This is a genomic window from Candidatus Regiella insecticola LSR1 (assembly GCF_000143625.1).
GTDB lineage: Bacteria > Pseudomonadota > Gammaproteobacteria > Enterobacterales > Enterobacteriaceae > Regiella > Regiella insecticola.
Genome location: NZ_GL379591.1, coordinates 103,702 through 161,372 on the forward strand (window position 1 = coordinate 103,702; position 57,671 = coordinate 161,372).

At 44.0% G+C, this 57,671-nt stretch carries 59 protein-coding genes, 1 tRNA gene and 3 pseudogenes (1 of these 63 running past the window's edge); 41 read left to right on the forward strand and 22 right to left on the reverse strand.

All coding sequences use genetic code 11. The features are described 5' to 3' along the window. Positions 1-118: 118 nt before the first annotated feature. From tolA to ybgF, 4 genes and pseudogenes are all read left to right on the forward strand, one after another. Positions 119-1,068, forward strand: a pseudogene (gene tolA / locus REG_RS05120) (cell envelope integrity protein TolA). 122 nt (positions 1,069-1,190) lie between these two features. Next, entirely contained in the window at positions 1,191-2,492 is a 1,302-nt protein-coding gene (tolB, locus tag REG_RS05125) for a Tol-Pal system beta propeller repeat protein TolB (protein ID WP_006704734.1), read from the forward strand. Positions 2,493-2,662: 170 nt separating this feature from the next. Further along, positions 2,663-3,175, forward strand: a complete 513-nt coding sequence (gene pal / locus REG_RS05130) for a peptidoglycan-associated lipoprotein Pal (protein ID WP_006704735.1) — start codon at positions 2,663-2,665, stop codon at positions 3,173-3,175. A gap of 9 nt (positions 3,176-3,184) precedes the next feature. Then, a pseudogene (gene ybgF, locus REG_RS05135) lies at positions 3,185-3,971 on the forward strand (tol-pal system protein YbgF). A gap of 153 nt (positions 3,972-4,124) precedes the next feature. Here ybgF and REG_RS05140 read toward each other — a convergent pair. Next, a complete protein-coding gene (locus REG_RS05140) occupies positions 4,125-5,447 on the reverse strand; it encodes a hypothetical protein (protein ID WP_006704737.1) in 1,323 nt (440 codons plus the stop codon). 514 nt (positions 5,448-5,961) lie between these two features. Here REG_RS05140 and REG_RS05145 point away from each other — a divergent pair. After that, complete coding sequence (locus tag REG_RS05145; protein WP_006704738.1) at positions 5,962-6,507, forward strand: metal-dependent hydrolase; 546 nt, start codon at positions 5,962-5,964, stop codon at positions 6,505-6,507. Positions 6,508-6,710: 203 nt separating this feature from the next. Here the strand turns inward: REG_RS05145 and REG_RS10725 are convergent, their stop codons facing one another. From REG_RS10725 to REG_RS05160, 3 genes are read right to left on the reverse strand one after another with little or no spacing between them, the layout of a single operon-like run. Beyond that, a complete protein-coding gene (locus REG_RS10725; protein ID WP_141553619.1) occupies positions 6,711-7,355 on the reverse strand; it encodes an IS630 family transposase in 645 nt (214 codons plus the stop codon). Between the two features lie 13 nt (positions 7,356-7,368). After that, the gene (locus REG_RS05155) at positions 7,369-7,800 is read right to left on the reverse strand and encodes a transposase (protein WP_006704354.1); all 432 of its coding nucleotides are present in this window, start codon (positions 7,798-7,800) and stop codon (positions 7,369-7,371) included. Positions 7,801-7,814: 14 nt separating this feature from the next. Next, positions 7,815-8,168 (reverse strand): IS630 transposase-related protein, encoded by a 354-nt coding sequence (locus REG_RS05160; RefSeq protein WP_006704355.1) that lies wholly within the window; start codon positions 8,166-8,168, stop codon positions 7,815-7,817. A 66-nt stretch (positions 8,169-8,234) separates the two neighbouring features. On the opposite strand from REG_RS05160, the gene REG_RS05165 reads away from it, so the two are divergent. After that, a complete protein-coding gene (locus REG_RS05165; protein ID WP_006704739.1) occupies positions 8,235-8,678 on the forward strand; it encodes an oxygen-regulated invasion protein in 444 nt (147 codons plus the stop codon). 37 nt (positions 8,679-8,715) lie between these two features. Here REG_RS05165 and REG_RS05170 read toward each other — a convergent pair whose 3' ends face one another. Continuing rightward, on the reverse strand, positions 8,716-9,459 hold the full coding sequence (locus REG_RS05170) for a type 2 GTP cyclohydrolase I (protein ID WP_039907431.1): 744 nt from the start codon (positions 9,457-9,459) through the stop codon (positions 8,716-8,718). 249 nt (positions 9,460-9,708) lie between these two features. Between REG_RS05170 and REG_RS05175 the strand changes: the two genes are divergently transcribed. From REG_RS05175 to fur, 3 genes are all read left to right on the forward strand, one after another. Next, positions 9,709-10,467, forward strand: a complete 759-nt coding sequence (locus tag REG_RS05175) for an alpha/beta fold hydrolase (protein WP_039907433.1) — start codon at positions 9,709-9,711, stop codon at positions 10,465-10,467. Positions 10,468-10,510: 43 nt separating this feature from the next. Next, positions 10,511-11,026 (forward strand): flavodoxin FldA, encoded by a 516-nt coding sequence (gene fldA, locus REG_RS05180; RefSeq protein WP_006704742.1) that lies wholly within the window; start codon positions 10,511-10,513, stop codon positions 11,024-11,026. Positions 11,027-11,127: 101 nt separating this feature from the next. After that, the gene (gene fur, locus REG_RS05185; RefSeq protein WP_006704743.1) at positions 11,128-11,571 is read left to right on the forward strand and encodes a ferric iron uptake transcriptional regulator; all 444 of its coding nucleotides are present in this window, start codon (positions 11,128-11,130) and stop codon (positions 11,569-11,571) included. 257 nt (positions 11,572-11,828) lie between these two features. Here the strand turns inward: fur and glnS are convergent, their stop codons facing one another. Together glnS and nagE are read right to left on the reverse strand one after the other, a co-directional pair. Beyond that, positions 11,829-13,499: a glutamine--tRNA ligase gene (gene glnS, locus REG_RS05190; RefSeq protein WP_039907435.1), complete on the reverse strand. Its 1,671-nt coding sequence runs from the start codon at positions 13,497-13,499 to the stop codon at positions 11,829-11,831. Between the two features lie 176 nt (positions 13,500-13,675). Continuing rightward, positions 13,676-15,766 (reverse strand): N-acetylglucosamine-specific PTS transporter subunit IIBC, encoded by a 2,091-nt coding sequence (nagE, locus tag REG_RS05195; RefSeq protein WP_050749330.1) that lies wholly within the window; start codon positions 15,764-15,766, stop codon positions 13,676-13,678. Positions 15,767-16,067: 301 nt separating this feature from the next. On the opposite strand from nagE, the gene REG_RS11185 reads away from it, so the two are divergent. Next, positions 16,068-16,334, forward strand: a complete 267-nt coding sequence (locus tag REG_RS11185; protein ID WP_071985175.1) for a hypothetical protein — start codon at positions 16,068-16,070, stop codon at positions 16,332-16,334. On the opposite strand, the gene REG_RS05200 is transcribed toward REG_RS11185, so the two are convergent. Together REG_RS05200 and REG_RS12680 are read right to left on the reverse strand one after the other, a co-directional pair. Continuing rightward, a complete protein-coding gene (locus tag REG_RS05200; protein ID WP_311317249.1) occupies positions 16,250-16,693 on the reverse strand; it encodes a methyltransferase domain-containing protein in 444 nt (147 codons plus the stop codon). The genes REG_RS11185 and REG_RS05200 overlap by 85 nt on opposite strands. Continuing rightward, on the reverse strand, positions 16,681-17,076 hold the full coding sequence (locus REG_RS12680) for a hypothetical protein (protein WP_141553620.1): 396 nt from the start codon (positions 17,074-17,076) through the stop codon (positions 16,681-16,683). Before REG_RS12680 ends, REG_RS05200 begins: the two co-directional genes overlap by 13 nt. Before the next feature lie 503 nt (positions 17,077-17,579). Between REG_RS12680 and REG_RS12040 the strand changes: the two genes are divergently transcribed. Beyond that, positions 17,580-18,403 (forward strand): IS5-like element ISRein1 family transposase gene (locus REG_RS12040; protein WP_260200023.1). Its coding sequence is split into 2 segments (ribosomal slippage): positions 17,580-17,967 and positions 17,967-18,403, totalling 825 coding nucleotides; the frame shifts between segments, so codons are not numbered across the junction. On the opposite strand, the gene REG_RS05215 is transcribed toward REG_RS12040, so the two are convergent. The 5 genes and pseudogenes from REG_RS05215 to REG_RS05240 form a co-directional block, all read right to left on the reverse strand. Next, positions 18,396-22,652 (reverse strand): FG-GAP-like repeat-containing protein, encoded by a 4,257-nt coding sequence (locus REG_RS05215; protein WP_006704747.1) that lies wholly within the window; start codon positions 22,650-22,652, stop codon positions 18,396-18,398. The genes REG_RS12040 and REG_RS05215 overlap by 8 nt on opposite strands. Further along, the gene (locus REG_RS05220) at positions 22,649-22,921 is read right to left on the reverse strand and encodes a hypothetical protein (RefSeq protein WP_006704748.1); all 273 of its coding nucleotides are present in this window, start codon (positions 22,919-22,921) and stop codon (positions 22,649-22,651) included. Before REG_RS05220 ends, REG_RS05215 begins: the two co-directional genes overlap by 4 nt. Positions 22,922-23,016: 95 nt before the next feature. Continuing rightward, a pseudogene (istA, locus tag REG_RS14165) lies at positions 23,017-24,787 on the reverse strand (IS21 family transposase). A gap of 172 nt (positions 24,788-24,959) precedes the next feature. Continuing rightward, complete coding sequence (locus REG_RS05235; RefSeq protein WP_141553621.1) at positions 24,960-25,253, reverse strand: transposase; 294 nt, start codon at positions 25,251-25,253, stop codon at positions 24,960-24,962. A 14-nt stretch (positions 25,254-25,267) separates the two neighbouring features. Next, positions 25,268-25,621, reverse strand: a complete 354-nt coding sequence (locus REG_RS05240) for an IS630 transposase-related protein (RefSeq protein ID WP_006704355.1) — start codon at positions 25,619-25,621, stop codon at positions 25,268-25,270. Positions 25,622-25,780: 159 nt separating this feature from the next. Between REG_RS05240 and REG_RS05245 the strand changes: the two genes are divergently transcribed. From REG_RS05245 to REG_RS05255, 3 genes are all read left to right on the forward strand, one after another. After that, a complete protein-coding gene (locus REG_RS05245; RefSeq protein ID WP_006704749.1) occupies positions 25,781-26,500 on the forward strand; it encodes a hypothetical protein in 720 nt (239 codons plus the stop codon). A gap of 141 nt (positions 26,501-26,641) precedes the next feature. After that, positions 26,642-26,860, forward strand: coding sequence for a hypothetical protein (locus REG_RS05250; RefSeq protein ID WP_039907437.1), 219 nt, complete (start codon positions 26,642-26,644; stop codon positions 26,858-26,860). 124 nt (positions 26,861-26,984) lie between these two features. Then, a complete protein-coding gene (locus tag REG_RS05255; protein ID WP_006704750.1) occupies positions 26,985-27,182 on the forward strand; it encodes a helix-turn-helix transcriptional regulator in 198 nt (65 codons plus the stop codon). Between the two features lie 259 nt (positions 27,183-27,441). Here the strand turns inward: REG_RS05255 and REG_RS13240 are convergent, their stop codons facing one another. After that, a complete protein-coding gene (locus tag REG_RS13240; RefSeq protein ID WP_176603445.1) occupies positions 27,442-27,615 on the reverse strand; it encodes a hypothetical protein in 174 nt (57 codons plus the stop codon). Between the two features lie 132 nt (positions 27,616-27,747). Here REG_RS13240 and REG_RS11195 point away from each other — a divergent pair, with 132 nt between their 5' ends. The 9 genes from REG_RS11195 to REG_RS12055 all read left to right on the forward strand — a co-directional run bounded on the left by REG_RS11195 (position 27,748) and on the right by REG_RS12055 (position 31,141). Continuing rightward, a complete protein-coding gene (locus REG_RS11195) occupies positions 27,748-27,936 on the forward strand; it encodes a host cell division inhibitor Icd-like protein (protein WP_071985172.1) in 189 nt (62 codons plus the stop codon). After that, positions 27,920-28,096 carry a hypothetical protein gene (locus REG_RS13245; protein WP_176603446.1) on the forward strand — a complete coding sequence of 59 codons (177 nt, stop codon included), beginning with the start codon at positions 27,920-27,922 and terminating at the stop codon, positions 28,094-28,096. The genes REG_RS11195 and REG_RS13245 overlap by 17 nt, the downstream gene beginning before the upstream one ends. Then, positions 28,093-28,821: a primase-helicase zinc-binding domain-containing protein gene (locus REG_RS12050; RefSeq protein ID WP_050749331.1), complete on the forward strand. Its 729-nt coding sequence runs from the start codon at positions 28,093-28,095 to the stop codon at positions 28,819-28,821. The genes REG_RS13245 and REG_RS12050 overlap by 4 nt, the downstream gene beginning before the upstream one ends. Beyond that, positions 28,778-28,981, forward strand: coding sequence for a hypothetical protein (locus tag REG_RS14170; RefSeq protein WP_050749332.1), 204 nt, complete (start codon positions 28,778-28,780; stop codon positions 28,979-28,981). The genes REG_RS12050 and REG_RS14170 overlap by 44 nt, the downstream gene beginning before the upstream one ends. A gap of 132 nt (positions 28,982-29,113) precedes the next feature. Then, positions 29,114-29,479, forward strand: a complete 366-nt coding sequence (locus REG_RS13250; protein ID WP_050749333.1) for a hypothetical protein — start codon at positions 29,114-29,116, stop codon at positions 29,477-29,479. After that, positions 29,419-29,739, forward strand: a complete 321-nt coding sequence (locus REG_RS05270; RefSeq protein WP_039907441.1) for an IS630 transposase-related protein — start codon at positions 29,419-29,421, stop codon at positions 29,737-29,739. The genes REG_RS13250 and REG_RS05270 overlap by 61 nt, the downstream gene beginning before the upstream one ends. Positions 29,740-29,753: 14 nt before the next feature. Beyond that, positions 29,754-30,002 (forward strand): transposase, encoded by a 249-nt coding sequence (locus REG_RS14175; RefSeq protein ID WP_260200036.1) that lies wholly within the window; start codon positions 29,754-29,756, stop codon positions 30,000-30,002. Beyond that, complete coding sequence (locus tag REG_RS14180; RefSeq protein ID WP_260200071.1) at positions 29,995-30,186, forward strand: transposase; 192 nt, start codon at positions 29,995-29,997, stop codon at positions 30,184-30,186. Before REG_RS14175 ends, REG_RS14180 begins: the two co-directional genes overlap by 8 nt. Positions 30,187-30,317: 131 nt before the next feature. Next, positions 30,318-31,141, forward strand: a protein-coding gene (locus REG_RS12055; protein WP_260200023.1) for an IS5-like element ISRein1 family transposase whose coding sequence is annotated in 2 segments (ribosomal slippage) — positions 30,318-30,705 and positions 30,705-31,141 — 825 coding nt in all. Because the reading frame shifts where the segments join, the coding sequence is not laid out codon by codon here. 34 nt (positions 31,142-31,175) lie between these two features. Here the strand turns inward: REG_RS12055 and REG_RS05290 are convergent. The 4 genes from REG_RS05290 to REG_RS12065 form a co-directional block, all read right to left on the reverse strand. After that, positions 31,176-31,382 carry a type II toxin-antitoxin system HicA family toxin gene (locus REG_RS05290; protein WP_006704753.1) on the reverse strand — a complete coding sequence of 69 codons (207 nt, stop codon included), beginning with the start codon at positions 31,380-31,382 and terminating at the stop codon, positions 31,176-31,178. 168 nt (positions 31,383-31,550) lie between these two features. Then, on the reverse strand, positions 31,551-31,811 hold the full coding sequence (locus REG_RS05295; RefSeq protein WP_039907442.1) for a hypothetical protein: 261 nt from the start codon (positions 31,809-31,811) through the stop codon (positions 31,551-31,553). Positions 31,812-31,935: 124 nt separating this feature from the next. Next, a complete protein-coding gene (locus REG_RS13255; protein ID WP_176603447.1) occupies positions 31,936-32,094 on the reverse strand; it encodes a hypothetical protein in 159 nt (52 codons plus the stop codon). Between the two features lie 240 nt (positions 32,095-32,334). Next, a protein-coding gene (locus REG_RS12065) for an IS5-like element ISRein1 family transposase (RefSeq protein WP_260200023.1) occupies positions 32,335-33,158 on the reverse strand; the annotation gives its coding sequence in 2 pieces (ribosomal slippage) (positions 32,335-32,771 and positions 32,771-33,158; 825 coding nt in all). A 104-nt stretch (positions 33,159-33,262) separates the two neighbouring features. Between REG_RS12065 and REG_RS05310 the strand changes: the two genes are divergently transcribed. After that, on the forward strand, positions 33,263-34,648 hold the full coding sequence (locus tag REG_RS05310) for a calcium-binding protein (protein WP_006704754.1): 1,386 nt from the start codon (positions 33,263-33,265) through the stop codon (positions 34,646-34,648). Positions 34,649-34,670: 22 nt separating this feature from the next. Here REG_RS05310 and REG_RS05315 read toward each other — a convergent pair. Further along, positions 34,671-34,734, reverse strand: a tRNA-Arg gene (locus REG_RS05315). Positions 34,735-35,069: 335 nt separating this feature from the next. Between REG_RS05315 and REG_RS05320 the strand changes: the two genes are divergently transcribed. The 5 genes from REG_RS05320 to REG_RS14795 all read left to right on the forward strand — a co-directional run bounded on the left by REG_RS05320 (position 35,070) and on the right by REG_RS14795 (position 41,229). Beyond that, a complete protein-coding gene (locus REG_RS05320; RefSeq protein WP_006704755.1) occupies positions 35,070-35,480 on the forward strand; it encodes a hypothetical protein in 411 nt (136 codons plus the stop codon). Between the two features lie 154 nt (positions 35,481-35,634). Further along, positions 35,635-36,036, forward strand: coding sequence for a hypothetical protein (locus REG_RS05325; RefSeq protein WP_006704756.1), 402 nt, complete (start codon positions 35,635-35,637; stop codon positions 36,034-36,036). Positions 36,037-36,613: 577 nt separating this feature from the next. Next, positions 36,614-36,895, forward strand: a complete 282-nt coding sequence (locus REG_RS13720; protein WP_039907444.1) for a hypothetical protein — start codon at positions 36,614-36,616, stop codon at positions 36,893-36,895. 550 nt (positions 36,896-37,445) lie between these two features. Beyond that, positions 37,446-40,688: a phage tail-collar fiber domain-containing protein gene (locus REG_RS05335; protein ID WP_006704757.1), complete on the forward strand. Its 3,243-nt coding sequence runs from the start codon at positions 37,446-37,448 to the stop codon at positions 40,686-40,688. A 175-nt stretch (positions 40,689-40,863) separates the two neighbouring features. Beyond that, complete coding sequence (locus tag REG_RS14795; RefSeq protein WP_422614312.1) at positions 40,864-41,229, forward strand: gp53-like domain-containing protein; 366 nt, start codon at positions 40,864-40,866, stop codon at positions 41,227-41,229. Here REG_RS14795 and REG_RS05340 read toward each other — a convergent pair. Both REG_RS05340 and REG_RS12070 read right to left on the reverse strand, forming a co-directional pair. Beyond that, the gene (locus REG_RS05340; protein WP_039906984.1) at positions 41,170-42,234 is read right to left on the reverse strand and encodes an IS3 family transposase; all 1,065 of its coding nucleotides are present in this window, start codon (positions 42,232-42,234) and stop codon (positions 41,170-41,172) included. The genes REG_RS14795 and REG_RS05340 overlap by 60 nt on opposite strands. After that, on the reverse strand, positions 42,188-42,481 hold the full coding sequence (locus tag REG_RS12070) for a hypothetical protein (RefSeq protein ID WP_006704759.1): 294 nt from the start codon (positions 42,479-42,481) through the stop codon (positions 42,188-42,190). The genes REG_RS05340 and REG_RS12070 overlap by 47 nt, the downstream gene beginning before the upstream one ends. A 484-nt stretch (positions 42,482-42,965) precedes the next feature. On the opposite strand from REG_RS12070, the gene REG_RS05345 reads away from it, so the two are divergent. From REG_RS05345 to REG_RS05400, 12 genes are all read left to right on the forward strand, one after another. After that, on the forward strand, positions 42,966-44,630 hold the full coding sequence (locus tag REG_RS05345) for a phage tail sheath family protein (protein ID WP_039907448.1): 1,665 nt from the start codon (positions 42,966-42,968) through the stop codon (positions 44,628-44,630). Positions 44,631-44,709: 79 nt separating this feature from the next. Continuing rightward, a complete protein-coding gene (locus REG_RS05350; protein WP_006704761.1) occupies positions 44,710-45,168 on the forward strand; it encodes a phage tail protein in 459 nt (152 codons plus the stop codon). 22 nt (positions 45,169-45,190) lie between these two features. Continuing rightward, positions 45,191-45,667, forward strand: coding sequence for a phage tail protein (locus REG_RS05355; protein ID WP_006704762.1), 477 nt, complete (start codon positions 45,191-45,193; stop codon positions 45,665-45,667). Between the two features lie 26 nt (positions 45,668-45,693). Further along, positions 45,694-45,948: a hypothetical protein gene (locus REG_RS05360; RefSeq protein ID WP_260200209.1), complete on the forward strand. Its 255-nt coding sequence runs from the start codon at positions 45,694-45,696 to the stop codon at positions 45,946-45,948. Positions 45,949-45,951: 3 nt separating this feature from the next. Beyond that, positions 45,952-46,647, forward strand: coding sequence for a CIS tube protein (locus REG_RS05365; RefSeq protein WP_006704764.1), 696 nt, complete (start codon positions 45,952-45,954; stop codon positions 46,645-46,647). Then, positions 46,648-48,318 carry a type VI secretion system tip protein VgrG gene (vgrG, locus tag REG_RS05370; protein ID WP_006704765.1) on the forward strand — a complete coding sequence of 557 codons (1,671 nt, stop codon included), beginning with the start codon at positions 46,648-46,650 and terminating at the stop codon, positions 48,316-48,318. It abuts the gene before it with no gap. Positions 48,319-48,330: 12 nt separating this feature from the next. After that, positions 48,331-48,741: a GPW/gp25 family protein gene (locus REG_RS05375; protein WP_006704766.1), complete on the forward strand. Its 411-nt coding sequence runs from the start codon at positions 48,331-48,333 to the stop codon at positions 48,739-48,741. A 250-nt stretch (positions 48,742-48,991) separates the two neighbouring features. Continuing rightward, positions 48,992-49,426, forward strand: coding sequence for a hypothetical protein (locus REG_RS05380; protein WP_006704767.1), 435 nt, complete (start codon positions 48,992-48,994; stop codon positions 49,424-49,426). 126 nt (positions 49,427-49,552) lie between these two features. Next, positions 49,553-54,013: a baseplate J/gp47 family protein gene (locus tag REG_RS05385; RefSeq protein WP_006704768.1), complete on the forward strand. Its 4,461-nt coding sequence runs from the start codon at positions 49,553-49,555 to the stop codon at positions 54,011-54,013. A 33-nt stretch (positions 54,014-54,046) separates the two neighbouring features. Next, positions 54,047-55,291, forward strand: a complete 1,245-nt coding sequence (locus REG_RS05390) for a tail fiber domain-containing protein (protein WP_006704769.1) — start codon at positions 54,047-54,049, stop codon at positions 55,289-55,291. A 58-nt stretch (positions 55,292-55,349) separates the two neighbouring features. Further along, positions 55,350-55,574: a hypothetical protein gene (locus REG_RS05395; RefSeq protein ID WP_006707178.1), complete on the forward strand. Its 225-nt coding sequence runs from the start codon at positions 55,350-55,352 to the stop codon at positions 55,572-55,574. 50 nt (positions 55,575-55,624) lie between these two features. Further along, positions 55,625-57,671, forward strand: the 5' portion of a protein-coding gene (locus REG_RS05400) for a hypothetical protein (RefSeq protein WP_006704771.1). The gene runs 374 nt beyond the window's last position; the window shows 2,047 of its 2,421 coding nt (coding positions 1-2,047); its start codon is at positions 55,625-55,627; the stop codon falls past the right edge of the window.

Consider the following 57,671-nt stretch of genomic DNA (forward strand, 5'->3'; position numbering starts at 1 on the left):
TCTGTCATGTACCACACTCCTGGGATTCGATTGATTGCCGTCTTGCCGTAACTCGAAATTCATTGGGTATAGACAGCAGATATTTTTTATTGGACTTCTTGCTTTTTGGAAATAAAACATGGCGAAGACAACCCAACAAAGTGATAAGTTGAATTTGGCGGTTATTATTTCGGTTATTCTACATATCATTTTAATCGCTTGCTTTATTTGGGGCTATCGTCTGCAACATGCTGATATGGCAGGAACCAATGCAAGTGCTGGGGTTATGGACGCGGTGATGGTTGATACTAGCGCGACAGCACCGCCTGATCGTCGTCAAAATACGCCATCCACTGATGCCAAGAATAAGAAAAAAACTGAATTACAGGCAGAAGAACTTCAGCAAAAAAAAATTGCGGAGCGTCAACGCCAGCAAGATTTGGAAGACGAGCGCCGACGGACACAGCAAAATGCTGCCAAAATGGCAGAGGAACAAAAAAAAGCTGAAGCCACAGCGGCTCAGGCAAAAGCCGAAGCTGACAAAATGCTAAAGGCGGCGGCCGCTGCGAGAGAAAAGGCCGCTGAGGCAAAGAAAGAAGCTGATAGCGCCGCGAAAAAGCAGGCTGCTGCTAAAAAAATGGAAAATGACACTAAACAAAAAGCGGTCGCTGAGGTGGCTAAAAGAAAATTGGAGACTGATAGCACTAAGGCAGCAGAAGTGGATAACCTGTTGGACGATTTGGCATCGAGCAAAAATACGCCCAATCAAGGGGAAAAAGTGGCAACAAATGAAAGTGGAGTGAAAAAAGTGGCGCTTCTGGGGCTGATATTAACGGCTATTTAGGACAGATCACTGCCGCTATTCAAAGCCGATTTTATGATGCCGATCTTTATAAAGGGCGCACCTGTGATCTGCGCATCAAACTGGCTCCTGAAGGAGGATTAATCAGTGTTGTGGCAGAAGGAGGCGATTCTGCATTGTGTCAAGCGGCGATAGCCGCTGCAAAACAAGCTAAAATACCTAAACCACCCAGTGATGATGTTTATCAAGTATTTAAAAATGCGTCGTTAGTCTTTAAGCCACAGTAAATAATTGAAGTCTTTTTATCTTTTAAAACCTGTTTGAAAACGTAGTTTTGACGAAAGATAAATGAACACAAGAGATTTGGGGCAGATTCTAATAAGTTTGTCGAATATTCAAGGAAACTAATATGAAGTTGGCAAGTCGAGTGATGCTAGGATTTTTAATGTTATGGGCTAATGCATTGTATGCAGGGGTTCGTATTGAAATCACGCAAGGGGTTGACTCGGCTCGCCCTATCGCAGTGGTGCCATTTACATGGCAAGGATCAGGTGTTGCGTCTGAAGATAAAGATATTGCTGCCATAGTGGCAGCGGATTTACGCAACAGCGGAAAATTTAATCCGATTGATAAGACACGTATGCCTGAGCGCCCTTCGAGCGCGGAAGAAATTACCCCTAGCGCCTGGAGTGCATTGGGGATTAATGCAGTGGTGATAGGGCAGATCCAACCGAGTGTCGAGGGTCATTATCTCATCTCTTATCAGCTAGTGGATACCTCTGGTACGGTGAAAACCGTACTAGCACAAAACCAGTATAAAATTAAACAACAATGGTTACGTCACGCGTCTCACACCGCCAGTGATGAAATATTCGAAAAATTGACAGGGATCAAAGGTGCTTTTCGTACCCGTATTGCCTATATTGTACAAATCCACGATAAACAACGTCCCTATGAACTACGTGTAGCCGATTATGATGGCCACAATCAATTTGTTGTTCATCGTTCTGCTGAACCACTGATGTCCCCGGCCTGGTCTCCAGATGGTAGTAAAATCGCTTATGTTACCTTTGAAAGTGGGCAATCTGCCCTAGTGGTACAAACATTAGCGAACAGCGGAATTAGAGAAATCGCTTCATTTCCACGTCACAATGGCGCGCCGGCATTTTCTCCTGATGGTTCTAAATTGGCTTTTGCTTTATCTAAAAGTGGCAGCTTAAATATCTATCTGATGGATCTGGCTTCTGGTCATATCACGCAGATAACCGATAGTCGGAGTAATAATACTGAACCTAGTTGGTTCCCTGATAGTCAGAATTTGGCCTACACTTCAGATCAAGGTGGGCGCCCCCAAGTGTATAAAATTAACATTAACCAGCGCGCGCCAGAACGTATTACCTGGCAAGGCGCTCAAAATCAGGATGTAGAGGTAAGCCATGATGGTAAATTTATGGCGCTAGTGGCGAGTAATAGTGGAAATCAGCATATTGTTAAACAAGATCTCTCAACCGGCGCTGTGCAAGTACTTACCGATAGTTTTCTTGATGAAACACCCAGTATTTCTCCTAATGGCCTCATGATAATTTATAGTTCGACTAAAAGAGGAGTAGGCTCGGTATTACAACTTGTTTCGACGGACGGACGTTTTAAAGCGCATCTTCCGGCAAACGATGGGAAATTTTCATTTCCAGCGTGGTCACCGTATCTATGAGGTATACACCCTTCGCCTTTGAAGCCACCTGTTGGCTGCGGGTGTTTGACTGAATTACGTAGTCGTCTACGCTCATTGGTCTCACGCCCTTGCCGTTTGGTGGCAACTTGAAAGGCTGTGGGTGTAAGACAAGTAATTATCTAAAAATTAATAATCTAAGGGTGAAAGAGATGCAACTGAATAAAGCACTAAAAGGGTTAATGTTAGTTTTACCTATTCTTGTTGTAACCGCTTGTAGTTCTAATAAACGCGGTACCACCGACCAATCAGCTATTGATCCCAATGCCGCCACACTGGGTATGGATCGTGAAAATCTCAGCGGCGGCTCCTCCAGAGAAGATCAAATGCAAAGGTTACAACGACAAAATATAATCTATTTTGGTTATGATAAATACGATATTAGCGCTGAATCTACGTCAATATTGAATGAACATGCAGCGTTTTTGCGTGCGGATCCCGCTATCAAAATTGTGATTGAAGGCTATGCTGATGAGCGTGGAACGCCAGAATATAACATCGCTTTAGGTGAGCGTCGTGCCAATGCCGTTAGCATGTATTTGCGGGGACAAGGGGTTTCAAACCAGCAAATTTCTATCGTTTCCTACGGAAAGCTAAAACCGGTGGATCTGGGTCATGATGAAAATGCTTATGCAAAAAATCGCCGTGCGGTTTTGGTTTATTAAGAGTGTGGTATGAATCTTGACTTCAAATGTTATTTGCTAAGTTTGTTGTTGTGTACTGTAGCGGCTACTTGGGTCGCTAGGGCTCAAGCGCCAATCAACAATGCTAGTACTGTAGAAGAGCGACTCGCTCAATTGGAGCGTATTTCTGATGTCCACAGTCAATTATTAACCCAACTCCAACAACAGTTATCTGAATCGTTGCTTGATATTGATAATTTACGTGGGCAAATACAAAAAAACCAGTATCAACTTAACCAACTCAATGGGTCGCCAAAACAGCCTGATCAGTCTCATCAACAACACGAACCGGCAAGACTCAGCGTTGAGGCAGCGCCTGCCACACAAAATACGGAAATCATTAACACCCCAGATGCTAGTGTTATTGAACCCATGGCAAATACCGCCGACGATACTATTGGTAACAACAGTGAAAAAGGTGACTATGATGCGGCTTTCGCTTTAGTGCTAAAAAAGCAAGATGATCAAGCGATTATTGCTTTTAACACGTTTTTAACCGCCTATCCAAAATCACGTTATCAAGCCAATGCTAATTATTGGTTAGGACAGCTTTATTACAATAAAGGCCAAAAAGATGAGGCGATGCATCATTATGCGCGGGTCGTTAAAGTGATGCAAAATCTGAAAAAGCCCTAAGGCACTATTTAACGTTGGAAAAATTCTGGAAGAAAAAAAGGATAATGATAAAGCAAAGGGGGTTTATAAAAAAATCATAGCAGAATATGCCAATAGTACTGCTGCAGAGCAGGCAGGTGAACGGCTTCGTGTTTTAAAATAAAATTGAAAATAAAGAAAAATGGGGTAGTTAACACTAGCCCCATATTAGCTTGCAAAAATCGGTATCAAATGTGCCACCCCTCTGCTGCAAAGTCTCATGTCTCTTTGGGCTAAGTGTTTTATCCCGCGGGGGAAGACACACCAGGAAGCTAGCCTAAATTTCATCCCTTAGCTGCTTTGTCTGTATCGGTATCGTGCTTTCAAATAGCCGCTCGATAGGCATTTTTTCAATCATAGCCTTGACTATTGCTCGCTTGTTTGGATCTTGATTCTGCCCATAACCCATCAAATAACACTCAAAAGCGGTACGGCCAACGCGTGGGATGGTACCATCATCAAAATCGTCACAAATAGCAAGGTGCTCCGGATTCATATTTTCTATCAGGGGCAAAATTGATTGGTCAAGATGATGTTTGATAGCAAAATGAAGCGCTGTACCTCCCTCGTGCTTTGCAAAAAATTGTTTCTTATCTGCTTGGCTAATCAAAAAATCAATGACGGGTTGTAATGTACGGCCTCTTTTTTTATACCATTCTGGCACAGATGCTTCAGAATTCAGAGCGCTAAGAAGGGGAGTGATATACTGGTTATCAGGGCCTAGTATTGACGACTTAGCTAATTCGGCGGGAGTAAAATTTTTGAACAGTGAGATATGAGACTCTGAATCGAGCTTTACGCCTGGGATAGGGTAAAGCCACTCGCTCAGGCATTTTGTGGCAACTGTCGTCGTTTCCCCAATTTTTCCTGTCCCTATCCATGGCAGTAATGTGTCTGTCAGAAAGGCTTTGTATTCTGGAGGGAGCATACTCGGTGGTGCCATCAACGGCAACTTATTCCCCAATACTACTTTTGTTCTGTTTTCAAGCTTATCGGGTATAACCTGTGGCAAATTCAAGGATGGATTTTGAAGCCAGAGCATCATACTCCCCGATGCCATATCAATCAAATAGTCAGATTCAATATTATTCAGTTCAGTTAAAACATCGCGTATGTCAGCATCGCTCATAAATTCGGGACTGTTATCCCCATCATTGCTGGATGAAAACTTGAAGCCTAATGCCACCAATTTGGTTATTAAGCGATAACCTTCATCATCCTTTTGACCACTTTTCGCATATTCCTTTCCTTGTACTAATATATCTTTGCATAGTTGCTGTAATCTATGCGAAACAGCCGCTTTCCTTTTACCTTTTAATTCTTTCTGTTCTGATTCTGACATTTCGTCAGAAATTGCATACAATTTATCTTCATCCTCCTGTGGTTCTAGTTTGAAAAGATGAGATGTAGGCATCCTTCGGTTAGATACAATAAATTTTTCTTCAAAAGCAGATTCCTCTTCAGGTGAAAAACAACCTTTGGTAGATAATAGAACTGCTACTAATTTCACCTGCAGGCGAGCAAATTCTGTTCCTTGAGGAGATAACTTATTGTCATCAATTAGTTTTTTTTCACTTTGATTTAAACTCTTTGACGACATGCAGACTGAGTCAGCTGTACTAGTACTAGATGTAGGAGCACTGCTGCAATAATTATCACTAGGATGAATATCAAAAATAAAACCCCTGAAGATCTAATAAAAAATTAAATTATAACACAATTATTTATATTAAAGCAAAATAAAAATTAGGCGCTATGTACTTTGCTTTCATCGAAAGATCCTCAGAAGCCGTCTTAAAATAATTTCATCGTGTTTGGTAAGCGTAAACGTGCTGTTTTATAGCCGAATCAGTTTAATTTGATTCAAGGCGGAGGAGTGCAGACAGTACAAGCAGACAGTACAAATAGTACGGCAAGCGACGACGACACAGAATCAAATTAAACTGGTTTGGCTATACAATAAACGCTACGAAAGCGGGTGTTGCCAGCCAATCACCAGCAAGGTACTTTGAAAATTCCTTAGCGCCCATTGTCTTTCTATCAACGGCTATTATCGCAATCAAAAATTTCATATACTGTTAGTCTTAACCGCTATTAACTAAGGAAATTTCTGTATGACCGGGGAAGGGCATCTCACTTTTTCTGTTGCCTGTGTTATTTTTGCTCAAAAAGCTGGTTTGACACCTGAGCTTGCACAGGGCGATTGGTGGCATATGATCCCGGCTGCGTTGCTAGCGTCTTTATTGCCTGATATTGACCACCCGAAATCAATTCTTGGGCGGCGATTGAAATGGATCTCGTTACCCATGGCGAAAACGTTTGGCCATCGAGGATTTACTCATAGTTTGCTGGCTGTTATTGGCGGCGTATTTTTGTTTAACTCGACGCTCTTTTCGCATTGTTTTTTCCCTCCAGACGTCTTACATGCCTTGCTGATTGGTTATTCCAGCCACCTATTGGCAGATATGTTAACCCCTGCCGGTATCCCTTTATTGTGGCCCTGTCGTTGGCGATTTAAGCTACCATTTCTTAACACTAAAAAAAATAATCAATCTGAACGGGTTTTTTGTATGCTATTTTTCGGTTGTGCGCTTTGTTGGCAATCCGATTTCTCTATTTCATTACTGGTTTACTTCGAGCAACTTACGAATTTCAAGTGAAGGTATTTTATTTATTATAAAAATCAACTGATTAAAAAAAAAGTCACAATCGATCAAAATTAGGTCAAAATCCAAAATCCCGAGAGGGTTGTTTCATTTATTAACGGCTTAATCGATAGCTCAAAAGATTATAACTTGTATCAGATTTCGTCCCACTCACTCCCTCTGCTATTGCATATACTCATTCAACTTGAAGGTCTGGATTAGATGGTTTGGAAATTATCGTTAATTCTGCCCCTGAGAAAGGGAGCAATTTTTGCCAATGTACTATCAAAAAATTCGGCTATAGCCCCACGAAACTCTTTGGCTGAAGAGAAAAATCGGTTGTTTCTGACACGCTCGTTCATGACCTTCCATAATCGCTCGATGGGATTAAGATTAGGGCTATAAGGGGGTAAATAATGGAGTACGATAGCCTTCTCTAATGCGGCGTCTTTGACTCGCTGACTGCAATGATAGCCAGAATTATCTAAAATAATGTGTATCTTTTGTGCATCAGGATAAGCAGTTTTGAGCTGCTCAAAAAAAGCGACGGGGGTTTCTGAATTCACCTGCTCAGGACGGGCACTGACCACCTTCATGGTGCTCAATTCAATGGCACCCATGACATTAACCCGTGTTTTTGCCCCTGTTTTGACCAGCGGCTTATCTTTGCCTTTCCTTATCCAACCGCAGACCACTTTGGTGGCCATCGTTGGATGGGCTGAATCCATAAAAACAATCGGTTCATTCTTAAGAGCACTTTCTAGCAAAGTGAAATAAGACGCGATAAACGCTTCTTGCTGAGCAACATCCACTTTAACCGGCGTCGCTTTGGGCTGCTTATGGCTTATGCGGTATAAATTGATTTAAAATAAAGGGTCAGAAAAAAGGGTCAGAAAACAAGGTATCGATATCACATAGTCGCTTTCTGCGAAGGGCTTTAGCTTGAGCCCATTTGTGCTCAATGGGATTCATGTCAGGAGAATACGTGGGGAGATATTCGAGAATAAAGCCAGCTTTCTGTATAGCAGTCTGGATGTCTTGGCGTTTATGGAAGCGCACATTATCCATCACAAGGACTGCCCCTGGAGGGGATTTTGGCAGTAAATCTTGGGTGACCCAGGCATAAAAAATATCGCTGTTGATATGGCAGTCGAAGGTACAAACCGTAGTTAATTTTCCGTTAAGCTGTGCACCAATGACATTAGTACGTGCTTTGGCATGGCAATCGTGTTGGCCGTAACAGCGCTTCCCTTTCACTGAATAACCATAAAGACGCGGCATATCATGAGCAAAACCGCTTTCATCCACGTTAGCCCTGGAGCTTAGTCTGAAAATCTTTTCGAGCTTGGACGTCGGCTTTGGGGGGATAAAATGTTTTTTTTATAGCTAAAACCCGCCCGCTTTAAGGCATCACAGATACCCCTGGCACTCACACCCATCCGTGGCGCCCGCTCGTGCTGAGACGCGTCAGGGTAGGTTTCCACATCCAGAATCAACGCCGCTCTGTTTATTTTGGTAGCGGGTTTATTACGCGTCAAACAAGGCTCCAGGCGTTTCGCCCATCGCATCAAACTGGCACTTCCTACACCAAAACGGTCGGCGGTTTCAGCATAAGTGAGGGCTTCTTTCTTTTTGAAAGCCAATACATGTTGACGAAATTTTAAGGGATAAGTCATTTTGGTATTTATAGGTCAATAAATCATTTCGATATTGTACGTCAATTTATAACACCTAAGCCATAGTTGCCGCAAATCAGTTTTCTTATTGCTTGTCAGCGGCATCGCGCTATTTTATCCCGTCAAGGGGTATTGCAACGTTTTCCGGCGTGGATACAACAATTTGCCAAACTTAATCTGGTGGCTGCGTTACCTTGTCAGATCAATCAGCACGTTAATTTTATCCAACTGCTGGCAGATGGAGCCCGCGAAATGGGGCTTTGGCATGATCAGCTCCCACGATCACTAAGGCAACGCATTCCGTTGTTATTTCCACCTGACATCGACAGCATGGTGCAGAAGGGTAAAAGCATTGACTCAAATGCGCTGCTGATTACTTTAGCGATGCAGCATGTTAAAAAATATCCTTATCCCCTTCGCCTTTCAAGTGACGGCGGCATTGGCAGCGATCACTCATCCTCTGTCATGTACCACACTCCTGGGATTCGATTGATTGCCGCCTTGCCGTAACTCGAAATTCATTGGGGATATGCGCTTGAAGATCCTTTTATGCCGGATTAGGCAGGTCAATAAAAGTAACATCACATTGATGATGCTCGGCAAGCCATTCTCCTAATGCTTTAATACCATAACGTTCGGTTGCATGGTGCCCTGCTGCATAGAAATTCAGCCCCATTTCCCTGGCAATATGGGTGGTCTGTTCAGAAATTTCGCCGCTAATAAAAGCATCGACGCCAAATTCAGCGGCCTGTTGAATATAGCCTTGTCCTCCGCCGGTGCACCAAGCGAGTTTTTTTATCTTAACAACGCTAGGATCACCACAATGTATCACCTCTCGCCCGAGCAATTTTTCTAGACGTTTGCGAAAAACAACCGTATCAACTGATTTTTCAAATTCGCCATAGGGTAATAACGGTTCAATGTTTCCCAATACATTAATCCCAAGCAACCCCGCCAATTGTGCGTTATTGCCGAGGGTGGGATGAGCATCAAGCGGTAAATGGTAAGCATAAAGATTCATATTGTGCGTTAGTAATGTGTTTAAGCGTTTACGCTTCATACCCCGTATCACTACTGGCTCATTTTTCCAAAAATAACCATGATGAACTAAGATGGTATCAGCCCCCTTTGCTATGGCCTGATCAAGTAATGCTTGACTTGCAGTAACACCAGTAACAATACGTTCAACTTTTGACTGGCCTTCCACTTGTAAACCATTAGGAGCATAATCTTGAAAATTTTGAATATTGAGCAGATTATTAATAATTTTTTCCAGTTCAGTGTTCTTCATCGAGATAACCCTTTTTGACAAAAGACTTCAATAGACCTCTTTCCAAACCGTAGTTCGTTATGCGAAGTCAAGGCGCCCGGCGCACAGCAACCTTCGTTGCTATAAATACATGAGGATTGCAAGCACTGGGCAACGCTGGATTCGCGTCACGTAGTAGGTTTGGAAAGAGGTCTAATAAGCTGCTGACAGCACAATTTGCTTACTCATGATATCCTATTATCCTACTCTTGGTTATTAATGAACTTTGCAATGAAATTAAATTTTCGTTTAAATAACAGCCTGACGACTGAAGCTAAAACCCCAATTGTGTTAATACACGGTCTGTTTGGTAATCTCGATAATCTTGGGATGTTAGCGCGGGATCTACAAAAAAATCACAGCGTGATACTACTGGATTTACGCAATCATGGACTTTCACCCCGTTCACAACAAATGAATTATTCAGTGATGGCGCAAGATGTATTAGCGCTACTCGCCAGATTACAAATAGAAAAAGCGATCATTATTGGTCATTCTATGGGGGGAAAAGTCGCGATGGCGATGACGGCTCTGGCTCCACAACAGATTGAAAAAGTGATTGTGATTGATATTGCGCCAGTGGCCTACGAAATCCACCGTCATGACGCGATATTTGCCGCTTTGAAGGCGGTCACTCAGCAGGGTATTGTGCATCGCCCTGCCGCAGCGGGGTTGATGCGTCAATTTATATCAGAAGAAGCAATCATCTATTTTTTACTGAAATCATTTAAAGAGGGGAAATGGTGTTTTGATGTCGATATTCTCTGTGATCAATACGAGAATATCGCAGGCTGGCAAGCTATCCCTTTGTGGCCAGATCCTGTTTTGTTTATTCGCGGTGAACTGTCGTGCTATATTCAGGATAGCCATCGCGCCAGTATAACCGCACAGTTTCCACAAGCGTATATCGAGACTATTTCGCAGGCCGGTCATGCGGTTCATGCAGAAAAAACGGCGATGGTGTTAGCCGCTATTCGGCGATTTATCTGAAATCAAAATAAATGGTAAAAATTAATAGGGTATACAAACAGTTATGGCAATCGTGGGTATCTTTTTTGGCAGTGACACTGGCAATACAGAAAATATTGCTAAGATGATTCAAACTCAATTAGGAAAAGACTGTGCTGAGGTGTATGACATTGCCAAAAGTAGCAGAGAAGATTTAGAAAAATTTGATATTCTGTTGCTTGGCATCCCCACCTGGTATTACGGCGAAGCCCAGTGTGATTGGGATGATTTTTTTCCAGCATTAGCAGAAATCGATTTTGCAGGAAAATTAGTGGCACTGTTCGGCTGTGGTGATCAAGAAGATTACGCCGAATATTTTTGTGATGCCATGGGTACAATACGTGATATCGTCGAAGCTCGTGGCGCCACTATTATTGGGCACTGGCCAACAGAGGGCTATCATTTTGAAGCGTCTAAAGCGTTGACAGATGACAAGCACTGTTTTGTTGGTCTGGCTATTGATGAAGATCGCCAACCAGAGCTCACTGAAATACGTGTAAATAACTGGGTAAAACAAATTAGTGAAGAACTCTCTTTATAAAAAACTTTCCCTTTAGCGCCTTAGGATGTATACCCAATGAATTTCGAATTACGGCAAGGCGGCAACTTCAAAGGCGAAGGGTATAACAGGATTAAATCTGCATGATCGACAATAATACCGCACTAAAAAAGATGGGTCTCAAGGTGACGCATCCAAGGTTGAAGATCTTAGAAGTTTTACAGGATCCCACTTGCCATCACATTAGCGCAGAAGACATTTATAAAAAACTGATCGATATGAATCAAGAAATCGGTTTAGCTACCGTCTACCGTGTTCTCAATCAATTTGAAGATGTTAGAATTGTTATTCGCCACAATTTTGAAGGCAATAAATCGGTTTTTGAACTGACAAAGCCCGATCATCACGATCATTTAATCTGTTTAAACTGTGGCAAAGTAATCGAATTTCAAGACAAATTTATTGAAAAACGGCAACAGGATATTGCCGATCAGCATGGTATACAATTGACTAATCGCAGTCTGCATCTATATGGAAATTGCACCACAAAAAACTGCCCAAAAAGTAAATCTGTGCAGGATACGTAATTCATTAGACTGCTTGCAAAACCGTCGCTCGTTATGTGAAGTCATAGGCGCACAGTGCGTATGAGGGTAACACCGAATTCACACTACGCAGTAGGTTATGCAAGAAGTATAAAGTTATAGCCGAATCAGTTTAATTTGATTCAAGGCGGAGGAGCACAGACAGTACAAATAGTACGGCAAGCGACGACAACACTTAAATCAAATTAAACTGGTTTGGCTATATCAGCGAGTACAAGAGATTTCTAGGCGTTAAGAAGCTATTGCTTCCCAGCCTTATCCTGCCAAGTATCACGCAGCCCAACCGTTCGATTAAACACCGGTTGTCCCGCCTGAAAATGTTGGTTATCGATGCAAAAATAGCCCTCGCGTTCAAATTGATAACATTGCTCAGGCTGTGCGGTAGCTAAACTGGGCTCAACAAAACCCTGACGGATGATCAGTGATTGTGGATTTACTGTGGCGATAAAATCATCCACTGCGCTAGGGTTAGGCACGTTAAAAAGACGATCATATAAACGGATCTGTGCCGGCACCGCATAGGCGGCGGCAACCCAGTGGATCACGCCTTTCACTTTACGCCCATCGGCTGGATCTTTATTCAGCGTCTTTGAGTCATAACTACAATAAACAGCGATAATATTGCCTTTCAGATCTTTTTCAACACGTTCTGCTTTAATGATATAGGCATGACGCAAGCGTACTTCTTTACCGAGAACCAACCGTTTGTATTGTCTATTGGCTTCTTCACGAAAATCAGCTCGATCGATATAAATCACACTATCAAAAGGAACCTGACGACTGCCCATCTGTGGGTTATTCGGATGATTAGGTAGCGTAAGCTGTTCTAAGCGGGCTTCTCTATTTTCAATAATCAGCTTGAGCGGATCCAATACCGCCATTGCTCTTGGCGCATTTTCATTCAGTTCGTCACGGATACAAGATTCTAATGACATCATTTCAACCTGGTTGTCTTGCTTGGTGACACCGATACGACGACAGAATTCACGAATGGAAGCCGCAGTATAGCCGCGACGACGCAAACCTGAAATCGTTGGCATGCGTGGATCGTCCCAACCTTCTACGATGTTCTCCGTCACTAACAAACTCAGTTTGCGTTTTGACATAATGGCAAATTCAAGATTTAAGCGAGAAAATTCGTACTGACGTGGATGGCAATTAATATCAATATGTTCTAATACCCAATCGTACAAACGCCGATTATCTTGAAATTCAAGGGTACAAAGCGAATGGGTAATGCCTTCTAGCGCATCAGAAATACAATGCGTAAAATCATACATAGGATAAATACACCATTGGTTACCCGTTTGATGGTGTTCAGCAAATTTGACGCGATACAGAACAGGATCACGCATTACCATAAAAGGAGAAGCCATGTTGATTTTTGCCCGCAGACAGGCACTGCCTTCGCTAAATCCCCCCTCCCGCATTTTTGCAAACAACACCAAGTTTTCTTCGATACTACGCTCACGAAATGGACTATTTTTACCTGCTGTGGTCAAGGTTCCACGATATTCACGTATTTCTTCAGCGTTAAGCTCGTCGACGTACGCCACATTATTTTTTATCAACTCAACCGCATAACGGTACAATTGATCAAAATAATCAGATGAATAACGTACTTCTCCACTCCATGAAAAACCGAGCCACTGTAAATCACGTTTGATGGATTCTATATATTCAAGCTCTTCTTTTTCCGGATTGGTATCATCAAAGCGGAGATTACATTTTCCTTGATAATCTTGCGCGATACCAAAATTTAAGCAAATAGATTTGGCATGACCGATATGTAAATAGCCATTTGGCTCGGGAGGGAAACGGGTATGTATTTCACTATGCTTACCACTGGCTAAATCTTCATCAATAATTTGACGAATAAAATTATTCGGGCGAGCTTCAGCCTCATTCATTGTATGTTTCCTCACTTTTTGTCCAATAGGATCTTATAAGCAGGCTTTGGAGGCAACTGTTTATACCCTTCGCCTTTCAAGTTACGGCGGCGTTGGCTGCTCACTCTCATCCCAGTCATGTACTAACTGTACACTCTTGGGATTCGACTGATTGCCGCCTTGCCGTAACTCGAAATTCATTGGGTATAGTCTATACCCGCCGCCAACAACGCGGCTGTATAGTTAGCTGAAACCGTGCCCGCGGGGCTAATAGCAAATAAATCGGTTTGCCCCGCCACCACCTCACCATTTGCTAGCACAGAGAGCTCGCCAAAGTGGGAGAGGTTTTGTACCAACACGGGGCTGAGCAAAGAAACACCATTGGCATTAAGATATTCAAGATCTAACAGTAGAATAGGCTGACCAGCGATCACAATACTGTCTTCTTCAACCAAACGTTTAAAGCCATGACTATATTGTTTATCAAGCTGGATACCGATATGGATCAAAATTTCAACACCTGTGCTGCTGGTCAGATAAAAAGCGTGGCTAGTATGAACAATCCGTGTAATTTTGCCATCAATCGGTGCCACTATGGTTTTAGCAGTCGGATAAATGGCGACACCCTCCCCGAGAATTTTACTGGCATAGGCTTCGTCGGCAATAGTTTCTAATGGATGGACGGTGCCAGTAATAGGTGAAAGTAATATCAGTGGTGTTGCCTGTATTTTTTTAATATCGGCTTGAATTCGATGAGGTGGCGGCAAAGCTGTCATCACCGCTGAAGGAACTCGGCTATCGGCAAACACTCTTTGCATCGCCTGTGCGATGAATTCTGCTCGAGCCCCAACAATAACCTGCACACTGTATTTATTGAGACAAATAATAGCGGATGCGCCTAAATTTTTTGCTAATGCCTCGTTTACCCGTGCGGCATCTTTGACATTCAGGCGCAAACGAGTAATGCAAGCATCGATAGCTATCAAATTATTAGAGCCCGCCATCGCACTAATATAACGACGAGCAAGCAGTTTGATAGCAGTATCATTATTGATATTTCTTATATTATTTTTATTAATATTATAATCATCTTCCTCATCACCAAAAATATCCTCTTCCCGACCGGGTGTTAACAATTTAAATTTATTGATAAAAAAACGAAACATCAAATAATAAACCGCAAAAAAAAGCACACCTTGTGGGAACAACATATACCAATCTGTCGCTAATGGGTTACGTGAAGAAAGTATCATATCTATCAGACCGGCACTAAAACCAAAGCCGGCTATCCAATGCATCTGTGCGGCGATAAATACCGAAATACCAGTCAAGACGGCATGAATAAAATAAAGAGGGGGAGCAACGAACATAAAAGAAAATTCTAAGGGTTCACTAATTCCGGTTAAAAAAGAAGCAAATGCACCTGCTAGCATAATACCGTAGATTTTATTTTTCTTTTCAGGACGAGCGCAGTGATACATCGCTAAGGCGGCGCCTGGTAAGCCAAACATCATAATAGGGAAAAATCCGGCTTGATAACGGCCGGTAACACCGACTTCCGCTGTCCCTGAGTCGATAGATTGTTGTCCTGCTAAAAAATTAGGAATGTCGTTGATACCTGCGACATCAAACCAAAATACTGAGTTTAAAGCGTGGTGCAAACCAATGGGAACCAATAGCCGATTGAAAAAAGCATAGATCCCTGCCCCCAGGGAGCCCATATCTTGAATATTTTCACCGAAATTAACCAAAGCATCGTAAATGACTGGCCAAACAAACATGAGGGCACAAGCGACGAAAATCATCACAAAAGACGTTAAAATGGGAACTAGGAGGCGGCCATTAAAAAAGGATAATGCGTTCGGTAGCTCAATATGACTAAAGCGATTATATAACTCAGCGGAGATAATACCGACCAAAATACCAATAAATTGATTGTTAATGTTATCAAAAGCAGCAGGAACCTGATCGATAGGAAGCTGCTCAATGATGGAGACTCCCTTAGGGGAACACAATGCGGTCAATACTAAATAGCCAACAAAACCGGCTAACGCTGCAGCACCATCTTTATCTTTTGACATACCATAAGCTATCCCGATGGCAAATAATGTCGACATATTGTTGATAATGGCAGAGCCAGATGTAATTAATAATGCTGCTAATGAATTACTCCCACCCCAGTCGCTAGGATCAATCCAATAGCCTAACCCCATCAGTATCGCGGCAGCCGGCAGGGCAGCAACCGGAACCATTAATGCCCGCCCCACTTTTTGCAAATAACTTAACATATTCGCTTGTCTCCTTCTTTTGATCTTAATGCGGCATTGCAATCGGGTTAAAGCTGATCTTTTACGAAATTTTCTTTAGTACCGACTGATTTTCGATAAAGTATGAGTGAGAATAAGAGATTTCGAAAAGGCGCTTAGCACCTGTTCCAAATCTTCTTTGGCTGCGCTTAATTGATGAAAAATAGACAAAAAAGCACCGTTGCCTTTTGTTACAAAAACAAAAAGGTAAATGAGCATATTGATCCCATTTTTGACGAAGTATCAGCGAGCACAAGAGATTTCGAATAGGCTCTTATACCCAATGAATTTCGAGTTACGGCAAGGCGGCAAGGGCAACCGACCGATGAGCGTAGATAGACTACGTGATTCGGCGAGCACCCGCAGACAACAAAGCCGTAACTTGAAAGGCGAAGGGTATACTGCCTTGGCGGAAAGAAAGTATATAAGAGGCTCTCTAACATTCAGCTATAAAAAATGGATTTTTTATCGTTTAACGGCTCGCGTAGCCAAGAAAGTTGGCATGAATTTGTCCACCACAAAGCGAGGATTAGGTTGCTTATCTTCATAAAATCCGTCGATGCTGAATCCTGCCTTAATTTGCCCCCCGATCAAATCCGTCAACGTATGTCCAAATACCACCGCCTCGCCACGCTCCCGTTTTGCTTTGAGCTCGTCTTTAGTATGGGCTTTAAGATCTGAATAAGGGAGTTTGTATTGCGGTACTATGATCCCTTGATCAAAATAAGCGGGGTCGCGATCACCTATAAACACCACCGGATTATAGAAACTGGCCAGTAAAGCCCCACCTATCTTCAAAACACGGTAGCATTCACGCCACACTGAGTTAACATCTGAAATATAGAGATTGGAAATGGGGTGAAGGATAAGATCAAATTTCGGTTTAGGAAAGCAGCTCAGATTACACATGCTACCTTGTTGCGTTTCCAGTTCGAGACCATCACTCTCTGCCACCAGGCGATCTTGCTGAAGTTGCCATCAATGTGAAAATTTTCGTTGTTTAATTTATTTTTTATTTTAGTATCAATGAGTTCACTGCGGATCATAATGTTAAATGGGCATTCAGTTGTGTGAAAAAAATGTATCCCCTTTTGTAAAACGGCCTCTATGTCTATATGACAATTTTTTTTGTTTAAGATCAAAAAATTAAGGCCACTTGATTCGACGCCAGTAAAGTAGGCACAAACGTCATCAGTAACGTAATAATACCGTTGACTAATGGCGGTGAAAAAATAGTTTTCTATTTGGTAATAAGAAGAAAATAGTGATGGCGTATGATTTTTATCATTCATGGTTTTATAAAATCCCCTGTTTTTTGATGTTTCTTTAAATATAGTCCTCGTTCGAATGACCAGTGCTCCAGGGGGTATTTACTCAAAGGAACTAAAGCCTTAACAAAGAAAGAAAACGAGAGACTGCATCCTATGGAGTAATACGAATTTAATTGATGAATCAGGTAATTAAATACCAAACCGTCAAAAAAATCGCCACCGCAGTAAACAAAATGGCAGCCTTGGGCAGGTTCAGTTAGTGGCTATCCTTGCATAGAGGATGGGTGTTTGATTCCACTTGGTTGAACAAATATTGACAACGTTGATGGATTGGCTACATTAGATACGAAAATTTAATTATTGAGGAATAAGCCATGAAACTATTACCTTTGGTTTTTGTTGCAGGTCTAGCGCTAACTTCATTCAACCTCAGTGCTAAGATCATGGCAAACGATAATAGACCTCTTCGGAAACTAGCATTCATATAAGAATTTTGGTAAAACACTCCTGAACAAGGAGCCGCCATGAAATATGAAGTAATAAAAGTACTGGAAGAGGAAAAATTTCGTCGCTTAACGGGTGTTAAACGCAGTACATTTGAAAAGATGATAAAGATATTGAATGAAGCAGATAAGAGTAAGCAAGGGAAAGGAGGTCGGAAACCCAAGCGGGGTTTAGAAGAGCGCTTATTAATGGCACTGGAGTATATACGAGAATATCGCACTTATTTTCATGTCAGCCAAAGCTATGGCGTGAGTGAGAGCACATGCTATGAAACGATTAAATGGATAGAGAATACGCTAATAAAGCATCCTGATTTTGCCCTACCTGGACGCAAAGCTGTATTAAAAAGGGATAGGGAGTATGAGCTGGTTCTTATTGATGCCACAGAAACGCCGATTGAACGTCCCCAAAAAAACAAAAGCCGTTTTACTCAGGAAAAAAGAAACGACACACCTTAAAAACACAAGTGCTCGTTGATAAAAAAAGTAAAGCAGTCATCTGTACAAGCTTTACGAATGGGAGGCGCCATGATTTTAGGTTGTTTAAGGAGTCTGGTGTGCGAATACATCCTGACATCAAAACAGTTACCGATACAGGTTACCAAGGGCTTGGCAAGATTCATTCAAACTCGGCGTTGCCTAAGAAAAAGACAAAGAAAAATCCCTTAACAAAAGAAGATAAACGCAACAATCGTGCGTTATCAAGCCAGCGTGTATTAAACGAACATGTCATTGGTATGATTAAAAGATTTAAAATTGTATCAGACCGTTATCGAAACAGGCGAAAACGTTTTGGATTAAGATTTAATCTGATTGCTGCAATTTATAATATGGAAATTAGATAAATGATAGTTTCCGAAGAGGTCTATTACGTAAGCTGATAACAATATGCTCCCCACGCAGCGTCACAGATTCTATTTTATCGGCTTGATAATCAATCAAAATATTGCTGATGTCTTCTGTATTTCCTGTTTCCTGTAAACTGATTAAAACAGAATGCGCTTGCTGGTTTTGTAAAATACGATAGCTATCAGTACCTGTTCCGCCCCTGGCCGTTCCCTCGGATAAAATCAACACATCATTGCCGCCATTACCGATAAGTACATCTTGGGCTCCCGCCCCGTTGAGCACATTATCTCGATGATTGCCGATCAGAATATCGCAGGTTTTACTGTGTCCTTGCGCATTTTCGATATTGCGTAAAATGGCAAGCCGTTTATTTTCGTCTAGGGCTATTTCCGTTTCTTTTATTTCATTGTGCTGCGTTTTACTTTTCTCTATATAGCCGACATAGTTAGCGGCAAGATTGATCACATACCCCAATCCATCATCAGGCTCAGCCGTTGCCATCACAACATCATAGTCATTAAGAGGGAGATGAGAGGCAGGATCGGCACCCCCGTCGAGCACACTAGGTTGACCCGATACCGGGCTTCCCATCAGTAAAAAACTGTCGGCATAGCGACCACCAGTAAAGGTTTTTTTGCCGGAGCCTACCTCAAAATAGTTTCGTTGTTCCCAGGCGCCGGTCGCCGTATCATTACCTTCATTCAGCTTGAACCAAACTATCTTATCTTGCTTGCGCAAAGCGATAAAAGAATGCGCGTTAACCTCTCCGGCAGTATTGAGTGACAATAATACTTTTTGGCCGGTTTCTCCTCGCGTGATGCCCAAAATATGTTGCTGCTCTGGTATCGCTAACATATTGGGCTGATCATCGCCACTTTCCCTCTGTTCTTGACGGCTATCGCCATCAATCATCGCGCCAAACTGCCCATCCGCTTGCCCCTGGGCGAAGGTATAGCTGCCATCGTCGTTGATAATCACCAAATCCGCGCGATCATCTTGATCTAGGTCATCTAGCTGTATCTGTGAAGCTTTAATCCCCGTCAGATTGTTGAACATGTCGCCGAGTAGTTCACAAGACTGTGTGTTCAAGGCAGTCAGTTTTTTCTGTCGATTACTGCTGCCCAATAAGGTGTGGATTTTCCCTTCGTCAGTGAATGAAACAATATCGTCACAGTCATCGCCATTGATATCAGCCACGCCTTGGTGAGTATAACGACTGGTAAAAGCCTGTAGAGGAATGGTCGGCAATATAGCCGAATTGACTGTTTTCGCCTGTATCCGCTGATAGATACGCATTTGTCTTTCACTGAATGGCGTACTAAAAGGGGACAGCGTAGTTAACGAAAGGGCGTCAGCAGGAACCGCTGTCGAGGGGGTTGGTGTAATGAGCGTATTATAAACACTAAATCTTCCGGAGCGGGTGCCGTAATAAAGCCAAATCTTTCCGCCACTGAACGACACCAAATCAGCATGGCCATCACCATCAATATCGCCGCATATTGCCCCGGGGTTGGCTAAATCTTCTAAGATATTTTGTGGCAATCGTTGTCTGATAGGGAAAAAACTACCGTTCTCTTGTGCCAACATAATTTTCAGCGTGGTTTCCCCCTCGGTGCGGATCGCGGGGAAAAGAATAATATCATCACGGCCATCACGGTTAATATCACCCACCAGACGCCGGGGGTGAGCAAAATTGTGTGCCAGGAAGGGAATATTTTTAATTAATTTTGCTTGATGATAAGCGCCATTTTCAGCCGCAGTGAACAGATAAAATCCCTGAGGAGAAAAGTAGCCAATATCAAGACGACCATCGCCATTAAAATCCCCCATCACAGCGTTATAGTCATTAAACTCTTTTTGATTAAAATATCGACGCTGACGGTATTTCTCATGCACGCTTTCACTTTCTTCAGGCCTAATGTTGTCTTTAATTACCTGATTGTCAGTGTAATAGATCATCGGGGCGACATGCCGGCTGTTTAGGGTATGGGTGGCCGGTTGCCCCATCAACTGCTTATAAGGATGTGCTTGTAGGGTGACTTGGCCACGACTGTAATAAAGGGTGCTGACATTACGGCCATGATTGAGGAATTGTTTTGCGTATTGCTCTTGTTGTTGATTGTACTGCTGACGTACCTGATCTAATGTCTGTTGGTAGCCTGCTTCATTTGAAATAGCCACATCCAGTGGCCGATTCCAGAAAAGCAACCAGCCGCTGTGCAACGTTTGCATGAAGGTGAGATTGACATGTCTTTTCAGCTCTTCGATCTGACGTATTGAAGAATAAAGCTGTGAGGTGATAATCAGTATCAGCCCTGCCGCCAGTGCCTCCGGGCCTGCCACTGTGGCGGCGGTTCCCCCTAATGCACAAGCGATGGCGGTGCCGATACCCACAGCTGCCCCGATAAGCGAGAGTGACCCACTGACAATTAAATCTTGTCGTTCCTTTGCGTCAGTGGTATGGGATAAAGCGGAAAACGAATCCTGTGCATTGTAAATATCGAAACCACTGCCAATGACACTTAATGTCGGCCCACCAAATCTCACTATTTTTTGGCCAACGTTGAGCGATGACGATTTCAAGGGTGAGCTGACGGCAGCTGATCCCCCGGTTTTACTGGCATTTGATCCTGTAATCAATTTTTCTCCCAGTTTATTCAAACCATACTGGGTGCTATCAATAGTGAAATTAGAGAGCAAAGAAGCCGCTGACATCTCTAGTCGAAATAGCGCTTCTTGTTTCTTTTGATCCGATAAATTTTCATTTTCGAGTATGTCAAAATATTTTGTTAGATCATAAAGGCCACGTGCGTAACCGTATCCCTGCATGGTTGATCCGCCATAATGGCTGAATCGGTTAATATGCGGATACTTGTTTGCCGGCGCTTGGGTATTTAGCCTACCTACCGCTATGGCGACTCGGGTTGGGGCTGAGCTATCGGCGAGCACACGATTACTGCTGGGGGCTAAATATTCAACGCCCAGTGCACTGTTTTGTTGTGGCACTGTTTTTTGCCCGGCGCTGGTTTGCCCCGGCACACTGGGCTGCCCTGGTGCAGAGGGTTGCCCCGTCGAGATGCTGTTACTGGAATGGGTGAGATAGTAATTAAGTCGTTCGAGATCAAAATGCATTCCTGAGGTTAAGGTAATATCAGCCAGCCCGGCGGCATTAATGGCATTACCTTCAATGGTTATCTTCATCTGATCCAGCAATTCAGTCGCGAGCTCCACATCATGAGCAGGCAAAGACACCGCCGACTGCTGTAAATTTTCTGAAAAATGATCAAATACAGTTTGCAACCCGTTTAGCGCTGGCCAAGCCTCTCTTGCCTGTAGGAGATCGATTTGGTAAATCTCGAAGGCGTATTGACCATTGACTTTGTCCACGCCATAACGTTGAGCGCGCGTTTGGCTGTTAACCTGGTCATTTTCCTCCTCCAGGTAATCATCGAGTAACGCCTTGAGTGCCTCGACCGTTTTTATGGCATAAACCCCACGAAGATGTACTTCCCCTATATGGGGATCATACAAATAATAAGCATGTTGCTCATTTTCAACACGAATAGATAGCATCAGCGCATGATGCGCTGTTTTTAACACATAATCACCCACGCCCGCGGTAAAAATAGAAACGGCAGAGCGGGTAAAAACAGGTCGTTTACTGATACCCATTTTCTTTAACTGATGGAAGGTTTTAGGTAACTCCCTCGCTAAAGTGGCTTGCGAAGCGGAATAAGTTCGCATTCTGTTAAAAAACAGTGCTCTGAAAAACTGTCTTGCATTTCCTGATGAGCGTGCATCAAGCCAAATCAAGCCGAGTGCCACTGCTTCAGCCCAGCTATGCCCCATATACAAACCGTGAAGCGCCTCATTCGTTTGTGCCTCAATATCAGGCAGTCTCCCCGCTTTCATGCCCGCGTTTTGTAACGCCATTTCACCTGTTTTTTGATTGCGTTGCCAGGCTTCACTTTTTTCCAACGCTCGCTGCCCACTTAACGAACTGAGTTGAGAATGTATGCCCCCCAGCTGCTTCAATTGACGTACCTGAACACTCCATAACCAATATTCCATGTCATTGACTGTGGTTAACATTAATCTTTTGATATCCAGCTCATCATCACGGTGAAAAAAATCGAGCAGATCGGCACGCTGATTAGCCTCAAGCGAAAAAAGGCTCTTTTCAGGTGAAAAAGTCAGTTGAGAAACCAGCTTCCTGGTACGCTCTAAACGTGCTGCCAATGTCATGGTGAGGGGAGGGCATCGATTGCTGGAGCAATGGGCGTTGTCACTTGCTGATAAAAAATAGCTAGCTCCGATGTCAGTTGATCGGTGATTTGCAGGCCGAGCGATGTCACTGGGCTGACAGAGGGAACCGCATTCTGCGGGGAAGTAGCGGGAGCATTCAGTAGGCTAGTGAATAATTTTTGCATAATGGCATCGGCCTGTTGCTCAACAAATTGAGCAGGCTTGCCTATTTCATAGCTATCATAATCAAGTTTCGACTGCCATATCAACAGCGATATTTTTTATGTGCATATTATCATCAAGAAGATCACTCAATAACATGAAGGAGATCACTTATTCAGCGTCTCTGTAGAACAGATTTAAGTTAGCCTGAGTGATCTCCTTGAGTCAATTTATTCATTGATTTTCTCATTGATTCGCCCTTTAGTTCTAGTTTGATAGCATTGTGCAGCAATCGGTCTAAAATGGCATCGGCATGAGTGGATTCGCCGATCATCTGGTACCAATTAGCAACAGGGAGCTGGCTGGTGATGAGTGTGGAAGTACGATCGTATCTGGCATCGATTAGCTCCAATAAATCTCCCCGCTGCTGAGAGTTAAGTGGCTCTAATCCCCAATCGTCGAGTAGCAAAAGCGAGCAATTGGCTAATGTATCCAGTAATTTTCGATAACTGCCCTGGGCTTGTGCCAGGTACATTTGTGCTAGCAGTTGCTTGAGCCTGAAGTAAAAGACGCTCATCCCTTGCTGGCAATAATGGTGACCGAGTGCACAGGCTAACCAAGTCTTGCCGCAACCGGTAGCGCCGGTAATCAGTATATTTTGATGGTGTTTCAACCATTCCCCTTGTGTCAGTGAGCGGATAGTGGCTTTATCGAGTTGGCGTGACGCTGAGTAGTCAACACGGGACGCTGTCCAGCGACCCTGTTGTTTATGGGCTTCAGGCATATGATTTTCTAGCGTGGAGTGACCGCCCACGTCGTGTGAGCGTGGATGTACCGCGACTAGCTCACCCCGATGAAACAGGTTGACAAGTTCTCCACTGACATGCGCTTCTAATTTTTGTTTCAGTAACGTATGCGGGACGGAGTAATAATGCTTATCCACTTCAACGTGGTAGTCCATCTGGACGCGGACTTGTGTCACCTGCGTATAGCGATAGGGTAAGCGTGGCAAGGGTTTTAACACCGGTTTATCTATCTGTTGAAACTGGCTTAAGCGGCTGCCCGGTCGCTTTTTCATCGGCTTGTTATTGAGTTCTATCAGCAACTCCTGTATCCGCTGATTTAACGCCTTCAAGCTGTAGAACGTCTCTCGCCTCAGTTTAGCCATTATCCAACGTTCAACAATTTGTACCGCCACTTCAACCTTGGCTTTATCTTTGGGTTTGTAAGGGCGCGCCGCTACCACGACGGTATCGTAATGGTAGGCAAGTTGTTGATAGGTCGGATTTAAATCAGGCTCGTAACGACACGCTTTATCGATGCCACTTTTTAAATTATCCGGCACTATAACTCAGGCACCCCCCCGAAAAAGTCAAAACAACGCGCATGGCTCATCACCCAATTTTCTAAGCATTGACTCCAGGTAGCTTCGGCATAGGTGTAATTTGACGCCCCGAGAACCGCCACAAACACCTGAGCTGTGCGCTGTTCACCCGTTTTGGGGTGAGTGACGTTGAGGGTGGGGCCACAATAATCGACGAACAGCTTTTCTCCCGCTTTGTGGGTTTGTCGCATCGACGGGGATTGCACTTGCTGCCAGCTTTTGTAGAGGCGGCAAAATGGGCATACCTGTAATGATTGGCTGGATTTTGCTGCTGATATTCCTCGTATAACAGCTGTAGCGTCATGATTTTATGCTTCAGTTCCTGACAAATCAGGCTCCAGTCAGGCAGCGAGCTTTTTTTCTTTTTTACCGGGGTTTGTTTGAACGCTGCCCGTAAATTTAGCTCATTCCACTCCGGAGAAAGCGGATAATCCCTGATACCAAGTTGTGCAGCCTGATTGAGGTAACGAGACACCACTGAGGGGGAGACGGATAAACTCTTTGCAATCTGACGATGGCTCAGTTGACAACGGTATTTTAGCCTGAGTATTTCTTTTAGTTTTCTCATCGATATACGGAATGCCGACATGGTTATCTGCTCGTCAATAAAACGACAGGATAACGGTAAAAACACACCTACAGAGGACAAGCTGAACTAATAATATTCATGGAGATCGCTCAATAACATTTTGCCGAAAAAGTGATCTCCTTCAATGTTATTCAGTGATCGCCTTGAATGTTATTGAGCGATCTCCTTCATGTTATTGAGTGATCTTCTTGATGATAATATGCAGATGGAAGCGCACATTATCCATCACAAGGACTGCCCCTGGAGGGGATTTTGGCAGTAAATCTTGGGTGACCCAGGCATAAAAAATATCGCTGTTGATATGGCAGTCGAAGGTACAAACCGTAGTTAATTTTCCGTTAAGCTGTGCACCAATGACATTAGTACGTGCTTTGGCATGGCAATCGTGTTGGCCGTAACAGCGCTTCCCTTTCACTGAATAACCATAAAGACGCGGCATATCATGAGCAAAACCGCTTTCATCCACGTTAGCCCTGGAGCTTAGTCTGAAAATCTTTTCGAGCTTGGACGTCGGCTTTGGGGGGATAAAATGTTTTTTTTATAGCTAAAACCCGCCCGCTTTAAGGCATCACAGATACCCCTGGCACTCACACCCATCCGTGGCGCCCGCTCGTGTTGAGACGCGTCAGGGTAGGTTTCCACATCCAGAATCAACGCCGCTCTGTTTATTTTGGTAGCGGGTTTATTACGCGTCAAACAAGGCTCCAGGCGTTTCGCCCATCGCATCAAACTGGCACTTCCTACACCAAAACGGTCGGCGGTTTCAGCATAAGTGAGGGCTTCTTTCTTTTTGAAAGCCAATACATGTTGACGAAATTTTAAGGGATAAGTCATTTTGGTATTTATAGGTCAATAAATCATTTCGATATTGTACGTCAATTTATAACACCTAAGCCATAAAAGAATAAGTTATGTCTAGGCTGATCCCCGAAAACCAGTACACCTCTACTGGCTGGCATAGCTCCTAACTAATAGAGGGCGTGAGGTGACGTAGTGACAAGTAGAGATGATTATTTTTTACCGTTAAATAATATAATTTCATTATATTCTATAGAGGAATTGAGGAAAGTAGCTGATCGTGTCCATCTTTTTTTGAGAATAAAGAACAGGACAGATAAGCAAATTAAATATGTTCAGGATCTCATTTATCAGTTAATTGAAATATATTTTGAGCAAGAACAAGACAAGGAAATAAGCGAGCGTGAAGAAAATCTTCGGGATCACTTGCGGTATTCAAGTGATCCTCATCCTGCTCAAGACCTTTTTGAATTTGATGTTTGCAAAGACGGCCTAATACTTAATTTCATTGGCCATACTTCAGATTTAGATGTGCCCAACGAAGAAAATATGGATCCTATTGATGCTTTGGGAGAAATTGTTCATTGGTTAAAAGATGATGAAACGGAAGAGGGATTCATTGATGCTGAACCTTGTGAGTATTTTTACGCGCTCAGCCTTTCATTGATCAATGATGCTGTTAGCCTTATAAAATTAATTGGTAAAGAGCCAGCAGGAAAAGGAAATATATTATTGGATGTGTCTCACCCTATAACTGAAGCTGCCATGAAAGCATATAAGGCAATGTGTTATGGCGATAAGATCAAAACCGAGGCTATGCATGAAAGCCAGTTAAATAAGTTATATAAAGAAAATAGTCTATTAAAAGAAAAAATTGATGAATTGATATGGAATAGACCTCTTTGGAAACCGTAGTTCGTTATGTGGAGTCAAGGCGCCCGGTGCACAGCAACCTTCGTTAACATAAAGTACATGAGGATTGCGCGCACCGGACAACGCAGGATCCGTATCACGCAGTAGGTTTCCGAAGAGGTCTAATAAATAAAAAAAGTAGAAATGCTCAAAAAAGCTACTGACTCAAGACATAAAAAAAATCGTGCGGCTAAAATGCTTGTATGTCAGGATTGGTTTGAAAAGAAATCTATTTATAAAACAGCAATGGAAGCTGCGGGGTATTATAAAACGTGGTTAGAAAGTAAAAGTTATGTTTACGAACTGATAACGATAAGAAATTGGATACTCCTGTACGCCAAGGAAAAAGGTGTAAGATGGTAGTTGTACTTAATAGAAAGAACCTTGTACACAGTAGACTGTATGCTCTACTTAATAGGGTTATGGATTGTTTTCTACGCTAGTCTAGAGTTCTCCCTTGTTATTTAAAAGTATATAGGGAGGCTACATGCCGCAATTATTTATCCGTTTACCCGAAGTCCAGCGCCGTACTGGTTACAGCAAGGCATGGATTTACCGTCTTATCAGTCAACATCGTTTTCCTGTGCCGGTAAAGATTGGCACGCGCGCTATCGCTTTTATCGAAAGTGAAGTGGATGCATGGATTAATCAACGCATTATAGAATCGCGTGGGGAGGTGGCGTGATGGCTCGGGTATTCAATTCGATAGTACCAAAAGAATTTTGCTTTCAAGAAGATGAAGAGCTTTATAATTGTCTATACCACGATAAGAAGTGTTTGCAAATTACTTCTCTTTCTACATGTCTTTCATCTATCCAATTTGTACCGCTCACCACGGGTACACAAAAAGGAAAGAGTAATACAATAAATATTACTCTTTGGAATAGCTGCCGCTTCAATGATAAAAAAAATCATATTCAGCCAATGACTGTATTAAGAGTAAATCAACTTTTTGGCTCAATGCCTCGCCTATTTAGCTCGCGTTGCAGTAATCTTTTAATCCATCCTGACTTATTGTCGTCACCGTCTTCTTTCATGGCGATAACAAGACGTTTAAATAAGTCATTATCCAGTCGTAGTTGGACAACATGGCGTTCTTTATTTTCTGTTGTTGACATTGTCAACTCCTGTGGTTTAATCTGCAATAGAGTTGACAATGTACAGTTTTGCATGACTCAAAGTAAAGCGAAGCCCGGCAGTGTAGTAGCACTAACCGGGCATCTAACCACCTCGTTAGAAGGACTAACGCTATGGCTACGTCAAAGTGTACCTATATCTTTGCGGCGATCAACCGCAGTCAGAAAAAAATTAAGCCTATCATGCTGTACGCTACGGCAATTGATGAAAAATCAGCCCGTCAGCGCTACGTTGCCGATTATATTCTTTTGTTTGCCGGTCGCCTTCCTGCTCTGGGAGGATGCCATGTCCACACGCATTGATAAAACCCCGATCACTGCTGAAGATTTAGCATTTCAGTGCTTAGCGCTGACTCATGCCGCTGTGTCTGTCATGGAAGCGGATGCCAGGGAAACACTGCTGTTTATTCTGCTGGAAAAAACTGAGGCGCTTTATGGCATGCTGACAGAGGGGGCATTATGACAGCAAAGCCTGCCGACAGGCTAAAAGATAATTTTATTGATGAGGTACGAACACAGGCTAACGGTCATTGGGAGGCGATTTTACGACAACTGGCGATCCCAACCCATCGGCAGGAAGGTCAATGCCCAAACTGTGGGGGTAAAACCCGTTATCGTTTTGACGACAAGGAAGGCAGAGGCACCTATTTCTGTTCTCATTGTGGTGCTGGTACCGGGCTGGATTTGGTGATGAAAGTTAACCGATGTAACGCCCGTCAAGCAGCTAAGCTGGTCGCGAATGTGCTGGCTATGCCCTTGCCAGAAAAAAGGATGAAACCCGCCCCCGCCAAAGAAGAGCCTTCAACGGACAAACCCATTGCTGAGCAGATAGCGGCATTGATGGCAAAAACGGTATTGGGTGAATCTCATTATCTGATGAATAAGGGGCTTCACTGCCCCGGTCTGCCTATCCTGCCGAACGGTGTCTTGCTGCTTGCGCTGCAAACAATAGACGGCAAGATCACGGGTGCACAGCGTATTTACCCGAATGGCGATAAACCTTATCTGACGGGTACCCGTAAGAAAGGGGCATTTATTCCCGTGGGCGAACTGCCGGAACAAGCTGAAACAGTGCTGATCACCGAAGGTTATGCGAACTGCGGTTACGGTGTCATTATTGGCTTCAGGCATCGCTATTGCGGCATTGGATGCGGGCAATTTAATCGAAGTAGCAAAAATATGCCGTGAACGCTGGTCAGAAGCAAAAATTATCATTGCCGCTGATAACGACTGCGATCAAGCCAATCAATGCGATGAAAAAGGCCAATTTAAGAAGAATATTGGCGCTATCGCCGCCGAAAAAGCCGCTATTGCGGTTTCTGGGTGGGTTGCTTTACCGCCTACCTAGCATAAAGCCGACTGGGACGATTACCGGCAGCAATACGGCATAGAAGCCGCTATACAGGCTTTCAGCGGAGCACTGTATCAACCTGCTGATGCGATAAATCATGATAAGCCTACCCGTCCGACATTGAGCCAGATGGGCGCCAGTCAACGCGGCGAGGTCTTGTTAGCACGCTATAACGGTGATTTGGCGTTGGAGCCTTTGTCTGATTCTGTACACCACTACGACGGTATCGCCTGGCGTGCCATCAGTGATCGCGATTTAATGCGGGAAATGGTGGCTATCTTTATCGGATCAGATGTGCCTTATACGTCAATAGGCATCCGTTCTGCCGTTGATGCACTAAAACTTCAACTGCCGTTAATGAAAAGCCCGGCTCGTCACTTAATCGGCTTCCGTAATGGCGTCTTTGACCTGCAAAAAAAGCAGTTCAGAATGTATTGGCTTTCAAAAAGAAAGAAGCCCTCACTTATGCTGAAACCGCCGACCGTTTTGGTGTAGGAAGTGCCAGTTTGATGCGATGGGCGAAACGCCTGGAGCCTTGTTTGACGCGTAATAAACCCGCTACCAAAATAAACAGAGCGGCGTTGATTCTGGATGTGGAAACCTACCCTGACGCGTCTCAGCACGAGCGGGCGCCACGGATGGGTGTGAGTGCCAGGGGTATCTGTGATGCCTTAAAGCGGGCGGGTTTTAGCTATAAAAAAAACATTTTATCCCCCCAAAGCCGACGTCCAAGCTCGAAAAGATTTTCAGACTAAGCTCCAGGGCTAACGTGGATGAAAGCGGTTTTGCTCATGATATGCCGCGTCTTTATGGTTATTCAGTGAAAGGGAAGCGCTGTTACGGCCAACACGATTGCCATGCCAAAGCACGTACTAATGTCATTGGTGCACAGCTTAACGGAAAATTAACTACGGTTTGTACCTTCGACTGCCATATCAACAGCGATATTTTTTATGCCTGGGTCACCCAAAGATTTACTGCCAAAATCCCCTCCAGGGGCAGTCCTTGTGATGGATAATGTGCGCTTCCATAAACGCCAAGACATCCAGGCTGCTATACAGAAAGCTGGCTTTATTCTCGAATATCTCCCCACGTATTCTCCTGACATGAATCCCATTGAGCACAAATGGGCTCAAGCTAAAGCCCTTCGCAGAAAGCGACTATGTGATATCGATACCTTGTTTTCTGACCCTTTATTTTAAATCAATTCATACCGCATAAGCCATAGTGATTGGCCATACTGTCCGGCTGATGGCGGCGTAACCAGTAGACCTCTTCGGAAACTAGCATTCATGAGGAATTTTGGTAAAACACTCCTGAACAAGGAGCCGCCATGAAATATGAAGTAATAAAAGTACTGGAAGAGGAAAAATTTCGTCGCTTAACGGGTGTTAAACGCAGTACATTTGAAAAGATGATAAAGATATTGAATGAAGCAGATAAGAGTAAGCAAGGGAAAGGAGGTCGGAAACCCAAGCGGGGTTTAGAAGAGCGCTTATTAATGGCACTGGAGTATATACGAGAATATCGCACTTATTTTCATGTCAGCCAAAGCTATGGCGTGAGTGAGAGCACATGCTATGAAACGATTAAATGGATAGAGAATACGCTAATAAAGCATCCTGATTTTGCCCTACCTGGACGCAAAGCTGTATTAAAAAGGGATAGGGAGTATGAGCTGGTTCTTATTGATGCCACAGAAACGCCGATTGAACGTCCCCAAAAAAACAAAAGCCGTTTTACTCAGGAAAAAAGAAACGACACACCTTAAAAACACAAGTGCTCGTTGATAAAAAAAGTAAAGCAGTCATCTGTACAAGCTTTACGAATGGGAGGCGCCATGATTTTAGGTTGTTTAAGGAGTCTGGTGTGCGAATACATCCTGACATCAAAACAGTTACCGATACAGGTTACCAAGGGCTTGGCAAGATTCATTCAAACTCGGCGTTGCCTAAGAAAAAGACAAAGAAAAATCCCTTAACAAAAGAAGATAAACGCAACAATCGTGCGTTATCAAGCCAGCGTGTATTAAACGAACATGTCATTGGTATGATTAAAAGATTTAAAATTGTATCAGACCGTTATCGAAACAGGCGAAAACGTTTTGGATTAAGATTTAATCTGATTGCTGCAATTTATAATATGGAAATTAGATAAATGATAGTTTCCGAAGAGGTCTATTGTTGAATTCCTATGCTTCTAGCCACTCACGTAAACTGACTAATGCGCCTTTATCTGTATCAGATGAGGGATGTGGGCGGTGAAATCGAGCGATACTCCCATTTAATAAAAACCGTACCCTTGAACCACTGCTTTGTTTGACCTCTCCACCCAGCGCTACTATCAATGATTCAATATCAGCCCATTTGATATTTGAAGGGGGTGGTTTTCTTAACACTTTTTTTAGTGTTTCTGCCTGTTTTTTCTCACAGCGGAGTCACTTAATGAAGTCAATTGGCCAATGATAGAGATTGATTAGTATGACGTCAATAAATGAAGTCATTTTATTCTCTTTCTGCTCACTATTTTACATGCCCTCTGTACAATCAAATAATAACTCCTTCCCTCAAACCCGCATCGGCACCGCTGCTTTTTTCACCTTCTGCCGTATGATCACTTTTCGTTCAAGGCGACAGTTATTGCCACGAGTCCGAGTCCAAGGAAGAGAGCGGCGATTGCACTCAACTACCAGCAAGAAAAACCATTGACTCTGAATGAAAAATGCTTTGCTTGGATGGCAGGGGGTATTCCCTCCTGATACCTTCATTAGTCTGTTCATCGCTTTAATTGCCTCAATAACCGCATGGAAACCCTTTCCCGTTGGCAAAAAATAATCGCCTGGCTGGCAGGTGATCTGCCGACAAAACCGCCTCACTTTTTGACGCAATAACCTTCAATTCTATAAAGCCCTTTCGCCAATTTCATTTAGAAGACGGCTTTTATGCGACGCTTTAAAGAGCCTGACGCTTTTTACGTTTTATTTCTTCTTCATGCAGGAGCAATTGTTGCCAACCGGTTAATTTGGTGTGTTTCTTTCGGTATGCCTGGATGACGATAATCACCGTGAAAAACATCGTGATGGATATCAAGAGTGCTATGAAATAACTCATTTTCCCTCCTTACTATTTTTTTCATCTGATGTAACTGATCGATGTAATCGGTGGCCTGTGCTAACGCATCCACCTTGCCAAACGACTGATTATCTAACCACAGGTGCTAACGGCTCATCGGCTGCGTCGCCGTTTTCGGCAAGTAGGTAATGGTAAACCCACGGTATGCCTTGGAATGACGACTTATGGAGGTAGGGAGCTGGATCATTTTTTTCATTAGACCTCTTCGGAAACTATCATTTATCTAATTTCCATATTATAAATTGCAGCAATCAGATTAAATCTTAATCCAAAACGTTTTCGCCTGTTTCGATAACGGTCTGATACAATTTTAAATCTTTTAATCATACCAATGACATGTTCGTTTAATACACGCTGGCTTGATAACGCACGATTGTTGCGTTTATCTTCTTTTGTTAAGGGATTTTTCTTTGTCTTTTTCTTAGGCAACGCCGAGTTTGAATGAATCTTGCCAAGCCCTTGGTAACCTGTATCGGTAACTGTTTTGATGTCAGGATGTATTCGCACACCAGACTCCTTAAACAACCTAAAATCATGGCGCCTCCCATTCGTAAAGCTTGTACAGATGACTGCTTTACTTTTTTTATCAACGAGCACTTGTGTTTTTAAGGTGTGTCGTTTCTTTTTTCCTGAGTAAAACGGCTTTTGTTTTTTTGGGGACGTTCAATCGGCGTTTCTGTGGCATCAATAAGAACCAGCTCATACTCCCTATCCCTTTTTAATACAGCTTTGCGTCCAGGTAGGGCAAAATCAGGATGCTTTATTAGCGTATTCTCTATCCATTTAATCGTTTCATAGCATGTGCTCTCACTCACGCCATAGCTTTGGCTGACATGAAAATAAGTGCGATATTCTCGTATATACTCCAGTGCCATTAATAAGCGCTCTTCTAAACCCCGCTTGGGTTTCCGACCTCCTTTCCCTTGCTTACTCTTATCTGCTTCATTCAATATCTTTATCATCTTTTCAAATGTACTGCGTTTAACACCCGTTAAGCGACGAAATTTTTCCTCTTCCAGTACTTTTATTACTTCATATTTCATGGCGGCTCCTTGTTCAGGAGTGTTTTACCAAAATTCCTCATGAATGCTAGTTTCCGAAGAGGTCTAATGATAATCATACACTGACGACGCTAGAGTTACGCCATATGTATGCTACGACGGCAAACGGTAAAAAGACTGAACTACAACACAATTTTCTCCTGTATACCCGTGATGGTTTTTTGATAAAAGGCTGGCCGTCGAGGATGACTAAGGATGCAAAAAATAGCTGGCAGTTGATCACAACACTGGTAGCGAAATATGAACCCAATCTGGATCGCGGTTGGCAAAATCGAACCTTAGGGGTGAAGAAAAACAAGATACAGCTTCATCAGGTGACACGTAATAAGCAAGATCAGGGACAGATTACCGTGAGTGGCAAAAGTCGTGACAGTGTCATTTTGCTCCCCAAATTCATCCAGCTGTTTACCGCAGATACCCCCTATCATGATCGGCGAGAAGGAGATAATGGCAAAAACCAATTTTCAAGCGAGGATGGCAACGATATTTTGATGGGGAAAGGCGGAACTGATCTTTATCTTATCAAGGGGGAAAACCCTCAACGTGAAATCGTTATCGACAATTATGATAGCTCGGAAAAGAATGTTAAAAATGTACGGCGGGATAGTCTATCGGTGCCGTTTCCCGTTAAATACATCCATTTAACAATAGCAGGTGACGATGTGGTGATCAGTCATCGTGATCAACCAACACAACATCCTACAATACGTATTCGCAATTTTATGAAAAATGAGTGGCACCGGCATTTATCACTGCTCAGCGAAAGTAACCATATAATCGAATTATACGTTAATGAAGCGAATGAAGTTTCGCTGGGACGGGTAAACCTGACCTCCGGTAATGACCGCGTGGTGATTTATAATGGGACGGCTCTTAGCAACAACCAGCTGGATGTACTCGCTGGGGACGACATGGTAGCAGACTATAGCGGCAGAAATCATACGCTCAAAGGCGGTGAAGGCAACGATATATTATGGGTTGAAGAAGGTAATAATATTCTTGACGGCGGCACAGGGAGCGATTTTCTTTATGGTTGCAGCGGAGACGATATTCTGTCCGGTGGGCAAGACAACGATACCCTTGAAGCAGGCATCGGCGACGATATTTATCAGTTTGCCGATGGTGATGGCCACGATATCATCAGCGAAAGTGGCGGCAATGAAAGGCTATCATTGACTTCTGTCGACATCGAAAAGATATGGTTGGAAAAAAAAGATAACGCTCTCAAGGTGCTGATTAGGGGAGCCGATGATAGCGCAGTGAACGGAAGCGTACTGATTAAAAATCATTACCAAAATCCAGAATACGCAATAGAAACCATAACAGCCAGCGGATACCAGCTGAGCGGAGAGAAGATTGCTCAAATGGTCAATCTGGTGTCTGCTTTTTCTTCGGTGCCAGGGGGGATGCCGTCATTGCAGGATCATCATGTGCGAACGCAGATTAATACGTTGTGGGTAGCTGTTTCCTAATTCGGCTATAAATTGATTTTAATGGTGCGCCCTGCAGGATTCGAACCTGCGGCCTACGGCTTAGAAGGCCGTAGAAATACTTTTCGATTCATTAATTTACCGCATCCAATGCCGCTCACACGCCCAATGATGTAAAAAGATAACAAAAAATGAAAGCACGTATAACACGTTCTCTGTCCCATATATGTCCCATCGAAGAAAACTGAACCGCCACGGGAATCCTGGAGAGTAAACTCTAGTATAAAAGGAGCACCGAAATGTCATCAAAACGTTATCCCCTCGAACTACGCCAGCGTGCAGTGAGACGGCTGCTAGCACAGCGTGATGAATACAAATTTTGCCGTCGATAACCCCCTGACTTTTTTCATTCCCTGTTTGACGCGGGCTTCCCGTCAATTTCATACCGCACCAAAGAAAGCGAATGCTACTTATGGATATCGTCATCATGAATACCAATAATTTTACCCGTTATCTCGAAGATCGTTTGTACCAATGGGCTGAATGGTATAGCCGAGGGAATTTTTCGAGTTTAGGGTATTCCTCTTGTTCCATTGAATACCGTATTATGACGGAAGGGAATGTGTTTCGTCGCTCGGGACCTAACCCCTTGCCTACTCATGCCGCCGCTGAAGAGATAGAAAACTGGGTCAATGCGATGGCACAGCAAAATCCTGCCATGGCACGGGCATTACGGTGTTACTATTTTCAACGCGGCTCCTTGCGTTACAAGGCCAAAAAGTTGGCCATATCCCACACACAATTCAAATATCATGTGGATATGGCTCATCAGTGGTTATTAGGCTGCTTAAATGGCCGCCTTGAAAAAGACTGATGTTTTTTTAATTTTTTATTTGTGTTGTCAATACAAATCAGGTATAAATTCTCCAAATTGTTACTGCTGCATTTAAAAGCCCGCTTAAGCGGGCTTTTTTTGTTCGATTAACTCAAAAAAACTTTTCCTCCATTACTACTTAAATCATGCTTACATGAACGAACTCACTAATATTGTGCATCAGCACGCCAATCAAATAACGGCGGCAGTCCGCCAGATTAATGCGTTGCACACTGATCTACAAGCGATGGAGCGACAAGAACCCGAACAAATGAAGCTAGCTGAACTGACAGAAGTGCATCTAAAAATACTATCTGATATCACTGCTCTCCAAAAAAACATCATGTCCAGTCAGTCTCAGATAGAGACGTTGCGTATCACGCTAAAAAAGATAGAGACGACCCTTTGGCAAAAAAGGGTAGAAGAGGTGAGGCTCTCACAGTTGTTGGCCTTGCTGAGAAAGTACTTGCTCATTTTATGTGGATTGGGTGCCGTCCTGTTTATTTTTAGTACAAAGATTGATGTGATAAAAATTATCGCTCAAATTTTGGCGTGATCGATGTAAGCCACATTATTGGCACGACGATTTTCGCTATAAACAAGTCAATATCAAATCTGAAGGGGGAAAGTGTGGGTAAAAACAGCGAGATTATCTCAATGCGGGTTATAAAGAGAGGTTACGTATGAGCCTAGAAATGTTAGCACAAGTAGTAGCAAAAGCGGCTCCATTATAGCCAAATCAGTCTAACTTGATTCTGTGTTGTCGTCGCTTGCCGTACTATTTGTACTGTTTGTGCCCCTCCGTCTTGCATCAAATTAGATTGATTCGGCTATGGCACTGTTAACAAAGTTAAACTATTGAATAACAAAGAATTTATAAAAATATTTAGGGCGCATAAAATAATGATGAGATAAAAATAATACTTTTTGTGATCAGCTTCATCATTGAGAGAATTCGCCGATCGCTGCCATAAAAAATCGATTCATCTGTTTTTTTAAAGAGGAACCCGTTTACTTTAAATTTATTTAAATTATAATCATTTCAATAGGTTATATGAATACACTTTGTTAACAGTGCCATATTGGGGAACGCCTTGTGGGGTGGCTCTGCGGGTGCTGCATAGGATCAATCATTGCCGCCAAATGGCGGGGGTAATATTGATAGCTCAGACGAGTTTAATACAGCGAATAGAGTCCGATCCGCAGGCTCACCTCAAATTAATCGAAATACAATCGAACTGCAGCGTATTCAACTCGTGGAAGCAGAGACGCAGCTAAAGTATGCGTTTCTCAATAAGCAAAACGAGCAGCAGGAACGAGAAAATGCCCGGCAGCGTGAAACCACATTGGCTCAAGCAGGGAAACGGGATATCACCCCCGCGCTACTTGCTTATCTGCTAATGCTTGGCTATTAAGTGCTTTGTACTACTTATTCACCCATCGGGCGGGTACCTACTGAGAACGAAGAATTTATTATCGCTATCGTCAGTGCATTTTCCACTGTATGGATAGGCGCGATGGCTTATTTTCATGGTTCTTCGGCCGGGTCTCGCGCTAAAGATACATCGATACACAATCTGGGAATACAGAGAAAGGCTCCACGATAGAAATGCGTTAATACCCTTCACTACAGGTGATCTATCAGGCAAGGGTGGGGGCTTGGTACGATGAAGCAACAAAGTGCCACTATGTTGAGCACTACACGAAAGCTCCGCCCTCAAGGGAGGCGGCCTTCGCGCTTTTTTAAGCGATAGGGTTACGATATTAGCAAAGCAACGACGCCAGAAGGCTTTAAAGCGCTGATCCGAGCCTTTCAACTGCATTTTCGTTAGGATAATTATGACGGAATGCTGGATACAAAAACCAGTGCAACATTAGCTGCATTGGTTGAAAAATATTTTTAATATTTACTTTCTATAAATCAATGTCTTCCTACTCATTTCATCTACCAGGGAAATTCATCCTATGAACAACACCAACGATCAGATTCTTTCTTGGACTGACCAAGGCGACAGGTGTTTGCAAGCAGCAAAGGCACCCAATGGTACGCCACTGCAACTGACCCATATGGTGTTAGGCAATGCTGCAACACCCATACCTGCCACTAAAACTAAACAAGCGACACAAGTTAGAAACGAAGTGTACCGTGCGCCTGTTGATCGTGTCGCACTGGATACAGCAAAGAAAAGCGTCGTCTGTGAACTCATTGTGCCTGAGAATCAAAGAAATCAAACCATTCGTGAAATTGGTCTTTTGGAACACGAGACGCTGATGGCAATCGGTTATGCTTCCCATCATTATACACCGATGCAGCAGAAAGATGACGCATGGACTTACATTGTCCATATTCCACTTGGGAATATCCCTGCTTCTGCTATTAAAACAGTGCATAACTTAATCAATCTTGAGGTATCAGATAAGCATTATCTCAATACGGCAGAGAATTTAAATGATTTAACCGATAAAGCCGCTGCACTCATAAATCTCGGATTAGAAAACGTACTGATCCATAGAAAAGGGACATTGAGTGACTGGAATACGGCACTCAAGACCGGAATATATTTCGATTGGCACGAAGATAAAAATAAAGCGAAACCTAGCGGTTTTCCTCCTGGTAATGTTCCTCGTACTGGGACATTAGTGGTACTGGATACAGGCCTTTTTATCAATCAACTATACATGGGTGAAGCAGAAGATAGTGATGTATTATGGTACCGAACCAAATTTGGGGGACTTCCTTGGAAACCTTGGCAAAAAATCGTTACTGACAAAAACTATATCGGTCTTTTTAAAAGCCTTATAGACGATGAGACTAAACGAAAAGAACTTGGCCTCGGCTCAGCGGCGGTGAAAAATGTGGGTACGGGTAATGCCGACTTGATTACCACCGGCGATGCGGATAGCCGCTATCTCAATGCGGCAGATAATTTAAAGGATTTAACGAATAACACCACTGCGCAAAATAATCTTGGCTTAGGTTCTGCGGCGGTGAAAAATGCAGGCACAAGTGATACTGATTTAATTACCACGGGTGATGCGGATAGTCGTTACCTCAACGCCACTCAGAATTTAAATGATTTAACCGATAAAGCCGCTGCACTCATAAATCTCGGATTAGAAAACGTACTGATCCATAGAAAAGGGACATTGAGTGACTGGAATACGGCACTCAAGACCGGAATATATTTCGATTGGCACGAAGATAAAAATAAAGCGAAACCTAGCGGTTTTCCTCCTGGTAATGTTCCTCGTACTGGGACATTAGTGGTACTGGATACAGGCCTTTTTATCAATCAACTATACATGGGTGAAGCAGGAGATAGTGATGTATTATGGTACCGAACCAAATTTGGGGGACTTCCTTGGAAACCTTGGCAAAAAATCGTTACTGACAAAAACTATATCGGTCTTTTTAAAAGCCTTATAGACGATGAGACTAAACGAAAAGAACTTGGCCTCGGCTCAGCGGCGGTGAAAAATGTGGGTACGGGTAATGCCGACTTGATTACCACCGGCGATGCGGATAGCCGCTATCTCAATGCGGCAGATAATTTAAAGGATTTAACGAATAACACCACTGCGCAAAATAATCTTGGCTTAGGTTCTGCGGCGGTGAAAAATGCAGGCACAAGTGATACTGATTTAATTACCACGGGTGATGCGGATAGTCGTTACCTCAACGCCACTCAGAATTTAAATGATTTAACCGATAAAGCCGCTGCACTCATAAATCTCGGATTAGAAAACGTACTGATCCATAGAAAAGGGACATTGAGTGACTGGAATACGGCACTCAAGACCGGAATATATTTCGATTGGCACGAAGATAAAAATAAAGCGAAACCTAGCGGTTTTCCTCCTGGTAATGTTCCTCGTACTGGGACATTAGTGGTACTGGATACAGGCCTTTTTATCAATCAACTATACATGGGTGAAGCAGAAGATAGTGATGTATTATGGTACCGAACCAAATTTGGGGGACTTCCTTGGAAACCTTGGCAAAAAATCGTTACTGACAAAAACTATATCGGTCTTTTTAAAAGCCTTATAGACGATGAGACTAAACGAAAAGAACTTGGCCTCGGCTCAGCGGCGGTGAAAAATGTGGGTACGGGTAATGCCGACTTGATTACCACCGGCGATGCGGATAGCCGCTATCTCAATGCGGCAGATAATTTAAAGGATTTAACGAATAACACCACTGCGCAAAATAATCTTGGCTTAGGTTCTGCGGCGGTGAAAAATGCAGGCACAAGTGATACTGATTTAATTACCACGGGTGATGCGGATAGTCGTTACCTCAACGCCACTCAGAATTTAAATGATTTAACCGATAAAGCCGCTGCACTCATAAATCTCGGATTAGAAAACGTACTGATCCATAGAAAAGGGACATTGAGTGACTGGAATACGGCACTCAAGACCGGAATATATTTCGATTGGCACGAAGATAAAAATAAAGCGAAACCTAGCGGTTTTCCTCCTGGTAATGTTCCTCGTACTGGGACATTAGTGGTACTGGATACAGGCCTTTTTATCAATCAACTATACATGGGTGAAGCAGAAGATAGTGATGTATTATGGTACCGAACCAAATTTGGGGGACTTCCTTGGAAACCTTGGCAAAAAATCGTTACTGACAAAAACTATATCGGTCTTTTTAAAAGCCTTATAGACGATGAGACTAAACGAAAAGAACTTGGCCTCGGCTCAGCGGCGGTGAAAAATGTGGGTACGGGTAATGCCGACTTGATTACCACCGGCGATGCGGATAGCCGCTATCTCAATGCGGCAGATAATTTAAAGGATTTAATCAATATAGTTCAGGCACGCCAGAATCTTGGCTTAGGCGATGCAGCGACTAGAACTGTCGGTCGAGAAGACAACCAGCTGGTGACTGCCGCCGATGCGCTGATTAGAAGAACAGAAGTGGTTGGTTTTGATAAGGTATGGGATTGGAATGTGATCACCCAACCCGGGGTTTATTTTTCATACGACACAAGCGATAATAATCGGCCTCAAAAACCCACGGGATTTCCAGAAGGGTTAACTACATTTGCAGGACACCTCGTCGTTTTAAAAGATTTTTCAGGGAATCAAACCTCTCAGTTATTTCTTTCTTTTGCTGGCACCATTTACTACCGCAGCAAATGGCATAACCATTTAGTGTGGCAACCCTGGCGGCGCCTCAGTTTTGATGTAGTTTGATGGAGCTAGAGGGAGAAATATAAACAATTAAAATTGGAACAAGCTAGAAGCAACAGGATTTTACTCAAAAACTGAAACTTCTGTTCCTGATGGGTCACCGATTAAAGATTTCCTTGATGTGAACAGGTACGGTTTATTATTCTCCTATCACCAAGACGTTTATATACAGTTGTATATGAGTAATGCAGATACGATATATTATCGAAGTCGATGGAAATATGACAGTAATTGGCATAACTGGAAAAAATTCATCACTAATGAAGACTATAAAGAAAAGAATTTCTATGAAAACGGTTGGCAGAAATTTCCAAGTGGATTGATGATGCAGTGGGGAAAAGCGGAGAATACCACTTATGGAAAAGTAACAGTAACTTGGCCTAAGGAATTCCCAAACAAGGCGCTATCTGTAACGGCTACCCCGATTCTATTGAACCCAATGGGCAGTAATTGTCAATGTAGTTGTCGCCCAGGATGTAAAATCCTAGGCTGCTTTTTTGGCGTCTGGTTTCACCTTTTTTTCTCTGGATTTTTGTGGATTTAAATGGACTTCTTTCACATACGGCCACTGACGGATTTGACCTGCCCAGCGTGTAGGGTTTGCAGCGCGTGCCTTTTCATACACTGTGTTACGCTGAGCTAATAGGGCTTTATCAAGGCCTGCATGTCTTTGTGCAGGTGTGACAAATTCAATGGCACTGTGGCGATGTTCTTGATTATACCAGTGCACCACGTGTTCGACCCATGCGCGGGCGTCTTGCAGGTTGTCAAAAGGGTTAACCGGGTACTCAGGGCGATATTTTAGCGTCTTGAAGGCCGATTCAGAATAGGGATTGTCGTTGCTCAGGGAGGGTCGACTCAACGAAGTCGCTATTCCCAATGTTTCGAGCGTAAACAACAGGATAGCGCCTTTCATCGGGCTGCCGTTGTCGGAGTGTAGGGTGACTTGACCGGGCAAAATCCCCTCACGCTGACAAATATCTTTGATCATATCACTGGCATGTTGGGCACTTTCTTCAGCATATACCTGCCAACCGACAATCTTACGGCTAAAAATATCGAGGAAAAGGTAGAGGTAAAAATACTGGCCTTTAATACGGCTGGGGAGATAAGTGATATCCCAACTGTAGAGCTGGTTGGGCGCGGTGGCACAGAGTGCCCGAGGCTTAAAACGTGGTTTTGCCGGGCGTTCTGCTCGTCGATGCTTCAGTTGCCTGGCGTCCCGCAATACGCGATAAAAAGTGGATTCGGAGGCGAAATAGAGCCCTTCATCAGCCAACATCGGCACAATTTGACTCGGGGGTAAATGAGCAAATTTGGCCGAAGAGGTTATTTCCAGTAGCTTAGCCCGCTCACAGGGTGAGAGTTTGTGGGGCGGCGGCGCTGTTCGGCGCGTTCGGCCATCCACTTGCTCGATAGCTTTCTGCCAGCGCTGTAGGGTTCGCGTGCTTAGCCCAATCAGGAGACAAGCCTGTTGTTGCCGCGCTCCGGCCTGCGTTGATTCAGTAATCCACATCATAATAGACTGGCGCTGTTCGGGAATAATCATTTTTCCTCTTACTGCGTTGTGTTCGCTTCGGGTCACAAAAATCCGCGCGCCATTGCTTCAGGTGATGAACAAAAATACCCTGCCCCCTGCACCAAGAGGCGAGTTCACTTTCTGCTAAACAACTTCTTAGCTTCCTCGGCGGCACGTTAAGTTCATCCGCAATGGCTTTCATTGTACGCCCATTCCGATGATAAACCTTACACAGCGCCTGCTCTTTAAACTCTTCCGAATACGTCGGTTTTTCCATGATTATATCGCCTCTTTATTAGTTCCCATTAACGAAAATTAGAGGCGACAACTAGACTGACACTGGGGGTGGGGGAAAACACTGTCAGTGTCGAGCCGGGTTCAATAACAACAGGCCAGGCTATTTTTAATCGTAAAACTCAGCATGGTAATAACGACCATACTAATGGCGATTGGTCATTTTTCTGGCAAGCGATTGGGCACTGATTGAATATCTGCCCATACTTATCGATTATTTTTGTTTATTTTTTAGCAATATACTGATTAAAAAAGCAGTTTGCCACCCGCGCAGACACCGGTAACAATTGCCACTACCCCGATCGGGTTTATCTTCCAGACTGCCTGCAGAGAGATAAACCCAGCATTAAACACTTATTTGATTAACAACGATCCCTTCATCGTCACGCTGTTGACGGTGATTGACTTGTCATTGATTGTCGCTAACGCGTCAATCATATTTTTTTAACTTACTGAGAGCATTCACTATGAGCTATAAAACTCCTAATGTGTACGTCGAAGAACAAGCCATTTTGCCTCCTTCGGTGGCTGAAGTGTCCACCGCCATTCCCGCCTTTATTGGTTATACCGCGCGTGCCGGGGCAAACAACGAACTAAAAGAGAAAGCGGTGCGCATTAGCAGTCTGCTCGCGTATCAGCGCCATTTTGGTGAGGCACCTTTGACTCACTTTGACGTTAAAGTGAACAACCAGAATGTTGTTGAAGTAAAACCTAAAAAAACATTCGATTATTTCATGTATGACTGCCTGCGCCTTTATTTTGCTAATGGTGGGGGGGATTGTTACATTGTCTCCGTCGGTAATCATCAAGAAAAGATCAGCAAAATCGCCATAGAAAAGGGCATCGACGCCTTAGAAAAAGAAGATGAGCCGACATTAATCGTCATGACTGAGAGTGCCAATCTTTCAACAGAGGACTACGGGGCATTATGTCAAAAAGTATTAATGCACTGTGCAACATTAAAAGATCGCTTTGCTATTTTTGATGCCGGTGAAAATGATATTGATCAAGTCAAAACATTCAGAGAGAAGATTGGGACGGATAATTTAAAATACGGTGCCGCGTATTTTCCTTATCTCACGACGAATTTAGGCTATCACTATAGTGATGACTCCGTGGAAGTCACCGGAATCAGTGATCCCCGTACGCAAATAGGGCATTATTCGTCTGGCGACAATGGCTTATTAGTGACCTATACCGGTAATCAAAATGATGCTCCCAAGATAAAAATAAGTAAACACACCGATGCAGAAGAAAAGTCAATTAGTGTCGTTCCCAACAACAGCTTTGTTTTGGAAATCACCATCCCCAAGACCGGCGCTTCGGCGAAAGATATTGTTGCTATTTGGAATGGTCTCAGTGATAAAAAACAATTTAATATGGAGAACCAAGGCACCGGGGTAGATATGATAACGCAAGAAATTACCTCACCGCAGGCGCTCACTTATGCGAGTGATGCTCCCAGTGCTACACGCGAGAAGTTAAGTAAACTAAAAAGTAATAAAACCGCGCTTTATAACCAAATTAGAACCAAGATTGACAATGAACGATTAACGTTACCCCCCAGTGCGGCGATAGCCGGCGTTTATGCCCGTATCGACAGAGAACGCGGTGTCTGGAAATCCCCCGCCAATGTGAGCCTAAATGATGTGATCGGGCCGACGCTGAAGATTACCGATCAACAACAAGAAAACTTAAATGTCGATGCAACGGCGGGTAAATCCATCAATGCCATCCGCAGTTTTACCGGCAAGGGCACCGTGGTTTGGGGGGCGAGAACGTTGGCGGGGAATGATAATGAATGGCGTTATATTTCTGTGCGGCGTTTATTTAATCTTATCGAGGAGTCGTTGCAAAAATCCACCACCTTTGCCGTGTTTGAGCCCAATAATGCCATGACCTGGCTGAAAGTGAGAACGATGGCGCAAAGTTATCTCGACGACCTCTGGCGTAAAGGGGCGTTAGCCGGGGCGACACCCGAAGAAGCGTATTTTGTCAAAGCAGACCGCGGGCAAACGATGACCGAGCAAGACATTCTCGAAGGAAAATTGATTGTCGAAATCGGTGTGGCGGCGGTGCGTCCCGCTGAATTCATCGTGTTGCGCTTTGCGCATAAACTGCAGCAAGCCTAACGCTTTTCTTCTGTTTTTTCTTAAAGCGGCGGTTTGATTCACTGCCTCTTATCCTTTTTTTATTATTTTTAAACTGGAGATGACCACCATGGCCACCACTGTCGCTGATATCAAAGCAGATTACCCCTTTTCTGTTTATCGTTTTAACGTAAGTATTATGGGTCTAGAAGACAAAGTCGGTTTTTCTGAAGTATCCGGGTTAGAAGTCGGGCATCAACCCATTACGTATAAAGATGGGTTGGGTTTTAAGCATATGCCGGGCATGCCAGAGCCTATCAAACTGACCTTAAAAAGAGGCATTGTAAAAGGCAATTCCACCCTTTACGATTGGATGATCAGTGTCCGTTTGAATCTTGTGGAGAAACGCGATATCACCATTAGCTTGCTGGATGAAGAAACCCATCCACTTGTGACTTGGACAGTACAAAGTGCGTTCCCCACCAAATTGGTCGCGCCATCATTTAATGCGACCAGCAACGAAGTGGCCATTGAGACGCTAGAGCTTATGGCTGATAGTCTGCGTGTTGAGCATGCATGATAAGGCATAAGGTGTTAAAATAATGCTGTTACCCAATCTTTCTGCCATGGAGATAAACACGCCGCCCGTGAGCTACCGCTTCGCGGTGGTGTTTTATCCCTCAGGTCGCACACCCAATTTAGTCGATATGCGCTTTCAAAAGGTATCGGGGTTATCACTTGAGATAAAGACCCACAAGATACAGGAAGGGGGCAACAACGTGGGTCATGCCGTATTACCCAGCGGCGTACGCGCCACGACGTTACGGCTGGAAAGAGGGATGGTGCTGCTGTCGCCCCTCAATACTGAGTTTAACAGCACACTGAGCTTTTTTCAGTTTAACCCTTGTCATGTCATGGTCACGTTACTCAATGAAACTTGTCTGCCCACAGCAGCATGGCTATTCCTCAACGCGTTTCCGACGGGCTGGCAATGTTCAGATCTGGATGCCAACGCCAATGCCATCATGATAGATACTTTTGAACTGGCGTATCAACGCCTACAAGTCCTGCGAGTGTAGCGATGCCCATTGAAATCCGCGAACTGATGATTAAAGCCACTCTGCGTGATCCGCCAGATTTTAGGGGAGAAACGACCCGATTGGCGGCCGGGGCTAATGCTGGGGATCCGTCTCAACCTGAACCGCAGGATCAGGATGCCCGATGGCGTCAACTTATCGCCGCCCAGCTTGAACGTCTGCTGCCTGAACATGTAGAGCGGCTTTTAAGCCGTGACGGTTTTTTTGAACAAGCATTAACCGACCAGATTGTGCACATTTTGGCACGAATGAAGGAAAGGTAACGTATGAACCCACTGCAAGCATTGAAGTCTGCGATTAAATTAGAAAAGCTCACGCTCTACGCCTATGACTACGTTGAACGCAGCCAGAAGCAAAAAACAGCAGAATCCTTTGAAGCACGCTTTAATCCGGCGTCGTATTCCCTTTTTTTTAAAAATACCTTTTCGCGCTTTGAACAAACTCAGTACCTCGGCGACACGTCACAATATTTGGCGGTGACCTTACTGCTCGATGGCACAGGGGCTGTAGCAGAGATGGGGCTTCATCCCACGCCGCGCCAAGACGTGCAAAAGGAAGTGAAACGCTTTCTTAAGCTGACCTATGATATTTATGGTAAAACGCACGAGGCGAGATACCTCACGCTGGAATGGGGCCGCCTGAGTTTCGATTGCCGCTTGTACTCGGTTGACGTCAATTTTACCTTGTTCGATCGCGATGGATCCCCGTTACGTGCAGAGTTGGCTGCGGTTTTTATTCAAGATGTCGACAGTAAAAAACGGTTGTTATTGGAGGATAAACAGTCCCCTGATCTCAGTCACATCAAGTGGGTGACCAGCAGTGACAACCTGCCGTTGATTGCCTACCACGCTTATAATGACATTGACTATTATCTTCATTTAGCACAATACAATCGCTTGGATAATTTTAGGCGCCTGCGCGTGGGTAGCACGTTAAACCTGCCTCCGGTCAGTGGACAGTGAATGATGAAAGGTGTCTATACCATTACGCTCTCCTGTCAGGGGAAAAAACTCACCTCACTGCAACGTCACATTGTGGCGTTAGAGGTGATACTAACGGTGAATAAAATACCGACGGCACAGTTGGTGATAGCAGAACGCGGCCCGCCTTTAGAACAACCGTTTCATTTGAGTCGGGGTGATTTTTTTAAACCGGGTCATCGCGTGGATATTCACTTACGTTATGAAGATGAACCTAAAAATGAAAAATTAATTTTTTCCGGTATCGTGGTTAAGCATAAAATTGCGTGGCATGATGATCACGGAGCACGATTATCACTGGATCTCAAAAGCCAAGCGATTCGGCTGACAACACGACGTAAAAGCGCCTTATTTGAAAAGACCACGGATAAAGACATTATCACGCGCCTGATTAGACAAGGGGGACTCACCTTGAAAGGCGCTATAGGGAAAGCAGAGGTAAAACATCCCCAAATGGTGCAGTATCACTGTAGCGATTGGGATTTTATCTTGGCGCGCGCGACCGCGAATGGATTGTGGGTGTTATTTCATTACCTGGAAGGGAAAGAGCACATCCAGATTGTGGCGCCCGATTTCAAACAGTCGCCTAAGCAAGTGTTTAACGTGAATAACGTCGATCCACAGATCGTCATCCACAACGTGGAGCTTGAGGTGGATATTCGCCAGCAATTGAACAAGGTACGCGCTGCCCACTGGGATACGCAAAAATTAGCCTTGACTTGGGTCGACGCTCAGCAAACCATTGTTAAACAAGGCACCGTCGATGCTGCGCAAGCCGCTCAGGCCATCGGCGCGGATCCCTATCCGCTGGTGCATCTGGGCGGGGTGGCTCCTGAAGAGCTCCGAGCCTGCAGTAAGGCGATGCTGGATCAAGCGCGACTCACGCTATTGCGCGGCCGTTTTCAGATAAAAGGCAGAAAAGACATCACCCTCGGTGAATGCATTGCCATTAAAGGCGTCGGAAGCTACTTTGAAGGCCAAGCGATGATCACCGGCATTCGTCATCAGCTCAACCGAGAAGGCTGGCAAACCCATGTGCAAGTGGGTCTCACCGAGGGAATGAGCCGTTCCTTCGAGATGTGTGATCCAGCGGCGGCAGGATTATTACCCGCCATCCAAGGTCTCCATGTCGGAACCGTGGTCGGGCACGAGAAAGAACAAAACCCGCAGTTTTGCCTCAAAGTCCACTTACCCCTACTGGAAGATAAAAATAAAGTGCTGTGGGCCCGGTTGGCGTCACCTTACGCGAGCGATAAAAAAGGGATGGTGTTTCGACCCGAAGTGGGGGACGAAGTGGTGTTAGGTTTTTTTAATAATGACCCCCGCTATCCGGTGATTCTGGGCGCCATGCACAGTGAAAAAAATCCGCCGCCGCTGGCTATGGAGAAAGACAATCATCAAAAAGGCATTGTGACGCAAGAGGACATGCAATTTTTAATGGACGATAAAGAGAAAACGCTACAATGGATGACCGCTAAAAATAATAGCGTGACTTTGGTCAGTGGCAAAAAATCCGGTATTTACTTGAAAGATCAACATAACAATCAGGTGAATTTAACGGAGCAAGGCATTGACATCAAACTTGATAAAAATTTGACGGCTGATACGGGTCAGAATGTGGTGATTAAAGGTAAAAAAATTGACTTTAAATAAAAGGGGCTGATAATGGTAAATGACCAGGCATTTTTAGGCCAAGGTTGGAGCTTTCCGCCCACCTTTTCACAGCAGGGGGCGGTACTGGAATTGGTGTCGGGTGAAGAAGATATTTGGCAAAGCTTACGCATTCTGCTCTCGACCAATCTGCAAGAACGCGTGATGCAACCGACGTATGGCTGTGAACTGAGTCAGTTTTTATTCGAGGAAGTCACCCAGGGCTTGATCCATCGTCTGCAAAAGATCATCAGCGATGCGGTATTATACCATGAACCCCGTATTCGATTAGATGAGGTTATTATCATGCCTCACGTTGAAGATTTATTGTTGATCACCCTGAATTACACTCTACTTACCACCAATTCACGGAGTAATCTGGTGTATCCCTTTTATTTAACCGAAGCGACGCATCTGTCGTTATAGTATTCCTTAATAGGAACGAGGCGTTGTTGAACTCTCTCTATTTACGTATCTACATACTAGGAAGTAGGTATGATTAAAACAGCCATTATCAGTGATTCAGCAATCGGGTAACAGTTTAGCGCTGCGCATTCCTGCGGCTATTTCGAGAAAAGCTCACTTATCTGACTTAATGTCATTCACATGATTTACTTTATATCTCAAACGATGACTCGGTTTGACGGGTCAGTGCGAGGTCATGGGAGGTTAACTGATGTTGGATACCATCCTCGTTGATGGCGATCGTGTGCTGTTTATGCCGCTATTTGGTCAAGCGGTGGTCGTGGTTCGTCCTGGCACACTGACAGCGAGCGGTAAACCCACTCGGCGAGGTAAAAAAATTGCGCGGGTAGGGGATGAAAAGAAGGTCTCTGTGGCAGGATGCGTCTATATCACGCCGGTGTATAGCATTCCCGGCACCGGCACACTAAAAATTGCGGCATTGGCGAGTGATCAAAAAACACAAAAAGTCATGTGTTGTGGTAAGGCGATACTGCTTAAAGGTCAACGATTTACGGCGAAATTTGAGGTGCAAAACCCCGCCAAGCAACCGCCGCCAGGGCCAGGGGCACCGATCCCCGATCCCACCCCGACCTACAACGGTACCGGGGTGTTTCTGAACAGCCATGTTCACGTCAGTGCAAAATAATAACCCCATTTTCTGAGTGCGCTATGTGCCTTCATTGAGGGCACTGCTGGAAAAATGAATCACGCTGGTAAGCCGATTCTTCAATGACACAAAAAAATTATTCTTGAAATCTTTGGAAAAAATCACATGAAGCTCGAAGCCTCTCTCTATCGCGATGGCACCAGCCAACGCCATCGGCTGTTGGCCGCTCTGGCTCCGGATTATTTTGTCGTCGATGATCGCACATTGCATGATGTTATCCAGTTTGCTCAGGCGTATGCCAAAGAACTTCGATTTCATGAAAGCGGACAAATCACCCCCACAGACTGGACCAATTTTTTGCGTACGGATAAGTGTACGGATAAACAGTTTATTGAGGATGCCGTTCGTTTTATTAAGCAGCCGGAAGCCATTGTTGACCTGAATCAGCGAATGGAGTTGATGCAACCTCATCGGGTCTTGTTTTGGGTTTTTCTCTTATTGCTTCGTTACCCCCAGCAGCAATTGAACGCCCTCACGCAGCGTTATCTCGAGTTTTATTACCGAGACTGCCTACAATTAAGAGAAAAACCGTCCCAGCCGGATCGGGCGCATGTGATCTTCGAACTGGCGCCATCTCAGCAAGCCTATTGGCTTAAAAAAGGAACCTTACTCAGTACAGAGCAAGGTCAATCTGATAGCGCGGCGCCGGTTTATCGTCTCGACCAAGATAGCGTGATCACGTCGGCCCAGGTGGCTAAAATTTGTGCGTTGGCGCTTAAAAAAGAAGTGTACGACTTTGCGACTTTTTATCACCCGGGAAAAACCAGCGATAACGATTTTGCCACTCTGTTGCAGTGGGTTTTAGAAAGGGCAGCGCAACAGGTGACTATGCCCGCAGGTTTTGAGAACGCAGCGCCAACACCTTCCATTGATTTGCCTTCGCTCAAAATGCTCGCTGAGCAAGATCAATTAAAAGGTAAACAAAAAGATTACATTGAAGAAGAGCTGGCTTTCCCTACCGTGGAAGATTTCAAAGTGTGTTTGCAAGGGCATCGGTTGCAGACGGCAGAACAAACACACCAGATTCACAAGATAATGGAACGTGTTTATCAAAACAAAATAAAGCTCCAGCGATACCAGGCACTAAAACATAAACATCATAACGAAAATTTCATCAACATGCTGGCCTTCGCGCTGGGTAATCAATTAACGGAATTGCCCAATGGGCACACTGAGATAACGTCCTTAAAAACCGATCTCACCCATCCTGCGGTCATGAATTATATTAATAAAAAGCTTTATATGAAGATTAAGGATTTTGAAAAAATCATAGAGATAGTCATTAAAGCGCCTGACATCAATTCCAAGGATTGGAAGGAAGTATATCAACGAGTCGAGCATGCTCAGACCAGACAACGAGATTATCCCGATATTCATATTGAAAAAACAACGCACCTGTGTACGCGCGTTATTCTGGATGCTGAACTGGCGGAGCATAAACCGTTTAAAGCGTTCGATTGGGCTGCAACCGATACCCCGGCTATGCTCGGTTTTGCCGTCAGTTCCCCTTTATTACGCCTTGGTGAAGGGACAAGGAAAATAACCTTAACAGTAGACTGTCAACCCGATGCTTTTCACCTCGATCAGCTGAATAAATTTTTACAACAATCGCCTTTCACTTTTCAATTAAGCGGCGCTGAAACCCATTTTGCTCCCTCGTCGGCGACAGTCACCGCAGGGCATTTTTTTTTGGCAACCGCCCTGGCGGAATACGATACGAATACGTTGGCTTTAATTTGCCGTTTTAAAGGTGAAAAGAGGCAATTCAACAGCGAGAGGGATAAGGATCACTATCTTCGATTTGAAGATGGACAGCTTTATCAAATCACGGAGGTGATGAGTGCGCAACACGCTAAGCTCCGCCCCGTCGGTTTTTTGCCGAGTAAAGGTTTCATTAAAAAATACCCTGAACTCGCTCTGACGGGCACTAGCAGCCCTTTGTCAGGCTTGGCATTAGAAGAAGTCCCTGTCACTGGAGGGATAGGCGGCAAAACCCGTAAAATAATCAAGGCAACCACCGATCTGTTTACCACGCAAGATCATTTTAAGCAGTACATTTTGTGGACGGACGGTCGGGTTTATCGGATTGATCAGGTGGAGAATGCCAAGGAAATAAAAGTCGTTGACGTTGCTTATTTACCTAATATAAAAACAAAACCCGCTAATCCACAGCTTTATCCCGATATTCAATTGACGGAAACCGAAATACTCACGGGGTTAGTGATCACGGGCGTTACTGCGAATGATAAGCAATTCACAGAAAAAGAGGTCGGTAATCGATTGGTTTGGTCCAATGGGCAGGTCTTTGCCATTCAAAAATATGTGGGTGATCAAGAAGTCGAAGTCGCTTGTATGGGGACATTACCTCCAGAGACGAAGATTAAAAAATATGCTTCTGACGCCTTATTTTTAAATGGGCTTCAGTTTACGTTCGAGCTCAATGAAACTGCCCCTGCCATGACGGCTCCGTTAATCGATGTTAGCCATCAAGGGTTAACCGGTGTTGATCCGACAATAAAAATAACCCTCAAAGCGGGGGATGACTATGACTTGTTTAAAACGATCGTAGTAGAAAAATGTAAGTTGGCAGTGAATGTGCAAGGGATTAAGGATGTAAAACTGAGAAACGATGAATCGCTGTTAACGAACACTGCTTTATTGCAGCCGTTTGGTGATCAACCTACCGACTATGCCGGATTTTATTGGGCGCACGCGGAAATTTGTGATAAAGCGTTAGATTCACTGGATTTATGCATGACCTGGTCAGGGTTACCCGAAGATTTTGGTACTCACTATGCAGCTTATAATAAACTTCCAGATAAAAAAATCGATAACACCCGTTTTCAAACCCAGTTAACCTTAGTGAACAACCGTTTAGTCACCGCCATTGGCTCGCCACAATGCTTATTTTCCACCGATCCAGAGAGTGGAAAATTAAACGCCCACACCTGTCTGAAGTTCAAAAATTTACCTAAGCTAAGTGAGGGCGATACAAGCCACTTCACACACAACGACCCCGATGAAGAAGATCCTTTGGCCTGGTCTCGCTATTTTAAACTTGCATTAACCGAGCAAGATTTTTTGCACGACCAATATGCTACGGTGCTCAACAAGAGAGCATTAGCAAAGCCGACAGAAGGCGGAAGTGTGCCGGACGTCTATCCACCTTATACGCCATTGATACGCGATTTGACGCTCAATTATACGGCCTCCGTCCTGATAAATCTGGCCCATCCTGCTCCTGCTTCAATGAATGCCGCACAATTATTTCAGCTACATCCCTTTGGAAGTAAGGTCTTGGGGGGGCACAAGGTCAATCAGTTATTACCCCAATTTTCAGCAGCGGGCTATTTATATATGGGTCTGAAAGACGCCACCGTGCCGGCACCGCTCTCATTACTGTTTCAAATTATCCCGAGCGAAAGTGATAGGCTGGAAGAAAGAGCCGATATGACATGCTATTATTTAGGTCAAGATGATTGGGTAGCCGCAGATAGCTCGACTTATCTTCATGATGAGACTAAAAAGTTGATGCGCAGTGGGGTGATTTCGTTTCATCTGCCGGCGGCCGCCAGTCATAAAAATACCCTTATGCCGACGGGTTTGCACTGGTTGTGCGGCTCCGTTAATCAAGAGCTGGTATCGTCTCAGATCGTTGCGATTAAAACACAAGCGGCAACAGTCACGTTGGCGAAGGAGGCGAATGATGAACACTACCGCAAACCGTTACCGGCTTATTCTATTAATCAACTTGTTACCGCTGATCCACAGATAAAAGCGGTCACGCAACCCTACGCTTCATTTGGAGGGCGTGCCAGGGAAAATCATCAAGCTTTTTGGCAACGGACGAGTGAGCGATTACGTCATAAACAGCGCGCCATTTCCAGCTGGGATTATGAGCGATTAGTTTTAGCAGCGTTTCCACAGCTCTACAAAGTCAAGTGTTTAACACAAACACAACTGAGGGTATCACCCTTAGCGAAGGTCACTGTCGTGGTTATCCCCGACAATGCCAATAGCGAACCTTTTTTGCCGTTGAAACCCAAGGCTCCGCGTGATTTGCTGGAAGCAATCAAAGCCTATTTAAGCCAGTATATTTCCCCTTTCGTTGATTTGGAAGTGAAAAATCCAAGCTATGAACAAATAAAATACTCTGTCACTGTTTGCTTTAAAAAAGCCGATGAACCCGGTAATGGTATTGCTGAACTCAATAAAGCGATTAAACGCTTTTTGTCACCTTGGGCCTATGAAAGTACCGCGGAGGTGACATTCGGTAGCTATATTCACAACTCATTGTTAATCCATTTTATTGAAAAACAGCCTTATGTCGATTACGTCGCCCAACTCAGACTCATTGAACACAGCAAACTGGACAGTGATCTCACGGCTTCTAAGGTCGATTATCCGATACTGGATGTGGATCAAGCGCAAGTGCACGCCCCCGATGCTGTCTTGGTTTCTGCGCCGGAACATAGGATCGAATCAGTGACAAGGCATCAGCATGAAGATATTGATTTTGAAGGGATTGGTCACATGATCATTGAAACAGATTTCATCGTTCATTAAGGCTTTACATTTAATTCTATAGAGGAAACCACAATGCCTCAAAAAACCAGAGCAGAGCTAAAAGACCGCTTTAAGCGCGGTGACAAACCCACCGCGCAAGATTTTAGCGATCTGTTCGAATCTTTTTTAAACGTTAAAGAAGATTGGATCAAAAAACCGGAGGGGGTTGAAAAGCCGCTGCGCATCATGTCACAGAGCGACCAACAAAATTGGCTCGATTTTTGTACCAGTGAGAAAAATTGCGATACGAATTACTGGCGTTTAAATCATCAACATCAGAATGATAGCACCGGTTTCAATTTATCTTATAAGAGTGAAACCCGACTTTTCATTGATGAAGGAAAGGGGAAAACCGGTATTGGCACCTTTAATCCCGGCGCACAATTGCATATTCAGTCCACGGCGGGTGTGGATATGTTACGTGTTGGCACTGCTGATACTACTGCCTTGTTTATTGAAAAAGACGGTAAGGTAGGCATTAATCATGCAAGTCCAAGCTACGCATTGGATATTCAGGGTAAAGCCCAGGCATGGGGTTTGGGCTTAACGGATCAAACAACACATTGGGAGAAAAATGGTACCTTGTACCAGCGTAATGGGCTCGTTTATCTCACCACCGATCAAGGGCTTCATCTGCGCAGGCAGGGCGGGGCAGATGCCGATACTGCGTTTCATTTCGACACCACCCAGAGAACATTAACGATTAGCACACAAAATGTTAATCAAAAATCGATAGACGCAAAGGGTCATATCAAGTGTAACAGTTATATCGCGTGTAAAAATGGAATCAGAATCACTGATGGAGCAGCAAGTGTACATTGGGACGCTGAGGCCAGTGCGTTTTATCGGTACAATCAGTTTTGGTATCTCTCGGTAGACAATAACCTTTATTTTCGCAAAAAAGGAGCAAAAAATGTCGCTTTTCACTTTGACATCGAAACCGCAACGTTAAGAGCCAATAAGTTTCAACAGGCCTCTGATCGCCGCCTCAAAACCCATATCAAACCGCTCGGGCCGGTGCTTGGCAAAATACTACAATTACAGGGGATCTATTATGACTGGAGTGACCATTCGAGGACAAAAGACTATATCAAAGAACCGCAAATAGGGTTAATTGCCGACGAACTGCAAGCGTCGTTTCCTGAATTGGTCGCTTGTGACCAAGATAATTTTAAATACGTTGATTACGGGCGTTTTACTGCTGTATTGCTGGAAGCGGTCAAACAACAGCAGCAAATGATAGAGAAATTGTTTGTGCATTTGAAACTAACGCCATAGAAAACGGTTCACCCTCAAAGCCACTTTTATCCCCTCCAACACAGTGAGCCGCCCCTACATGAAACAACCATTACAGCGTCGTCTTGACGAGTTAAAACAGGCCTTTTCGCAAGGCCAAGCTGTGTTTAACGAGCTTAAAGAAAAACAAGCCAATACGCATGACACCTTGTTACGTCTACAAGGGGCAATTCAAGTGCTAGAAGAAATATTGCCGCAAGAACCCGAGCCCGTTTCTGATGAAGCCGAGAAAGCCCTTCATCCGTCCCCAAAAGACGACAATTGAGATAAAACACAACCGGATGTGACTTAACAGTAAAATACAGAGCAAACAGTATGATAAACAACGATGCCATGGCCACGACAGCGCCACCCACAACGCCAACCCCGCTTGGCATGGATTATGCATTTCTGCGCAAAACGGGTATTGAGCATATTCAACGCTTAGCCGGTGAACTGTGGACTGACCATAACACACATGATCCCGGTATCACGCTATTGGAGTGTTTATGTTACGCCATCACCGATGTGAGTTATCGCTTATCGTTTGATATGAAAGATTTGTTGGCCGTATTGCCCACCCACGGAAGCAACCCGTCAAACATAAGCCGTGCCCCTTTGTTTACAGCACGTGATATTCTGACTTCTCATCCTGTGACGCTCAACGACTATCGCAAATTGTTAATCGATATTCCTGGCGTCAGAAACGCATGGATTGAAAAAAATCCCGCTTCTTTGGTGCCCATTTATTATGAAGCCCAATCCAATTGCTTACACTTGAATCAAGCCACGGCAACGGCAAAACCGTTGTCTCTGCACGGAGTATACCAAGTGTATATCGCCAAGGACGACACGGTTTCCGATGGCAAAAAGGAACAAGCGCTGATGAAGACAGTGAAAGCGCGATTACACCAATACCGCCAGATCGCCGAGGATTTTGCCGATCCCATTCTGCTGCCCTTTGAAGAAATTACCGTAAAATTACACATCGTGGTGGCCGATGATGTGGATCTCGATCACTTAGCGGCGCATATCTACTGGCAATTAAGTCAGGCGATTGCACCCACGCTCTCTTTTCATTCACTGAGTGCCAGGCGTCAGGAAAATAGGCCGATTGACACGATTTTTGAAGGCCCTCCTTTAGCCAACGGTTTTATTGATGAGACTGAGCTGGAAGGATTTGATCGAAAAACCACGCTGCGTAGCTCCGACTTTATTCATATTATTCTCGATATGAATGGTGTGCAGTCGGTGAAAAAAATTGCGCTGGAAAGCAGTCAAAAGAGCGGAGTTCCCCAACCCTGGGTGTTGGAACTGGATCCGAATTACACACCGAAATTCAAACCGTTGGAACAACTGCTCGAAAATGATCTACAATTTGAGCGAAAGGGTATCCTTTGTCAAATCAATATAGAGACGGCTAAAGCACATCTCAAAAACGTGAAGGAGCGCGTGGCATTCGATAAAAAAAAGCCGCCGCCGCTAGAAGATATTCCACTGCCCCTCGGTCACTATCGACACCTTGGCGACTATATGTCGATACAACATGATCTCCCCCCCAACTACGGTATAGGGTCGTTAGGGCTGCCCGAATCCGTCTCACCAGAGCGTAAAATTCAAGCAAAACAGTTAAAAGCGTATCTCCTTTTCTTTGATCAGTTGCTGGCCAATTATCTCGCGCAGTTAGCAAATATTAGGACGCTGTTTTGCCTCCCTACAGGAGATACTGCGTCTCGGTCGATTCAGACGTATTTTACCCAATCCGTCACCGATGTGCCGGAACTCGACAGTGTACTGAATCCCGATCACAAAACGCATTTACAGCAAGCCATAGAAAATATTGACACGAAAATAACACGTGAAAATAAATTGTTGAATCACTTAATGGCTCGCTTTGGAGAGCAATTTATCGATGACGCTCTGTTGTTATATGACAAACAACAGCAGCGTAAGCCGATGATTTCTCTTGGCGAAAATAAAGCGCCTTGGCAGGGGTTTCATCTCGAGGACAAACTCGCTTTTCTGCAAGCCTACCCGCAAATGAGTGCCGCCCGCGGCAGCGCCTTTAACTATACCCAAAAAAGGGGGGATACGGACAATATTGCTGGCCTCAAAAGGCGTCTCTGCGGATTATTAGGTATACAAGCGGTGAATACCGCCACGATTAACGATGAAGGATTTCACCTGGTAGAACATCTATTACTGAGACCTCGATCGTCACCTAGCGAAACAACCGATCCCTACTGGGCGTTTGGTTCATCGATTACTCGTTTTTCTCAGTCAACTGAATTTCCCGAAAATACAATTTGTCACTCCACCAACCATGGTTTACAGCGAGGTGATCACATCATTATTTCTAATACCACCCACTATAACGGTCATC

Excerpts from the sequence above, each read along its gene's own strand:
- glnS (WP_039907435.1), bottom strand. The coding sequence starts at position 13,499 with ATGAATGAGGCTGAAGCTCGCCCGAATAATTTTATTCGTCAAATTATT.
- REG_RS05200 (WP_311317249.1), bottom strand. The coding sequence starts at position 16,693 with ATGTGTAATCTGAGCTGCTTTCCTAAACCGAAATTTGATCTTATCCTT.
- REG_RS13255 (WP_176603447.1), bottom strand. The coding sequence starts at position 32,094 with ATGAGTTATTTCATAGCACTCTTGATATCCATCACGATGTTTTTCACG.
- REG_RS11195 (WP_071985172.1), top strand. The coding sequence starts at position 27,748 with ATGGCTACGTCAAAGTGTACCTATATCTTTGCGGCGATCAACCGCAGT.
- REG_RS05340 (WP_039906984.1), bottom strand. The coding sequence starts at position 42,234 with ATGATTATTCCCGAACAGCGCCAGTCTATTATGATGTGGATTACTGAA.
- REG_RS05170 (WP_039907431.1), bottom strand. The coding sequence starts at position 9,459 with ATGAAGAACACTGAACTGGAAAAAATTATTAATAATCTGCTCAATATT.
- REG_RS14795 (WP_422614312.1), top strand. The coding sequence starts at position 40,864 with ATGAGTAATGCAGATACGATATATTATCGAAGTCGATGGAAATATGAC.
- REG_RS05145 (WP_006704738.1), top strand. The coding sequence starts at position 5,962 with ATGACCGGGGAAGGGCATCTCACTTTTTCTGTTGCCTGTGTTATTTTT.
- REG_RS05395 (WP_006707178.1), top strand. The coding sequence starts at position 55,350 with ATGAAACAACCATTACAGCGTCGTCTTGACGAGTTAAAACAGGCCTTT.
- REG_RS05160 (WP_006704355.1), bottom strand. The coding sequence starts at position 8,168 with ATGACTTATCCCTTAAAATTTCGTCAACATGTATTGGCTTTCAAAAAG.
- REG_RS05380 (WP_006704767.1), top strand. The coding sequence starts at position 48,992 with ATGTTGGATACCATCCTCGTTGATGGCGATCGTGTGCTGTTTATGCCG.
- REG_RS05240 (WP_006704355.1), bottom strand. The coding sequence starts at position 25,621 with ATGACTTATCCCTTAAAATTTCGTCAACATGTATTGGCTTTCAAAAAG.
- REG_RS05375 (WP_006704766.1), top strand. The coding sequence starts at position 48,331 with ATGGTAAATGACCAGGCATTTTTAGGCCAAGGTTGGAGCTTTCCGCCC.
- nagE (WP_050749330.1), bottom strand. The coding sequence starts at position 15,766 with ATGTTAAGTTATTTGCAAAAAGTGGGGCGGGCATTAATGGTTCCGGTT.
- REG_RS13250 (WP_050749333.1), top strand. The coding sequence starts at position 29,114 with ATGGGCGCCAGTCAACGCGGCGAGGTCTTGTTAGCACGCTATAACGGT.
- REG_RS05335 (WP_006704757.1), top strand. The coding sequence starts at position 37,446 with ATGAACAACACCAACGATCAGATTCTTTCTTGGACTGACCAAGGCGAC.
- tolB (WP_006704734.1), top strand. The coding sequence starts at position 1,191 with ATGAAGTTGGCAAGTCGAGTGATGCTAGGATTTTTAATGTTATGGGCT.
- REG_RS14180 (WP_260200071.1), top strand. The coding sequence starts at position 29,995 with ATGGATAATGTGCGCTTCCATAAACGCCAAGACATCCAGGCTGCTATA.
- REG_RS05345 (WP_039907448.1), top strand. The coding sequence starts at position 42,966 with ATGAGCTATAAAACTCCTAATGTGTACGTCGAAGAACAAGCCATTTTG.
- REG_RS13245 (WP_176603446.1), top strand. The coding sequence starts at position 27,920 with ATGTCCACACGCATTGATAAAACCCCGATCACTGCTGAAGATTTAGCA.
- REG_RS05215 (WP_006704747.1), bottom strand. The coding sequence starts at position 22,652 with ATGACATTGGCAGCACGTTTAGAGCGTACCAGGAAGCTGGTTTCTCAA.
- REG_RS12050 (WP_050749331.1), top strand. The coding sequence starts at position 28,093 with ATGACAGCAAAGCCTGCCGACAGGCTAAAAGATAATTTTATTGATGAG.
- REG_RS05320 (WP_006704755.1), top strand. The coding sequence starts at position 35,070 with ATGCTACTTATGGATATCGTCATCATGAATACCAATAATTTTACCCGT.
- REG_RS05250 (WP_039907437.1), top strand. The coding sequence starts at position 26,642 with ATGCTCAAAAAAGCTACTGACTCAAGACATAAAAAAAATCGTGCGGCT.
- REG_RS05175 (WP_039907433.1), top strand. The coding sequence starts at position 9,709 with ATGAAATTAAATTTTCGTTTAAATAACAGCCTGACGACTGAAGCTAAA.
- REG_RS13240 (WP_176603445.1), bottom strand. The coding sequence starts at position 27,615 with ATGTCAACAACAGAAAATAAAGAACGCCATGTTGTCCAACTACGACTG.
- REG_RS11185 (WP_071985175.1), top strand. The coding sequence starts at position 16,068 with ATGAATTTCGAGTTACGGCAAGGCGGCAAGGGCAACCGACCGATGAGC.
- REG_RS05360 (WP_260200209.1), top strand. The coding sequence starts at position 45,694 with ATGATTAAAGCCACTCTGCGTGATCCGCCAGATTTTAGGGGAGAAACG.
- fur (WP_006704743.1), top strand. The coding sequence starts at position 11,128 with ATGATCGACAATAATACCGCACTAAAAAAGATGGGTCTCAAGGTGACG.
- REG_RS12680 (WP_141553620.1), bottom strand. The coding sequence starts at position 17,076 with ATGAATGATAAAAATCATACGCCATCACTATTTTCTTCTTATTACCAA.
- vgrG (WP_006704765.1), top strand. The coding sequence starts at position 46,648 with ATGATGAAAGGTGTCTATACCATTACGCTCTCCTGTCAGGGGAAAAAA.
- REG_RS05365 (WP_006704764.1), top strand. The coding sequence starts at position 45,952 with ATGAACCCACTGCAAGCATTGAAGTCTGCGATTAAATTAGAAAAGCTC.
- REG_RS05255 (WP_006704750.1), top strand. The coding sequence starts at position 26,985 with ATGCCGCAATTATTTATCCGTTTACCCGAAGTCCAGCGCCGTACTGGT.
- REG_RS12070 (WP_006704759.1), bottom strand. The coding sequence starts at position 42,481 with ATGGAAAAACCGACGTATTCGGAAGAGTTTAAAGAGCAGGCGCTGTGT.
- REG_RS05385 (WP_006704768.1), top strand. The coding sequence starts at position 49,553 with ATGAAGCTCGAAGCCTCTCTCTATCGCGATGGCACCAGCCAACGCCAT.
- REG_RS05140 (WP_006704737.1), bottom strand. The coding sequence starts at position 5,447 with ATGTCGTCAAAGAGTTTAAATCAAAGTGAAAAAAAACTAATTGATGAC.
- pal (WP_006704735.1), top strand. The coding sequence starts at position 2,663 with ATGCAACTGAATAAAGCACTAAAAGGGTTAATGTTAGTTTTACCTATT.
- REG_RS05390 (WP_006704769.1), top strand. The coding sequence starts at position 54,047 with ATGCCTCAAAAAACCAGAGCAGAGCTAAAAGACCGCTTTAAGCGCGGT.
- REG_RS05310 (WP_006704754.1), top strand. The coding sequence starts at position 33,263 with ATGTATGCTACGACGGCAAACGGTAAAAAGACTGAACTACAACACAAT.
- REG_RS05325 (WP_006704756.1), top strand. The coding sequence starts at position 35,635 with ATGAACGAACTCACTAATATTGTGCATCAGCACGCCAATCAAATAACG.
- REG_RS05350 (WP_006704761.1), top strand. The coding sequence starts at position 44,710 with ATGACCACCATGGCCACCACTGTCGCTGATATCAAAGCAGATTACCCC.
- REG_RS05355 (WP_006704762.1), top strand. The coding sequence starts at position 45,191 with ATGCTGTTACCCAATCTTTCTGCCATGGAGATAAACACGCCGCCCGTG.
- fldA (WP_006704742.1), top strand. The coding sequence starts at position 10,511 with ATGGCAATCGTGGGTATCTTTTTTGGCAGTGACACTGGCAATACAGAA.